The sequence below is a fragment of the Ruegeria sp. HU-ET01832 genome, assembly GCF_040371315.1.
Lineage (GTDB): Bacteria > Pseudomonadota > Alphaproteobacteria > Rhodobacterales > Rhodobacteraceae > Ruegeria > Ruegeria lacuscaerulensis_A.
The window spans coordinates 845,757-902,285 of record NZ_BAABWL010000001.1 but is presented as its reverse complement, the minus strand read 5'-3'; the positions used below and the strand labels follow the sequence as shown (position 1 = coordinate 902,285).

58 protein-coding genes (2 of these 58 running past the window's edge) are annotated in these 56,529 nt (G+C 57.9%); 28 read left to right on the top strand and 30 right to left on the bottom strand.

What is annotated here, in order from left to right; translation table 11 throughout:
- The 13 genes from ABWV79_RS04560 to ABWV79_RS04500 form a co-directional block, all read right to left on the bottom strand.
- Positions 1-121 carry the 5' end (the start) of a DUF8689 domain-containing protein gene (locus ABWV79_RS04560; RefSeq protein WP_170724506.1) on the bottom strand. The gene continues 1,187 nt to the left of window position 1, outside the view, so the window shows 121 of its 1,308 coding nt (coding positions 1-121); the start codon lies at positions 119-121; the stop codon falls past the left edge of the window.
- 115 nt (positions 122-236) lie between these two features.
- Positions 237-782 (bottom strand): prepilin peptidase, encoded by a 546-nt coding sequence (locus tag ABWV79_RS04555; RefSeq protein ID WP_353390620.1) that lies wholly within the window; start codon positions 780-782, stop codon positions 237-239.
- Positions 783-786: 4 nt separating this feature from the next.
- Positions 787-1,638 (bottom strand): tetratricopeptide repeat protein, encoded by an 852-nt coding sequence (locus ABWV79_RS04550; protein ID WP_170753748.1) that lies wholly within the window; start codon positions 1,636-1,638, stop codon positions 787-789.
- Between the two features lie 11 nt (positions 1,639-1,649).
- The gene (locus tag ABWV79_RS04545) at positions 1,650-2,204 is read right to left on the bottom strand and encodes a tetratricopeptide repeat protein (protein ID WP_353390619.1); all 555 of its coding nucleotides are present in this window, start codon (positions 2,202-2,204) and stop codon (positions 1,650-1,652) included.
- A 49-nt stretch (positions 2,205-2,253) separates the two neighbouring features.
- Complete coding sequence (locus ABWV79_RS04540; protein WP_353390618.1) at positions 2,254-3,243, bottom strand: type II secretion system F family protein; 990 nt, start codon at positions 3,241-3,243, stop codon at positions 2,254-2,256.
- Between the two features lie 10 nt (positions 3,244-3,253).
- The gene (locus ABWV79_RS04535) at positions 3,254-4,222 is read right to left on the bottom strand and encodes a type II secretion system F family protein (protein ID WP_170354932.1); all 969 of its coding nucleotides are present in this window, start codon (positions 4,220-4,222) and stop codon (positions 3,254-3,256) included.
- A gap of 12 nt (positions 4,223-4,234) precedes the next feature.
- The gene (locus tag ABWV79_RS04530; RefSeq protein ID WP_353390617.1) at positions 4,235-5,674 is read right to left on the bottom strand and encodes a TadA family conjugal transfer-associated ATPase; all 1,440 of its coding nucleotides are present in this window, start codon (positions 5,672-5,674) and stop codon (positions 4,235-4,237) included.
- A 24-nt stretch (positions 5,675-5,698) separates the two neighbouring features.
- Positions 5,699-6,934 (bottom strand): CpaE/TadZ family protein, encoded by a 1,236-nt coding sequence (locus ABWV79_RS04525; protein WP_353390616.1) that lies wholly within the window; start codon positions 6,932-6,934, stop codon positions 5,699-5,701.
- 200 nt (positions 6,935-7,134) lie between these two features.
- Entirely contained in the window at positions 7,135-7,758 is a 624-nt protein-coding gene (locus ABWV79_RS04520; RefSeq protein WP_353390615.1) for an OmpA family protein, read from the bottom strand.
- A 17-nt stretch (positions 7,759-7,775) separates the two neighbouring features.
- Positions 7,776-9,182: a type II and III secretion system protein family protein gene (locus tag ABWV79_RS04515; protein WP_170753755.1), complete on the bottom strand. Its 1,407-nt coding sequence runs from the start codon at positions 9,180-9,182 to the stop codon at positions 7,776-7,778.
- A 191-nt stretch (positions 9,183-9,373) separates the two neighbouring features.
- Entirely contained in the window at positions 9,374-10,249 is an 876-nt protein-coding gene (gene cpaB, locus ABWV79_RS04510) for a Flp pilus assembly protein CpaB (RefSeq protein ID WP_170354937.1), read from the bottom strand.
- Between the two features lie 154 nt (positions 10,250-10,403).
- A complete protein-coding gene (locus tag ABWV79_RS04505) occupies positions 10,404-10,607 on the bottom strand; it encodes a hypothetical protein (protein WP_170354938.1) in 204 nt (67 codons plus the stop codon).
- An 86-nt stretch (positions 10,608-10,693) separates the two neighbouring features.
- Positions 10,694-10,903: a Flp family type IVb pilin gene (locus tag ABWV79_RS04500; RefSeq protein ID WP_170354939.1), complete on the bottom strand. Its 210-nt coding sequence runs from the start codon at positions 10,901-10,903 to the stop codon at positions 10,694-10,696.
- A 356-nt stretch (positions 10,904-11,259) separates the two neighbouring features.
- On the opposite strand from ABWV79_RS04500, the gene ABWV79_RS04495 reads away from it, so the two are divergent.
- On the top strand, positions 11,260-12,120 hold the full coding sequence (locus ABWV79_RS04495; RefSeq protein WP_502949842.1) for a lytic transglycosylase domain-containing protein: 861 nt from the start codon (positions 11,260-11,262) through the stop codon (positions 12,118-12,120).
- Positions 12,121-12,154: 34 nt separating this feature from the next.
- Here the strand turns inward: ABWV79_RS04495 and ABWV79_RS04490 are convergent, their stop codons facing one another.
- The 5 genes from ABWV79_RS04490 to tldD all read right to left on the bottom strand — a co-directional run bounded on the left by ABWV79_RS04490 (position 12,155) and on the right by tldD (position 19,160).
- On the bottom strand, positions 12,155-12,781 hold the full coding sequence (locus ABWV79_RS04490) for a 3-oxoacid CoA-transferase subunit B (protein ID WP_170354941.1): 627 nt from the start codon (positions 12,779-12,781) through the stop codon (positions 12,155-12,157).
- Positions 12,781-13,485 carry a CoA transferase subunit A gene (locus ABWV79_RS04485; protein ID WP_353390614.1) on the bottom strand — a complete coding sequence of 235 codons (705 nt, stop codon included), beginning with the start codon at positions 13,483-13,485 and terminating at the stop codon, positions 12,781-12,783. Before ABWV79_RS04485 ends, ABWV79_RS04490 begins: the two co-directional genes overlap by 1 nt.
- Positions 13,486-13,576: 91 nt before the next feature.
- On the bottom strand, positions 13,577-16,216 hold the full coding sequence (topA, locus tag ABWV79_RS04480) for a type I DNA topoisomerase (RefSeq protein WP_353390613.1): 2,640 nt from the start codon (positions 16,214-16,216) through the stop codon (positions 13,577-13,579).
- Between the two features lie 152 nt (positions 16,217-16,368).
- On the bottom strand, positions 16,369-17,499 hold the full coding sequence (gene dprA / locus ABWV79_RS04475; RefSeq protein ID WP_353390611.1) for a DNA-processing protein DprA: 1,131 nt from the start codon (positions 17,497-17,499) through the stop codon (positions 16,369-16,371).
- A 239-nt stretch (positions 17,500-17,738) separates the two neighbouring features.
- Positions 17,739-19,160 carry a metalloprotease TldD gene (gene tldD, locus ABWV79_RS04470; RefSeq protein ID WP_353390610.1) on the bottom strand — a complete coding sequence of 474 codons (1,422 nt, stop codon included), beginning with the start codon at positions 19,158-19,160 and terminating at the stop codon, positions 17,739-17,741.
- Between the two features lie 176 nt (positions 19,161-19,336).
- On the opposite strand from tldD, the gene coxB reads away from it, so the two are divergent.
- From coxB to ABWV79_RS04410, 12 genes are all read left to right on the top strand, one after another.
- Positions 19,337-20,248 carry a cytochrome c oxidase subunit II gene (gene coxB, locus ABWV79_RS04465; protein WP_353390609.1) on the top strand — a complete coding sequence of 304 codons (912 nt, stop codon included), beginning with the start codon at positions 19,337-19,339 and terminating at the stop codon, positions 20,246-20,248.
- A 73-nt stretch (positions 20,249-20,321) separates the two neighbouring features.
- The gene (gene cyoE / locus ABWV79_RS04460) at positions 20,322-21,278 is read left to right on the top strand and encodes a heme o synthase (protein ID WP_353390607.1); all 957 of its coding nucleotides are present in this window, start codon (positions 20,322-20,324) and stop codon (positions 21,276-21,278) included.
- Complete coding sequence (locus ABWV79_RS04455; protein WP_353390606.1) at positions 21,275-21,436, top strand: cytochrome c oxidase system small membrane protein; 162 nt, start codon at positions 21,275-21,277, stop codon at positions 21,434-21,436. The genes cyoE and ABWV79_RS04455 overlap by 4 nt, the downstream gene beginning before the upstream one ends.
- Positions 21,436-22,011: a cytochrome c oxidase assembly protein gene (locus ABWV79_RS04450; RefSeq protein ID WP_170753776.1), complete on the top strand. Its 576-nt coding sequence runs from the start codon at positions 21,436-21,438 to the stop codon at positions 22,009-22,011. The genes ABWV79_RS04455 and ABWV79_RS04450 overlap by 1 nt, the downstream gene beginning before the upstream one ends.
- A gap of 22 nt (positions 22,012-22,033) precedes the next feature.
- The gene (locus ABWV79_RS04445; RefSeq protein WP_170354950.1) at positions 22,034-22,849 is read left to right on the top strand and encodes a cytochrome c oxidase subunit 3; all 816 of its coding nucleotides are present in this window, start codon (positions 22,034-22,036) and stop codon (positions 22,847-22,849) included.
- A gap of 155 nt (positions 22,850-23,004) precedes the next feature.
- Complete coding sequence (locus tag ABWV79_RS04440) at positions 23,005-23,682, top strand: SURF1 family protein (protein ID WP_353390605.1); 678 nt, start codon at positions 23,005-23,007, stop codon at positions 23,680-23,682.
- Complete coding sequence (thrC, locus tag ABWV79_RS04435; RefSeq protein WP_170354952.1) at positions 23,679-25,067, top strand: threonine synthase; 1,389 nt, start codon at positions 23,679-23,681, stop codon at positions 25,065-25,067. The genes ABWV79_RS04440 and thrC overlap by 4 nt, the downstream gene beginning before the upstream one ends.
- The gene (locus tag ABWV79_RS04430) at positions 25,064-26,326 is read left to right on the top strand and encodes a M16 family metallopeptidase (RefSeq protein WP_353390604.1); all 1,263 of its coding nucleotides are present in this window, start codon (positions 25,064-25,066) and stop codon (positions 26,324-26,326) included. Before thrC ends, ABWV79_RS04430 begins: the two co-directional genes overlap by 4 nt.
- Complete coding sequence (locus ABWV79_RS04425; protein WP_170354954.1) at positions 26,326-26,910, top strand: GNAT family N-acetyltransferase; 585 nt, start codon at positions 26,326-26,328, stop codon at positions 26,908-26,910. The genes ABWV79_RS04430 and ABWV79_RS04425 overlap by 1 nt, the downstream gene beginning before the upstream one ends.
- A 4-nt stretch (positions 26,911-26,914) precedes the next feature.
- Positions 26,915-27,541 carry an imm11 family protein gene (locus tag ABWV79_RS04420; RefSeq protein ID WP_353390603.1) on the top strand — a complete coding sequence of 209 codons (627 nt, stop codon included), beginning with the start codon at positions 26,915-26,917 and terminating at the stop codon, positions 27,539-27,541.
- An 83-nt stretch (positions 27,542-27,624) separates the two neighbouring features.
- Positions 27,625-28,443 carry an MBL fold metallo-hydrolase gene (locus ABWV79_RS04415; RefSeq protein ID WP_353390602.1) on the top strand — a complete coding sequence of 273 codons (819 nt, stop codon included), beginning with the start codon at positions 27,625-27,627 and terminating at the stop codon, positions 28,441-28,443.
- A gap of 38 nt (positions 28,444-28,481) precedes the next feature.
- Positions 28,482-29,897, top strand: coding sequence for an FAD-binding oxidoreductase (locus ABWV79_RS04410; protein ID WP_353390601.1), 1,416 nt, complete (start codon positions 28,482-28,484; stop codon positions 29,895-29,897).
- A 37-nt stretch (positions 29,898-29,934) separates the two neighbouring features.
- On the opposite strand, the gene ABWV79_RS04405 is transcribed toward ABWV79_RS04410, so the two are convergent.
- Positions 29,935-30,414, bottom strand: a complete 480-nt coding sequence (locus ABWV79_RS04405; protein WP_209194077.1) for a fasciclin domain-containing protein — start codon at positions 30,412-30,414, stop codon at positions 29,935-29,937.
- A 171-nt stretch (positions 30,415-30,585) separates the two neighbouring features.
- Complete coding sequence (locus ABWV79_RS04400; RefSeq protein WP_170354959.1) at positions 30,586-31,125, bottom strand: adenine phosphoribosyltransferase; 540 nt, start codon at positions 31,123-31,125, stop codon at positions 30,586-30,588.
- A 320-nt stretch (positions 31,126-31,445) separates the two neighbouring features.
- On the opposite strand from ABWV79_RS04400, the gene ABWV79_RS04395 reads away from it, so the two are divergent.
- Positions 31,446-31,619, top strand: a complete 174-nt coding sequence (locus tag ABWV79_RS04395; RefSeq protein WP_170354960.1) for a hypothetical protein — start codon at positions 31,446-31,448, stop codon at positions 31,617-31,619.
- Here the strand turns inward: ABWV79_RS04395 and ABWV79_RS04390 are convergent.
- Complete coding sequence (locus ABWV79_RS04390) at positions 31,616-32,245, bottom strand: LysE family translocator (RefSeq protein WP_353390600.1); 630 nt, start codon at positions 32,243-32,245, stop codon at positions 31,616-31,618. The genes ABWV79_RS04395 and ABWV79_RS04390 overlap by 4 nt on opposite strands.
- A 52-nt stretch (positions 32,246-32,297) precedes the next feature.
- Positions 32,298-33,302 (bottom strand): DUF418 domain-containing protein, encoded by a 1,005-nt coding sequence (locus ABWV79_RS04385; RefSeq protein WP_353390599.1) that lies wholly within the window; start codon positions 33,300-33,302, stop codon positions 32,298-32,300.
- A gap of 247 nt (positions 33,303-33,549) precedes the next feature.
- Between ABWV79_RS04385 and ABWV79_RS04380 the strand changes: the two genes are divergently transcribed.
- Positions 33,550-34,410 carry an alpha/beta hydrolase gene (locus tag ABWV79_RS04380; RefSeq protein ID WP_353390598.1) on the top strand — a complete coding sequence of 287 codons (861 nt, stop codon included), beginning with the start codon at positions 33,550-33,552 and terminating at the stop codon, positions 34,408-34,410.
- Between the two features lie 6 nt (positions 34,411-34,416).
- On the opposite strand, the gene ABWV79_RS04375 is transcribed toward ABWV79_RS04380, so the two are convergent.
- Positions 34,417-35,289 (bottom strand): S-methyl-5'-thioadenosine phosphorylase, encoded by an 873-nt coding sequence (locus ABWV79_RS04375; RefSeq protein WP_353390596.1) that lies wholly within the window; start codon positions 35,287-35,289, stop codon positions 34,417-34,419.
- Between the two features lie 76 nt (positions 35,290-35,365).
- A complete protein-coding gene (locus tag ABWV79_RS04370; protein ID WP_353390595.1) occupies positions 35,366-35,923 on the bottom strand; it encodes a hypothetical protein in 558 nt (185 codons plus the stop codon).
- 162 nt (positions 35,924-36,085) lie between these two features.
- Here ABWV79_RS04370 and ABWV79_RS04365 point away from each other — a divergent pair, with 162 nt between their 5' ends.
- Positions 36,086-37,720 (top strand): SulP family inorganic anion transporter, encoded by a 1,635-nt coding sequence (locus ABWV79_RS04365; RefSeq protein WP_170354966.1) that lies wholly within the window; start codon positions 36,086-36,088, stop codon positions 37,718-37,720.
- 133 nt (positions 37,721-37,853) lie between these two features.
- Here the strand turns inward: ABWV79_RS04365 and ABWV79_RS04360 are convergent, their stop codons facing one another.
- A complete protein-coding gene (locus ABWV79_RS04360) occupies positions 37,854-38,459 on the bottom strand; it encodes a flavin reductase family protein (RefSeq protein WP_353390594.1) in 606 nt (201 codons plus the stop codon).
- A 72-nt stretch (positions 38,460-38,531) separates the two neighbouring features.
- Between ABWV79_RS04360 and ABWV79_RS04355 the strand changes: the two genes are divergently transcribed.
- The 4 genes from ABWV79_RS04355 (at position 38,532) to ABWV79_RS04340 (ending at position 41,045) form a co-directional block, all read left to right on the top strand.
- A complete protein-coding gene (locus tag ABWV79_RS04355; RefSeq protein ID WP_353390593.1) occupies positions 38,532-39,020 on the top strand; it encodes a GNAT family N-acetyltransferase in 489 nt (162 codons plus the stop codon).
- Positions 39,021-39,076: 56 nt separating this feature from the next.
- The gene (locus ABWV79_RS04350; RefSeq protein WP_353390591.1) at positions 39,077-39,820 is read left to right on the top strand and encodes an EcsC family protein; all 744 of its coding nucleotides are present in this window, start codon (positions 39,077-39,079) and stop codon (positions 39,818-39,820) included.
- Positions 39,821-39,947: 127 nt separating this feature from the next.
- Positions 39,948-40,403, top strand: a complete 456-nt coding sequence (locus ABWV79_RS04345; protein WP_170753799.1) for a DUF1178 family protein — start codon at positions 39,948-39,950, stop codon at positions 40,401-40,403.
- Positions 40,404-40,406: 3 nt separating this feature from the next.
- The gene (locus ABWV79_RS04340; RefSeq protein ID WP_353390590.1) at positions 40,407-41,045 is read left to right on the top strand and encodes an SDR family NAD(P)-dependent oxidoreductase; all 639 of its coding nucleotides are present in this window, start codon (positions 40,407-40,409) and stop codon (positions 41,043-41,045) included.
- On the opposite strand, the gene ABWV79_RS04335 is transcribed toward ABWV79_RS04340, so the two are convergent.
- Positions 41,039-41,395, bottom strand: coding sequence for a hypothetical protein (locus tag ABWV79_RS04335; RefSeq protein ID WP_353390589.1), 357 nt, complete (start codon positions 41,393-41,395; stop codon positions 41,039-41,041). The genes ABWV79_RS04340 and ABWV79_RS04335 overlap by 7 nt on opposite strands.
- Positions 41,396-41,560: 165 nt before the next feature.
- On the opposite strand from ABWV79_RS04335, the gene ABWV79_RS04330 reads away from it, so the two are divergent.
- The 6 genes from ABWV79_RS04330 (at position 41,561) to ABWV79_RS04305 (ending at position 50,346) form a co-directional block, all read left to right on the top strand.
- Positions 41,561-42,799 carry an aspartate kinase gene (locus ABWV79_RS04330; protein ID WP_170354973.1) on the top strand — a complete coding sequence of 413 codons (1,239 nt, stop codon included), beginning with the start codon at positions 41,561-41,563 and terminating at the stop codon, positions 42,797-42,799.
- 46 nt (positions 42,800-42,845) lie between these two features.
- On the top strand, positions 42,846-45,089 hold the full coding sequence (gene ptsP, locus ABWV79_RS04325) for a phosphoenolpyruvate--protein phosphotransferase (RefSeq protein ID WP_170354974.1): 2,244 nt from the start codon (positions 42,846-42,848) through the stop codon (positions 45,087-45,089).
- A gap of 125 nt (positions 45,090-45,214) precedes the next feature.
- A complete protein-coding gene (gene zwf, locus ABWV79_RS04320; RefSeq protein WP_353390588.1) occupies positions 45,215-46,660 on the top strand; it encodes a glucose-6-phosphate dehydrogenase in 1,446 nt (481 codons plus the stop codon).
- Positions 46,661-46,662: 2 nt separating this feature from the next.
- Positions 46,663-48,468, top strand: a complete 1,806-nt coding sequence (edd, locus tag ABWV79_RS04315) for a phosphogluconate dehydratase (protein ID WP_353390587.1) — start codon at positions 46,663-46,665, stop codon at positions 48,466-48,468.
- A 3-nt stretch (positions 48,469-48,471) separates the two neighbouring features.
- On the top strand, positions 48,472-49,104 hold the full coding sequence (gene eda / locus ABWV79_RS04310) for a bifunctional 4-hydroxy-2-oxoglutarate aldolase/2-dehydro-3-deoxy-phosphogluconate aldolase (RefSeq protein ID WP_353390586.1): 633 nt from the start codon (positions 48,472-48,474) through the stop codon (positions 49,102-49,104).
- Between the two features lie 51 nt (positions 49,105-49,155).
- On the top strand, positions 49,156-50,346 hold the full coding sequence (locus ABWV79_RS04305) for a pyridoxal-phosphate-dependent aminotransferase family protein (RefSeq protein ID WP_353390585.1): 1,191 nt from the start codon (positions 49,156-49,158) through the stop codon (positions 50,344-50,346).
- Between the two features lie 89 nt (positions 50,347-50,435).
- Here ABWV79_RS04305 and ABWV79_RS04300 read toward each other — a convergent pair whose 3' ends face one another.
- Positions 50,436-51,539, bottom strand: coding sequence for a pyridoxal phosphate-dependent aminotransferase (locus ABWV79_RS04300; protein ID WP_353390583.1), 1,104 nt, complete (start codon positions 51,537-51,539; stop codon positions 50,436-50,438).
- A gap of 93 nt (positions 51,540-51,632) precedes the next feature.
- Here ABWV79_RS04300 and ABWV79_RS04295 point away from each other — a divergent pair, with 93 nt between their 5' ends.
- Both ABWV79_RS04295 and ABWV79_RS04290 read left to right on the top strand, forming a co-directional pair.
- Positions 51,633-52,709 carry an SMP-30/gluconolactonase/LRE family protein gene (locus tag ABWV79_RS04295; protein ID WP_353390582.1) on the top strand — a complete coding sequence of 359 codons (1,077 nt, stop codon included), beginning with the start codon at positions 51,633-51,635 and terminating at the stop codon, positions 52,707-52,709.
- Positions 52,710-52,767: 58 nt separating this feature from the next.
- Positions 52,768-53,550: a crotonase/enoyl-CoA hydratase family protein gene (locus ABWV79_RS04290; RefSeq protein WP_353390581.1), complete on the top strand. Its 783-nt coding sequence runs from the start codon at positions 52,768-52,770 to the stop codon at positions 53,548-53,550.
- Here the strand turns inward: ABWV79_RS04290 and ABWV79_RS04285 are convergent, their stop codons facing one another.
- The 3 genes from ABWV79_RS04285 to ABWV79_RS04275 all read right to left on the bottom strand — a co-directional run.
- Positions 53,551-53,883 (bottom strand): DnaJ family domain-containing protein, encoded by a 333-nt coding sequence (locus ABWV79_RS04285; protein ID WP_353390580.1) that lies wholly within the window; start codon positions 53,881-53,883, stop codon positions 53,551-53,553.
- Positions 53,884-53,915: 32 nt separating this feature from the next.
- Positions 53,916-55,100 (bottom strand): benzoate/H(+) symporter BenE family transporter, encoded by a 1,185-nt coding sequence (locus ABWV79_RS04280; RefSeq protein WP_353390579.1) that lies wholly within the window; start codon positions 55,098-55,100, stop codon positions 53,916-53,918.
- Positions 55,101-55,203: 103 nt separating this feature from the next.
- Positions 55,204-56,529, bottom strand: partial view of a valine--tRNA ligase gene (locus ABWV79_RS04275; protein WP_353390578.1) — the end only. Its footprint extends 1,827 nt past the window's final position; the window shows 1,326 of its 3,153 coding nt (coding positions 1,828-3,153); its start codon lies off the right edge, out of view; it ends in the stop codon at positions 55,204-55,206.

Sequence of the window (56,529 nt, the reverse complement as noted above, 5' to 3'; positions counted from 1 at the left end):
CAACGTTCTTGCGAAAAATGGTTTTCAACAAAATGTCCCGCATCATCACGATGGGCAATTGCATTTCGCCCAAGCCTTTGGGGGCAGGGGGGGCCATTACCGAGGTCGTCTGCATATTCATGAGGGGTGCTCATCCATCCAGTATTCACGCCATTGGCCCACTCGGGCCGCTTGCGAAAAATCTGGTCCCGCTTTGTGGCATCACCAAGGCGGGGACAAGGCGGAGTAATGATAGTTTACGAGCCGTAAACAGCCCCAAGGATCAGGTAGATGGCGAGGCTGCCGCCAAGTGCAAATCCCATGGGAAACTGTTTGTCGCGGGACCAACTTTCCCAATTAGGTGCGATAGCGCGCAGAGCAGTGTTTTTGGCCAGCCTGTGCGTTACAAACGCTGCGAGCGTTGTGGACATTAGAATGAACATCATCGTCACATAGTCGCCGCTCCAAACGAACGCGGAAGCAGCCGCAATAAATTTGGCGTCGCCCGCTCCCATGACCCCGGCTGCGTTGGCAAGAATGCCTATTACTAAAGCGACAAGAATGTGCAGCAACTGCCAAAGGTAGGGCGGAAGCGTTACCGCAAAGGGGCCGATCCAGCCTTCGGACCAATCGGTCGTCCATGGCGGAACGACGATCAGACCGACAAAGGCAAATACTCCGGCCAAGGCAATAACCGCGTGGTTCTTGATCAACATGTCGCGCATATCGGTGAACGCGACATAAAAGCAGATCGGCAGAACGAAAGGCAAAAACCACCCCGCCGCGGCTGCCGGAATTTGCATCAACTTAGGCTTCCTCGAGCGCGCGCAACGAGCGGACGGCTTCTTCGAAGTGTTGCGGATGCGTTGCAATTGCTTCGCGGAACAGGTTCTTGGCGGTTGTTACATCGCCCTGTTTGACTGCGGAAATCCCCATAGTATTCAACAGCATGGCCCGTTCGGCCTGTGTCAGCGGCACGACCGGCATGCTGTAATTGCCCTGCGCCGCGCGCGCAAGAACGAGGTTGTTTTTGGCTGTGAACAGAGACTTGTCCTGTCGAATGGCTTCAGCGAACAAGCGCTCGGCTTCTTCATATTGACCGCGTGTCAGTTTGGAATAGCCCCAGTTGTTCATCACGCCGCCAGGCCGCGTGGTCAGGCCAATCGCCGTTTCATAGAATTGATCGGCCCGTTTCCAGTCCTGGTTTGAGTCGGCGACAACAGCCTCTAACCGATACCTTTTGAAGGTCTCGAAAGTCGGCGGAACGGAATCCAGTACTTTTTTCGCCTCGGTCCAGTTTCCTGCGCGAACCAGTGCGTCGGCATATTCGACCCGATCAACACTGGCCGAGCCCTTCATGGTGGTCACTTTTTTCCAGGCGGCTGCTGCCTCGGTGGTGCGCTTTGCCCGCGCCAACGAAATCGCCAGCCCTCTTTGCAGGTCAATGCGACCGGGATTTTTGGCTGCAGCACCCTGAAAATAGGTGACGGCCTCATTAGGATCGGCTGCTGTTAGCAACACTTCGTTCAGGTTAGTTTCGTCGATAACGTTCACTTCCTGAAACGTCTTTTCGACCTTTTCTTCCTCGGTTTCTTTCGCGCAGGCGGACAGGATCAGCCCGCACGTCACCAATGACATAATCAAGAATTGTTGGCGCATTTTTGCGTCCCTTACTGCTCTTGCCCGTTTTCCTGAAGCTTGCGAAGCTTGAATTGCCCGTCGCCTTGTTGCTCCAGCGTGTATTCTTGTTCTTCGACGTCAGTATTATCAGAATTTTCCATTTTTGCGAGTGCTAAGCGCAGATTGTCCCGAATTGCGTCACTTTCGCCATTGTCTAATGCAAAAGCCCGTCGAAACACCTGAGCCGCCTCTGGATACTCGCCTTTCTCCATCAGAATGACGCCCAGATTGTTCCATGCAACCGGCCAGTCGGGTTCCTCGGAAACAGCGCGACGCAGCAGAGTTTCGGCGGGCTTCAACTGGCGCAATCCCAGGTTGGCAGTGCCCATGGCAGCCATGATTTCGGCGGTCATGCCCTGGTTCAGCGCGGCGCGGGCAAAGGAATCCAGTGCCAAGTCATACTCACCGGCCCGCAGCAGTCGGTTCCCGACCACCAAAGGATCCTGACCTTGGCCTTGTGGATCAATGCCCGGAGCATCCAAATCACCAGGCAGGTTTTCTGTGCAAGAGGCCACCATGGCACATACCATGGCGGCCCCGATCACGTGGCGAATCCTTGGCCGGACACACCTGAGTGTTGAAATCATAAGGCTATCAGCCCCCTGGATTACCGCCTGCAAACTCTGCGATACCTTTTGCCGAAGGTCCAACCAGAATGACCAGCAACGGCGGCACCGTCAGCATCATTGTGGCAAGTGTCATTTTCGTTGGCAACTTGTTAGCAGCTTCTTCTGCACGCATCACGCGTTTGTCACGCATTTCTCCGGCATAAACCCGTAGTGCTTCGGCAATCGAAGTGCCGAATGTGGCCGATTGGATCATAACGGTCACAAATGAACTGACGTCCTGAACGCCGCAACGTGTTCCGAAATCCCGAAGAACAGTGTCCTTGTCCTTACCAGCTTTCATTTCGTGGGCTACAACCTCGAATTCCTGCGCAATGTCAGGATAGGAAGCCTTCATCTCAGCCGCGACGCGCACGATAGCCTGATCCAAAGACTGGCCTGCCTCAACACAGACAAGCATCAGGTCAAGGGTATCAGGAAAACCGGCGACAATGGCTTCTTCCCGTTCTGCGACACGGCGGGTGATCCAATACCGTGGAAGGAAGTATAAGGCGATGGCGGGGAAACCAATGCGGATCGCCATTTGTTGGCCGGTAAACTCGTTGTCCCCAGCCAAAACGGTCACCAACATCACGCCGATCGCGATACCGATCATCCCCAAAGCAAACTGGGCGAAATGAAAGAACCGTACCGCGTCCTTAGAGTGATATCCCGCCTGCCGCAGTTTAAGCTGCATCGCTGACAGCTCTTCCTGGTTCTGCGGTTCCAGGAACGTAGAAAACTTTTCAAGCTGTTCGTTGCGGCCGGCGTTGCGCAGGCGATCCTGCTTGCCCTTTTTCGTTTTCTTCGGAGCTGCCGTTGAACGCTGTAGCTTTTTCAACGGATCTTCTGGTTGGTTCATCATCAAAGGAACCGCGACCAGGATCATGATCAGGCCGAGGACACCGACGACAATAAGCGGACCGAACTGCCCAAGGTTTTCAGTCAGTAAGGTGTTGATTTGGGTCAAAAATTCCATGGCGCTGCCCTCAGACCTTAATGTTTGTCAAAATGCGCATGACGATCAGGTTCAACGTCAGCATGATGCCGACAAAGAAGCAGGCCGGAATGAACCACGGATGGTCAATCACCTCGTCATAATAACCGGGGTCTTTCACAAGGATGAAGACAAGACAGAAGACAGGGAAACCTGACAGGAACTTGCCCGACCATTTGGCCTCGGCAGTGATGGCCTTGACCCTTCGGAACAGGCGGAAACGAGCGCGGATCACCTGTGCCAGACCGGCCAGAATTTCCGCCAGGTTACCACCGGATTGCTGTTGGATGCCGACCGCAACAGACAAGAAGCGAAGGTCCTGCATGTCCAGCCGCTGCGCGAGGTCTTTCAGCGCTTCGCCGACGTCACGGCCATAGGCGCACTCATCTGCGATGACGCCAAACTCGGTTGCCAGGGGATCCTGAACTTCGTTTGCAACAATCTGGATCGAGGATACAAACGGATTGCCCACCCGCAAAGAACGAACCATCAGCTCTACTGCGTCGGGCAGTTGTTCCTCTAGCAAAGCCATCCTTTTCGAAGCTTTATGATTGACCCAAGCATAAACGCCACCGACACCGATAGCGATCGAGATGGCTATCCTCAGAAATGTTGCAGTGGCGGTGCCGATGCTGAGCCCGACAAAGGCGAAAGCAGAAACCAGCACCATTATCATGATCAATTGGCGCGGCGAGAACGCAATCGCAGCCTTCTGCGCCTTATCCGCGAGCAGTGAATAAAGCGGGATGGACTGCGTTTGCATGTGCTGCTGCATCTCTTTACGCAGCTGCTCAAGCACTTGTTCTCGGCCGACGCCTTTGTCCAACATGTCCAAACGCCGGTTTACGCGGCTGTTCAGACTGATGGATTTGCCGAATGCGACCAGATAAATACCTTCGACCAGAGCCAGAACGGCGACGAAGATCACGACATATATGAGAGCCTCAATAGGCAGTTGCATCTCAGGTTCTCCTTACATCGTAGTTGGATCATAGATGGCGGCGGGCAGGTCAAAGCCCCACAACCGGAAGCGTTCGGAATAGTGGCTGCGCACGCCGGTGGCCGTGAAATGGCCTATAATCTTGTTGTCGGGCGTAAGGCCAACACGCTGAAATCTAAAGATTTCTTGCATTGAGATAACATCACCTTCCATGCCCGTGATCTCGGTGATCGAGGTCATTCGGCGTGAACCATCCTGCAGACGGCTGGCCTGTACAATCAGGTTCACAGCGCTTGAGATCTGGCTGCGGACCGCTTTGATCGGCATTTCGATACCTGCCATTGCGATCATGTTTTCCAAACGCGAAATGCCATCACGGGCCGAGTTGGCGTGGATTGTCGTCATCGAACCATCGTGGCCAGTGTTCATGGCCTGCAACATGTCGATCACCTCGGCGCCACGCGTCTCACCCACGATGATGCGGTCGGGACGCATGCGCAGGGCGTTCTTCAGACAGTCGCGCGGGCTGACTTCGCCTTTGCCTTCCACGTTTGGTGGACGGCTTTCCATCCGGCCCACATGGGTTTGTTGCAACTGAAGTTCCGCCGTATCCTCGATGGTCAGGATGCGTTCGGCATCGTCGATAAAGCTGGACAGAGCGTTCAGCGTGGTCGTTTTACCAGAACCCGTACCACCCGAAACGATCACGTTCAGGCGTGTCGACACCGCAGCTTGCAAATAGGCGGCCATTTCTTCGGTGAACGCACCAAAATTGACCAGGTCGTCGATGCCCAGTTTGTCTTTTTTGAACTTACGAATGGACACCAACGAGCCATCAACCGCAATCGGCGGCACCATGGCGTTGAAACGAGACCCATCTGCCAAGCGGGCGTCAACATAAGGGTTGGATTCATCAACACGGCGACCCACAGCGGATACGATCTTGTCGATGATCCGCATCAGGTGCTTCTCGTCCTTGAAGGTGATGTCGCTGATTTCCAGCTTACCGGCACGCTCTACAAAAATCTGCTGCGGACCGTTCACCAAGATATCGTTGACCGTGTCGTCTTGCAGCAAGGTCTCAAGCGGGCCAAGACCGGTAACTTCGTCATAAAGCTCTTTGTTAAGTTGGAAACGATCGTCCCGATTCAGAACAATGTTCTTGGTCTCAAGGACTTCACTCGCAATGGCACTGATTTCTGAACGAAGGTCGGATTCGTTGGCGTTTTCCAGTGCAGCAAGGTTCAGGTTTTCAAGTAGTTCACGGTGCAACTCGATCTTGATCTCGCTCAACCGCTCTTTGCGCTTGCGCTCGCGATCGGATGCTGTCGGCTCAGCGGCCTTTTTTGCCACAGGCTTGCGGATCATCGCGTTTGCTGTGGGTGCCTGTTGGGCTGTAGAGGTGGGCGTTGTCGCCTTGACCTCGGCCTGAACAGGCTGCGCTTCGGGCTGTTTTTTGTATCTTGAAAACACGGCGGTTCCCCTTTCGGACCTGTCTTACGCAGCTTCTGCGTCGCTGCTGCCAAGGCTGTGGAGCGATTTTGCCAGCTTTGCGATTTCACGGCGCAGCGGGTTTTTGGCGGCTGAACTTGCCAGCGGTAAACCATGGTCACCGCTTTGCATGACGGGTTTTCCCCCGTCCGGCAGTTGCAGGTCGATGGATATTCCAAGGCTTTCACCCATCCGCTTGACGCGGCTTTTCCCGTTCAGATCGGTAAACTTCGGAGCTCGGTTCAACGCGAAACGCAGTTTGTTGAACGGTAGCTCTTCCGCTTGAAGAGCGCGCTTCAGACGCAGGGCGTTTTGTGCCGAGCGCATGTCGAGTTCGATGACTGCAAAATACACATGGGCCGCTTGCAGGATGGTCTCGGACCATTGCACCAAAGTCGACGGCATGTCGACAATCACGTAATCAAAATGCTTGCGCGCAGTTTCAATAACGCGCTGGATATCTTCCGGAGTGATCAGATCCAACGGCACCATGTCAGACGGCGCAGTCAGCACCTCCATCTTGTCCTCGTAGGACTGCAACGCCTGCGAGAACATGTCGTCATCCATGGACGCCGTGTCAGACAGCATTTCGAACACTGTTTCTCGGCGTGGTAGATCCAGGTAAGTCGAGACCGTACCAAACTGTAGATCCAGGTCGATCAGGCATACCTTGGGAGAAGTCTTGTCCGACGTGGTCGCAAGTTCCCAAGCCAGGTTCACGGCCATGGTGGTAGATCCGACTCCACCGGCCAATCCGTGAAACACAAACAAGGCACCTTCCTTTGATGCCCCTTGGGGCAGAGACACGGCCGTTTCCTGTGTCACAACCGCGGGATCAGGTTTGTTCATACGCGCAATGGCTTCCTGCAACTCACCTTCCGGAAGCGGGTAGGGGACGAATTCATCAGCGCCTTTCCGCAAGAGTTGGTGTAACGCTGCAGGAGTCACGTCCTCGGCGATCAGGACCACTTTGATCCTCTTTTCCTTCGCGCGGGAGATGATTTCACCCATCATGGTCAGGTCATCTTCGTCCTCACCATCAATAGCTAGGGCCACGAATTCTAAACTGTCGGCTTCAGGCTGGCCGAAAAACGCAAGAGCTTCTGCAAATCCCAGATCGCCCCAACGCTCACCCAGTGCCGCTTCCATATCTTCAATCAGCAGATCAAAGTTCTGGACGTCACGACTGATCGTGCAGGCCAGAATGGCGTTGTTGTCTTCGTTTGTCGTGGCGTTCGTCATTAACAAAATCCTCGTCCAGAGGGCAGCAAACCGCGACGAACCGTTCAGGTTTGCCTCGGCGAGCTGATGCCCGGTTGCGGCTTTTTTTGCCGCACTACACCCAATTGTTGAGAATTTGGCTTGGAACTTAGGCGAGAATGGGGCGCAAAAGAACCAATTGTTGGGAATTGGGCGACGATGTCGCCCAATTCGCGTTATTATTACTCAGATGCCTCGGCGGCGTCTGTGTCTACGATGAAGCTCTCGGTTGTCGCGCTTTCAACGTATTCGCGGTAGATGACTTCCGCGTACTTGCCGTCAAGCAACTGAGGTTTGCGATCTACAAAGCCAGACACTTCTGTAATCGTACGGCGGTTGCGTCGATCCCTGTTCGGCGTGTCGATCAGAGGCTGCGTTTTACCGAAGGAAACAACGGCTTCTAGCCGCGAGCGCGAAATACCTTGCCGTGTCAGGAACGCGACCGCTGCATTGGCGCGACGCTGGCCTAGGCCTTGGTTATACGACTGAGAGCCGACTCGGTCCGTATGGCCGTACACGCGGAAGCGCGCTTCGGGGAACTGCTTGATCCAATCGGCCTGCCGTAACAGTACACGCTGTGCGTTTGCATCAAGCTGTGCGCTGTCGAACGCAAAGTTGATCTGCGTTGGCACTTCCGCCGCGAACCTACGACCCAGGATCTGAGCATAGGTGAGTTCACCTGTCAGAACCTGCTGGTTGTTCAGAGTTGCGTTTCCGAAGGCACCTTGGTCGACTTCATATCCGGCCTCACGCGTACAAGCGGCGACAGCGACCGAAAGACCCAGTGCTATAATCCACTTCTGCATTGGTCCTATCCTCCTAATCATTCCAGGATGTAGCCGTAGGAGCTACCAAAATCCTGTTTGGCGACTTCAGACGCACCACCTGATCCTAAACGTTCGGTGCGTGCTGTCTTGCCGTTGATGAACAGATCAAACTCGCTTGGGGGCTTGACCCGGTCGGTCGGCAGAGCCAGCGCTTCACCACGTGTGGGCGAGACCAGATGCGCGGTAACGATCACGACGAGTTCCGTTTGCTGGCGCTGGTATTCAGCACTGCGGAACAGCGCACCCAGTACGGGAACATCGCCGAGCCACGGAACCTGATTGTTCAAGTCGCTGAAGTCATCCTGAATAAGCCCCGCAATCGCAAAGCTCTCACCATCCCGCAGCTCAACCGTGGTTCTGGTCCGACGGGTGATAAAGGACGGTACGTTGTTACCCGCAATCGTGAAGTCCGAGCTGTTGTCGATGGCCGACACTGACGTACCCATTTCCAGGTTAATCAAGTCGCCGTCCACAACGCGCGGAACAAACAGGATCTGAACACCAAATGCGCGGTATTCAATCGCGATGTTGCCGTCATCCGCGGGAACCGGGATCGGCACTTCGCCCCCTGCAAGGAATTCTGCTTCCTGACCCGACAGCGCGGACAGGTTCGGTTCCGCAAGGCTACGCGCCAAGCCTTTAGCTTCGAGCGCTTCCAGCAACAAGCGAACCTGTGTGGAGCCTGCGCCAAAACCGAACAGAATCGCACCTGTGTTGGTTTGTTGCAGAGGAATGTTATTATTCAACGCGTTAGCCAAAGCACCGGCAGAGTTAAGTGTGTTGAAACCCCCGGTTACGTCGCTTCCTCCAAAGCCCAGCGACGCCGTCAGGCTTTTTGCCACTGATCGGCTCATTTCGGCAAAGCGCACTTTCAGCATAACCTGCTGGACGCCGCCGACCGACATCAGATTGGAAACACGCTCGGGCGCATAGCGCTCGGCCAGTTCCAATGCCCGCGCCAGTTTGGCTGAGCTAGAGATGGTGCCCGACAGTACAATACCGTCATTTGCGGTCCGCACTTCGATCGGCTCATTCGGCAGGATCTGCCGCAGCCGTTCTTTGAATTCGGATACATCCGGGGAAACCCGAACGCGCACGTTGGCCAGCAAATTGCCAGCACCGTCGAACAATGTCAGAGTGGTCAGACCGGGCGCCTTGCCCAATACATAAATGGTACGGTCCGAAAGCGACGAAATATCAGCGATTCCCGCGTTGGCAATGCTGAGTTCGGCAAACGGTTCCTCACTCTCAACAACAATTGCGCGGTTCATCGGGACGTCCAGCGTTTCCGCTGTGCCCTTCTTTACCACACGAAGATTTTGAGCCCAGGCTGCATCGCCGATGGAACTCACTACAAGCGTCAACCCCAGAAGGGTTGCGCTAATCCAAGAATGTATTTTCATGTGACCTGCCTCTCCGATCACGCCTCGTTTTAGGGCTAATGCCTTATGTGCAATAACACTGCGTCAATTGCTAATTTATTGCAATAATCAATGGTTTCTGGAATTTTCCTTATGTGGACAATTCGCAACAACCAAAATGAAACAAGCCGCGCTGGGTGCGCGGCTTGTGCCAGTAAATCCCTGATTTAACATTAGTTTGTACAGGGAATTTGACTCTGAACAATTTCTGCACCACGCCGGATATTGGTGTAGCACTTGCGCTCTTCCACCTTCGCCTCGACAGGCGCGGCTTCCTTGATTCCCAATAGCTTTCGCTGATCAACCTCAATCGCGCTGGCGACCGTTTCGTCCTGAACACCCACCAAGGCCAGAGACATCCGTCCGGTGTTTTGTGCCTGCGCCAAAGACGCAATCTGTTCAGGCGTTGCAGCTACGGTCACAGTACGCGCGATGCTCGCGCCCGTCAGATCAGACCCTGCCGTTTGGTCGACGGCAATCAGTTCGACGTTGGTTTGGATCAGGCGCGTGATTTCACCACCTTCACCCGTAAGGGCCCCTGAAACTGAACCAGTCCAGTAAACATCGACATTGTCACCTGGCCGCAAAAAGCCGGATACTCCTGATGCAACGTCGACTCTGATAGCAAAGGCGCGCATTCCCTTTTGGAGGCGCGAGGTCAACCCAGCGGATTCTCCGGGTTTGGTGACCTTGACTTCCAGCAGAGCCTCATTTTTCTCCATTGCTCTCAGAATATACCTGTCGCCTTTTGCGTCTTCGGGAAATAATGTGGCCAGTTCCTGGAAGGTACCTTCTGGAAGTGCGTCTTCAGGCCATTTGACAAGTCGGACATCCTCTTGAACCAGGCGCTCTCCGTATTTCAACGGGCGGTTCGATACAAAAACGTCCACGGTGGCGATGTTGGTGGCATTTGCCATCGCGTCTTGCGCGGCTTTTTTCTCTCGTTCAAGCTGGGCTTGAGTTTGTGCGATGTAGTCTTGCGCCAGATAAACAGCGCCACCGGCCAAAGCGACCCCGACAATCAGGACAAGTCCAAATACTGCGCGCATTTGCGTACCCTCGTATTTTTCTGTTTTGGTTTTGCTGCCGTCATGCGCAGCTAATCTCAATCACAGCTATCGACGAATTGTGTCGAAAAGGGGGACAATCTTTGATTTTTTTTTCGTCCGTGCCAAATCATGAGTTTGGTCACCGACTGATGAGTCAGTAGCTGATATTGAATTCAGGTTGATGAACTTCCATCGAAGAAAGCGCAGTTCCTGTTTCCGAATCAACGTGTTGAATCGGATCTGAAAGGTTCAGGAAAATAATAGACCCAAAACCAACCAAGCCGGCCGTTAGAACCACCCAATCAACGGTAACGGCCCCATCTTCGTCTGCAGCAAAGTTTGCAATTCTGTGCATCATGAGAGACCCAACTTAAAAAGAAAGTTTATAAAAAAAGGGCCACGCTCTGAAACCGTGGCCCCCTTCAAGTACGTTAAGTACTAAACTTAGCTTTGCGGTGTGATGGTGGTCACCGGAGTCGAAACTGCAGTACCCGACAGCGCGCCTTCGACGGTGTTTGCCAGCTGGTTGGTACCTTCACCAACCTGGGTGTAAGCAACTGCTGCCAGGCCAACGATGGCTGCGGTCAGAACAACCCAGTCAACTGTTACTGCGCCGTCTTCGTCTTTGCGGAAGTTCTTGATGAACTTGATCATGTTACGTCCCTCCTAAAGGATCAAAAAAGTCAATTAAACCTTGGCGTCTTTCAGAGCTTTCTCTCTCAGTCCGCTCTCGACCGTCTCGGTATGGCATTATGTTTGACGGTCAGGCGTGGCAGGAATTGGGCCAAATCACATTTTTTTTCTCAGAAGTTTAACTTTTTCGCAGGATTTTGAATAACCATTTGAAAATAAACAAATAAAAAAACGAAAAATGTGTGTCGACCTCACTGTCCCGATGTAATTTTACGGCAAATGAGGCGAAAATGCCCCAATTCACGTTGTTTTTATGGCTTTGAACGCAGATTCTTGGTTCAAATCAGTCAAAAGACAAAATTCATGAGGCGGGCAAAATGAATCTGCGGGACGCAATACTCTGCGCCGGTGCGGTGGCGATGCTGTTAACAGGGCCGGGCTCTGTTGTTGCTCAGACAATTGAACCACGTGGTGTCTATAAAAGGGTGAAGCCGCCGAAACCTGGGTCGCGGCCCAAGATCACCGTGCAGATATCGCCAGAGGAACACGCAGCCCGACCTTCGGCGCCCAGCACTGGTGCGGACCTGGAAGAATCCGAGATTATTACACGTACACGAGTCGCGCCGCCGAGTTTGCCGGGCGGGGCTGACAAACCCGCCGGGTCCTATACGGCTTTTTGGGAAGAAGTGTCGCCCGCGCTAGATCAAGCCGGCGCAGGACGTCTGGATCAAGCGATGCAGGCATTGGCAGCCGTCAACGTGTCCTCTCCGCGATTGCAGACTTTGCAGAACATTGCTCAGCAGCAGGGGGTCGATATCCTGCGTTCGACAGTTGGTACGAATGTTTCGCCTGCGCTGGTGTTGGCCGTGATATCGGTTGAATCTGCTGGCCGGGCTGACGCGGTCAGCCACGCGGGTGCCCAGGGTTTGATGCAATTGATGCCAGCAACGGCAAGGCGGTTTGGCGTTGAGGACAGCTTCCATCCCGGCCAGAACATCTCGGGCGGGGTGAAGTATTTAAACTGGTTGATGGAGGAGTTCGGAAACGACCCGATCCTTGTGTTGGCTGGTTACAATGCAGGTGAAGGGGCCGTCCGCAAACATGGCGGCGTACCGCCCTATAAAGAGACGCGCAACTACGTGCCCAAAGTGCTTGCCGCGTTTCAGGTCGCGCGGGCTTTGTGTCTGACCCCTCCGCAGCTCATCTCGGACGGGTGCGTTTTCCAGACGGCAAACTAAAAAGGCCCACGCAGGTTGGTGGGCCTTCTTTGGTTCAGGCGACGATTGTCGCCTCGGTGGCAGCGCGCATCTCGTCTTCGCTGACGCCATCGGCCAGTTCGACGATCCGCAGGCCGCCTTCAACCACGTCCAACACGCCCAGATTGGTGATGATGCGATCGACCACACCCTGACCGGTTAAGGGCAGGGTGCATTCTTTCAGCACTTTCGAGTCGCCGTGTTTGTTGGTGTGATCCATAACGACGATCACGCGGCCTACGCCAGCCACCAGATCCATCGCGCCGCCCATGCCTTTGACCAGCTTGCCGGGGATCATCCAGTTGGCCAGATCGCCTTTCTCGTCCACCTCCATCGCGCCCAGAATGGCCGCTGCGATCTTGCCGCCGCGGATCATGGCGAAAGAGGTCGCACTGTCGAAATAAGCGGTGCGAGACAGTTCCGTGATCGTCTGCTTACCCGCATTGATCAGGTCGGGGTCTTCCTCGCCCTCAAAAGGGAAGGGGCCCATGCCCAGCATCCCGTTCTCGGATTGCAGGGTAATGTCCTTGTCACCCACATAGTTTGCCACCAGCGTCGGGATACCGATGCCGAGGTTCACATACATACCGTCTTCCAGCTCATCCGCCGCGCGGGCGGCCATCTGATTACGATCCCAAGGCATTATGCGTCCTCCTTCTTGCGGGTGGTGCGCTGTTCGATGCGCTTTTCGTGGCTGCCCTGAATGACGCGGTGCACATAGATGCCGGGCAGGTGGATGCTGTCGGGGTCCAACGACCCGGTGGGCACGATCTCTTCGACTTCGACCACACAGACTTTGCCGCAGGTGGCCGCTGGCACGTTGAAATTACGAGCTGTCTTGCGGAACACCAGATTGCCGGTCTCGTCCGCCTTCCACGCTTTGACGATGGCGAGGTCGGCAAAGATGCCTTCCTCCATGACATATGTCTCGCCGTTGAAGTTTTTATGCTCTTTGCCCTCGGCGATCACGGTGCCTACCCCTGTCTTGGTGTAGAAACCGGGAATACCCGCGCCACCTGCGCGCATCCGCTCGGCCAGTGTGCCCTGCGGGTTAAACTCCAACTCCAGCTCGCCACTGAGATACTGACGCATGAACTCGGCGTTTTCTCCGACATACGAGCTGATCATCTTTTTGACCTGACGGGTCTGCAGCAGAATGCCGATACCGAAATCGTCGACCCCCGCATTGTTCGAGGCAAAGGTCAGATCCTTCGCGCCGGAGGCTTTGATCGCTTCAAGCAGAAGTTCCGGGATGCCGCACAGGCCAAACCCGCCCGCTGCGATCAACATGCCATCCGAGATTACTCCGTCGAGCGCCTCAGAGGCATTGGCATAGATTTTCTTCATGGAAAACTCCCCCAATGACATGGTGTTGGGCGAGTTGTGCCGCCACGTCACGGGGAAGTCAATGAAACCAAGGGGGTGGTGGTATTTCTACCTATTCCGCCTTGTTGGTCGTCTTTTTGGCGGCTGCGGTTTTCTTTGGCGCGGCTTTCTTCTTGGGGGCAGCCTTCTTTTTGGTGCCTTTTTTGGCGGCGCGTTCGTTGACCAGTTCGATGGCCATTTCCTGCGTCACGTCTTCGGGCTTGATGTCCTTGGGAATGGTCGCGTTGACCTTTTCCCATTTCACATAAGGCCCATAGCGCCCGTCCAGCACCTGCATCACGCCGCCATCGGGGTGATCACCCAGCTCTTTCAGCGGTTTGGCCGCCGCCCGCCGCCCACGCCCCGGATTGGCGCGTTTTTCAGCCAGCATCTCAACCGCGCGGTTCATACCAATTTCAAAGACGTCATTGGGGTCTTTGAGGTTCGCGTAGACCGGCTTAGCCTCTTCCGGCATCTGGTGCATGATATACGGCCCGAACCGCCCGAAATTCGAACTGATCATGCCGCCCTCGGGGTGTTCACCGATCTGGCGGGGCAGAGACAGCAGGGTCAGCGCCTTGTCCAGATCCATGTCGTCCTTGCTCCAGCCGCGAGGCAGGGACGCACGGGGCGGTTTCTTGTTCTCGGGCGTGGGTTCGCCGCGCTGGACATAAGGCCCGAACCGACCGGATTTCAACCAGATCTCATCGCCCGCATCTTCGCCCAGCAGACGTTCGTCGCCCTCGGCCCCTTCGCCTGCGATGGGGCGGGTATAGGTGCATTCGGGATAGTTGCCACAGCCCACAAACCCGCCGGTGCGCGAGGTTTTCAGGTGCAGTTGTCCCACGCCGCATTTCGGACAAACGCGCGGGTCGGACCCATCCTCACGCGGTGGATACAGCTGGGGCGCCAATGCCTCATCCAGCTTGTCTAGCACTTCGGAAATCCGCAGCTCGGATGTCTCACCAATCGCGGCCGAGAAATCACGCCAGAACTTGCCCAACAGGTCTTTGTAGTCTCGGTCGCCGGCGCTCACATCGTCCAGCTCGCCTTCCAGATTGGCGGTAAACTCATAACCTACGTACTGCCGGAAGAAATTCAGCAAAAAGATCGTAACGATCCGGCCCTTTTCCTCGGGGATCAGCCGGTTCTTGTCCTTGCGCACATATTCGCGGTCCTGAATCGTGGTCACGATGCTGGCATAGGTGGACGGACGCCCGATCCCCAGCTCCTCCATCCGTTTGACCAACGTGGCCTCGGTATAGCGTGGGGGCGGCTGCGTGTGGTGTTGCAGGGCCAGAACGGCCTCGTTTTCGGCCAGAACGGCCTGTTTGTCGTCGCTGGTGGCTTTGACGAACTGATCCTTCAGCGAGCTCTTGGCGAACCGCGCCGGATCACCCTGCATGATCTGGGGCAGGCGTTTGTCGTCGTCATCGGCCACGTCGTCGCGGCCTTCCTCATAGACGCGCATGAATCCGTCGAACATGACCACCTGACCAGTGGCGCGCAGGCCGACCTGACCGTCACCGCTGCCGATCTCGACCGTGGTGCGTTCCAGCCGTGCGGCGGCCATCTGACAGGCAATGGTGCGTTTCCAGATCAGATCATAAAGCTTGCGCTGATCCTCATCCGTCACCTTCAGGTCGCTGGCATCGCGGGTCATATCCGTGGGGCGGATACATTCGTGCGCTTCCTGCGCGTTCTTGGCCTTGTTTTTATAGATGCGCGGGCTGTCGGGCACGTAATCCGCGCCATAGCGGTCGGTGATTGTATCGCGGGTGGCGGCCACGGCCTCGGGGGCCATGTCGATGCCGTCAGTCCGCATATAAGTGATGTAACCTGCCTCATACAGGCGCTGCGCCACCTGCATCGCATGACGCGCGCCCATGCCGAACTTGCGGCTGGCTTCCTGCTGCAGGGTCGAGGTCATGAATGGCGCGCTGGGGTTCCGAGCCGCCGGTTTCGCCTCGACCGAGGTTACGGTTAGCGCGCGGCTGGTGATCGCCTGAACGGCCAGTTCCGCCTGCGTGGCGTTCTTCAGATCATGCTTGTCCAGCTTGTTCCCGGCCAGCGTGACCAGACGCGCCTCATAAGTCTGGCCGCGTGGAGTTTCGAACAACGCTTTGACCGACCAGTATTCGACTGGTTTGAACGCCTCGATCTCCATCTCGCGCTCGACGATCAAGCGCAGGCAGACGGATTGTACGCGTCCTGCCGATTTCGCACCGGGCAGCTTGCGCCATAGAACGGGTGACAGGTTGAACCCCACCAGATAGTCCAGCGCGCGGCGGGCCAGATAAGCCTCGACCAGCGGCATATCGACCTGACGCGGGTTCTGCATCGCTTCGGTCACGGCGTCCTTGGTGATGGCGTTGAAAGTCACACGGCTGACGGGCGTGTCCTTCTTGATCGAGCGGCGCTTGGTCAGCGCCTCTTGCAGGTGCCAGCTGATCGCCTCGCCCTCGCGATCGGGGTCAGTGGCGAGGATCAGGGCGTTGTCCTCTTTCAGCGCGTCAGCGATGGCTTTGACATGCTTGCGGCTGTCATTGCCGACCTCCCATTTCATCTCGAATTCATGTTCGGGATCGACGGATCCGTCCTTGGGTGGAAGGTCGCGCACATGGCCATAAGACGCCAGAACCGTGTAGTCGGGGCCAAGATATTTGTTGATCGTTTTGGCCTTGGCAGGGGATTCTACAACAACTACAGGCATTTAAGGTGAAACCTCGCTCGACGGATTATGCGCCTTCTATGATGGTGCAAAATGTGGAGGGCAAGAGCGAATTGTCAATGCGTTCCTTGAGGCACAGGAATTTGGCGGGAATTTCAAATTGATACGCACAGAATAACGGTGCGTCCGGCAGGTCAGGCCGAGAGGGACAACAACCCGCCGGGCTGTCTTTGTATGCGTCCATCCAACTCCAGATCGACAAGCGCGGGGCCGATCTCGCCCGCCGTCGCGGCGATATCGCGGATCAGTTGATCTTCGGCCATGGGCGAGGGGCCAAGGCATGTTAGAATCGCCTCGTGCAACGCTGCAACCGTCGTGGGGGTTGTCGATTGAACAGGCGGTTCTTTGGGTTGGTCGCCAGTAAGAAGATCGCGTTTCGGCAGAGATTCGATCACATCCTCGGCCGATCGCACCAAAGTTGCGCCATCGCGGATCAAAAGGTTGCAGCCGCCCGCGCGAGCATCAAACGGGTGGCCGGGGACGGCCAGAACCTCGCGCCCCTGATCCAGCGCGTCGCGCGCGGTGATCAGGCTGCCGGATTTTGCGGCGGCTTCGACCACCACAACCGCTTGGGCCAGGCCCGAGATGATCCGGTTGCGGCGCGGAAAATGCCGGGCTTGCGGTGCCACGCCCATGGGCTGCTCCGATACACGCAACCCGGATTCGGCGATTTTATGGGCGAGATCAGTATTCTCGGCGGGATAGATCACATCGACGCCGCCGGCCATTACAGCAACAGTACCTGTATCCAAAGCGGCCACATGCGCCGCGGTGTCGATCCCGCGTGCAAGGCCCGAGACGATGACATGTCCCTTTTTGCCCAGGTCCGTCGCCAGCCCTCGCGCCATCCGCGCGCCGAGTGACGAGCAATTGCGCGCGCCAACCATCGCCACCGTGGGGCGGTGCAATATCGACACGTCGCCGATGGCCCACAGCATTGGCGGGGCATCATTGAGATCGTTCAAAGCGTCAGGAAAATCGGCGGACCCAAGGCACAAAAGCTGCGCTTTGGCAGCTTTTGCGGCCTTGAGTTCCGCCTCAATCACGCCGGGCGGGCACGTTTCATACCCTGCAATACCGGCGGCGCGTGCCATTTCGGGCAGCGCGGCCAGCGCATTCTGCGCTGAGCCATGTTCCCGCAGCAGCCGACGAAACGTCGCCGGACCAACCTTGCGAGAGCGCAACAGACGAAGCCAGAAAAACCGATCCTCTTCCGTGGTGGGTGGGAGTGTGGGGTGATAGGAAGAAAGCTGCTCTTCGGTCATCCGTTGCTCCGCCTGATTGCAGAACTGGTTTACGACTGCAGGAGTTAACAGCTTCTGAATCGCTTCAAATTTTCCCAATATTTTTTCGAATTGAGTCGTGAAGATGCTTTAATTCTCTGAAAAAAATGGGAAAAATTTCGAGGCGCTGCGCGATAAACCGAAGTGTTTCTGGAGCAAATAAGCGGTCTTCGGGGCGCAGTGTTAACCCTGCACCCCGAGAAAACCGTTTTGATTCTGACCTATGCCGCTGATCCGCCGACGGTTAGCCCATCCATTAAGACAGTCGGCTGTCCAACGCCTACAGGCACCCACTGACCGTCTTTGCCGCACGTTCCCATGCCGGGGTCCAATTCCATATCATTGCCCAACCCTCGAATGCGGTTCAGCGCGGATGGCCCATCCCCGATCAGGGTTGCGCCCTTTACCGGCGCTCCGATTTTGCCGTTTTCCACCCGATACGCCTCGGTGCAGGAAAACACGAATTTACCATTGGTGATGTCGACCTGACCACCACCAAAACCGACGGCCCAGATGCCGTCTTTTATTTCGGCCACCAGTGATGCAGGGTCGGCATTTCCGCCCAGCATCACAGTATTGGTCATACGTGGCATGGGTTTATGTGCATAGCTTTGGCGGCGGCCATTGCCGGTTGGCGAAACCCCCATCAGGCGCGCGTTCTGGCGGTCTTGCATGTAGCCGGTCAGGACGCCGTCCTCGATGAGGACGGTGCGCGAACTGGGCGTGCCCTCATCATCAACCGAGATCGAGCCGCGCCGATCCACAATCGTGCCGTCATCCACAACCGTGACCCCTTTTGAGGCGATCTGCTGCCCCATCAGCCCGGCAAAAGCCGAGCTGCCCTTGCGGTTGAAGTCGCCCTCTAATCCATGGCCGATCGCCTCGTGCAACAGGATGCCTGGCCAGCCAGGGCCGAGCGCGACTTCCATTATACCTGCCGGGGCAGGGACGGCGTCCAGATTGACCAATGCGATCCGCAGCGCTTCGCGTGCTTTGTCCTGCCAGTCGGCGGGGTCTATCAGACCGTCCAGGCCCACGCGACCTCCTCCGCCCGCCGAGCCGCTTTCGCGCCGTCCGTTCTGTTCCACGATGACCGAGACATTCAGACGGGTCATAGGGCGCACGTCCCGAACGATCAGGCCGTCGGGGCGTAGAATCTCGACTTCTTGTACTGACGCGGCGATAGTGGCGCTGACCTGTACGACCCGCGTGTCCAAATCACGGGAAAAAGCATCGATCTCGCGCAGCGTTTCGATCTTGACCGGAAAGGTGGCGGATTCGATCGGGTCTTCGTCCGTATAAAGCCGCGTGTTGGTGGCCCGAGGCGCATCTGCCAAGGTGCCGCCGCCGTCGCCAACCGCCAAGCGTGCCGTTTCCGCGGCCCGTTTCAACGCACCAATCGAGACATCAGTCGAATGGGCGTAACCGGCCACTTCACCCTGCACGGCGCGCAGGCCGAATCCTTCGGAGGCGTCGTAAGATGCCGTTTTCAAACGCCCGTCGTCAAAGACCAGCGACTCGGATTTCCTGCGTTCGACAAACAATTCTCCGTCCTCGGCGCCGGCAGTGGCAGAGCGCAAAACCGCAAGCGCTTCGTCGTGTGGTAAAGCGCTTTCAAATGGTCGAAACGGGTCGTTGGGCATGGGTTGGGACCTTTCGGGTTTGATCCAGATCAAAAATAGCGTCTGTTTGACGCAAGCATTTTGCTTTATCTACCCACCGGAATATGGTTTTTAACGCGGCTAAAGACAACGGGAGAGGTGCGACTGATTCACACCTTTTCGCCAGGGACGCAAAGATCAAACGATCAGGACAGAATATGAAGAATGCTTTGATGCTTTCGGGCTTTATGACAGCCCTATCCAGCCTGCCCGCCATGGCTCAGGAGCTTGAGATTATTGGCAAACCGGTCGCAGGCGGTGTTGGCTTCCAGCCCGCTGTGACGGATTTGGCAACAGGAATCCAAAGGCTGGACGGGATGATTCTGGTGATCATCACCGCAATCTGTATTTTTGTTGCGGGCCTGCTGGTTTACTGCATCGTGCGCTACAATCAACGTGCCAACCCGACTCCGGCGCGGTTCTCGCATTATACTCCGGTCGAAATCGCCTGGACGCTTGGCCCGATCCTGATTCTTGTTTTCATCGGTGCGTTTTCGTTGCCGGTTCTGTTCAAACAGCAAGAAATTCCCGAAGGCGATGTGGTCATCAAGGTCGTGGGTAACCAGTGGTACTGGACCTATGAGTACATCGATCACGACTTCGCCTTCGATAGCTATCTGTTGGGCCATCCTGCGACACTGGACGAAGGTGCGCGCCCGGCTGATGCTGATGTGACGCCGTTCGTTCTGGATGATGCGATGCGGGCCAAACTGGCTGACGCGGGTTACAGCGATGACGAGTGGCTGCTGGCAACAGATACGGCCGTTGTCGTCCCGGTCGGCAAGGTGATCGTGATGCAGGTTACGGCCTCAGACGTGATTCACTCGTGGACCATTCCCTCGTTCGGTGTGAAGCAGGACGGTGTGCCCGGTCGTTTGGCCGAACTGTGGTTCCAGGCCGATAAAGAAGGCATCTATTTCGGTCAGTGTTCCGAACTGTGTGGCAAGGATCACGCCTATATGCCGATCACCGTCAAAGTGGTTAGCGAAGAAGCCTATGAGGAATGGCTGCAGGGCGCTCTGGAAGAGTATGCTGGCCAGCCTGTCTCGTACCAAGTTGCCTCGAACTAAGCCCTTCGCGGACTAGGTTGAAACACGCAGGCTGCGCGGGGACCGCGCAGCTTCTGCCCCAAAAGGACCCGAAATGAGCGACGCAAGCATCAATGTCAGCCAAGTGACCGCCCCGGCGCACGCGGATGAGGCCAGCTTTGGCGATTATTTCGCCCTGCTGAAGCCGCGCGTCATGTCACTGGTCGTGTTCACGGCCTTGGTGGGTCTGCTGGCCGCGCCGGTGCCGGTGCACCCTTTTGTCGGGTTCTGTGCCATTTTGTTCATCGCCATCGGCGGCGGCGCGTCTGGTGCGCTGAACATGTGGTGGGATGCGGACATTGATCGGGTGATGAAGCGCACCAAGGGCCGACCGATTCCGGCAGGTAAAGTGCAGGAAGGCGAGGCACTGTCGTTGGGGCTGGCACTGTCGGGCCTGTCGGTGATCATGCTGGGGCTGGCGACCAACTGGTTTGCCGGCGCGTTTCTGGCGTTCACGATCTTCTTTTACGTCGTCGTCTACACGATGTGGCTGAAACGCTCGACGCCGCAGAACATCGTAATCGGCGGTGCCGCAGGGGCCTTCCCTCCGGTGATCGGTTGGGTCGCGGCCACTGGGACGATGTCGATCGAGCCTTGGCTGATGTTCGCCCTGACCTTCATGTGGACCCCGCCGCATTTCTGGGCGCTGGCTCTGTTCATGCGCTCGGATTATGATGATGCGGGAGTGCCGATGCTGACCGTTACCCATGGCCGCCGCGCGACGCGCTGGCATATTCTGGTCTACACGGCTCTGCTTGCCACATTGGCCGTGGGCACCGCGTTCTCGGGCATTGGTGGTCCGATCTATCTGACCGTCGCCGTGGTGATGAACGCGCTGTTCCTGCGCGGCGCGTGGCAGATCTCGCGCCGGACCGAGGAAGATTCCGAGGCGGACAACTTCAAGGTCGAGCGGAGCTTTTTCAAACTGTCGCTGCTGTATCTGTTCCTGCATTTCGGCGCGATTCTGGTTGAGGCTTTGCTGAAACCCTACGGGCAGGGAGGTTGGTCATGAGCCTGCGCAAAAGCCATGAACTGCACGAACGCCGCTTTAGCCGCAATCTGGGCGTGGGCCTGACGCTGGCTGCGTTCATCGTGATCATTTTCGGCCTGACGATCGTGAAAGTCTCGAGCACGGATTTCAACATGGCGCCGCAGGAGGTGCAGAACTGATGGCTCTGTCCGGTCCTCAAAAGACGGTTGCGCAGACTGTGGGCGTCGTGGTGCTGATGGGCAGCCTCGCCTGGGCGGCTGTGCCGTTTTACGATTGGTTCTGTCGCGTCACCGGATTCGGCGGCACAACTGGCGTGGCCGAAACTGCGCCCGAGGATATTCTGGACCGCACCGTGACCGTCCGCTTTGACGCGTCGAAAGCCAAGGATATGGCGTGGGAGTTCAAACCGGTCGAGCGCGAAATGGAAGTGCGCATCGGCGAAACTGGCTTGGCTTTCTACGAGGCGTACAACCCGACCGACCGCCCGATCGCGGGGCAGGCGTCGTACAATGTCGCGCCTTATTCGGCGGGTGGGTATTTCCAGAAAATTGCCTGTTTCTGCTTTGAAGAACAGGTACTGCAACCCGGCGAACGGGTTCAGATGCCAGTAAGCTTTTTCGTCGACCCTGAAATGGTCGAGGATCTGGAAGCGAAATATGTGCATACGATCACTCTGTCGTATACATTCTATGAAATTGACCTGCCCGAGGGCTATGCGGCCCTTGATGCGCAGGCTGATACAAACACGAACTAACGCCTTTAGGTGAGGGACGCTGATGGCACACGCTAAAAACCACGATTATCATATTCTGCCGCCGTCGGTATGGCCGCTGATAGGGGCCATTGGTGGCTTTGTGATGCTGTTCGGTGCTGTCCTTTGGATGCACGGCGTCACTTCGTTCATGTTCTGGATGGGTCTGGTCGCCGTTCTTTACACCATGTTCGCCTGGTGGTCCGAGGTCGTGGCCGAAAGCCGCGCGGGCGACCACACGCCGGTGGTGCGCATCGGTCTGCGCTATGGCTTCATCCTGTTCGTCATGTCCGAGGTGATGTTCTTCTTTGCCTGGTTCTGGTCGTTCTTCAAACATCGCATGTACCCGATGTACGACTATGCCGGAACAGAGTACATCCAGCCCGATATCCACGCAGTTGACCCGTTCCACCTGCCGCTGATCAACACTCTGGTCCTGCTGCTGTCGGGCTGCGCGATCACCTGGGCGCACCACGCTCTGGTACATGACAACGACCGCAAGGCGCTGATCAACGGTCTGGCCATCGGTATCGTTCTGGGTATCCTCTTCACTGCGCTGCAAGGCTACGAATATTACGAACTGCTGGCCCATGAAGGTTGGGAATTTGGTGGTGACCAGTTCTATTCGAACTTCTTCATGGCAACCGGTTTCCATGGTGCGCATGTGATCATCGGAACGATCTTCCTGACGGTCTGCCTGATCCGGGCTCTGCGCGGGGATTTCACGCCTGAGAAACACGTGGGTTTTGAGGCGGCTGCATGGTACTGGCACTTCGTCGACGTTGTCTGGCTGTTCCTGTTCTTCGCCGTCTACATCTGGGGTCAGGCCCCGCTGTTCTGATCCGATCAGATCGGTAAATTGCAAAAGCCGCCCGATGGGGCGGCTTTTTCACTATCCGGGGCGCAAGATTGCGCCCCATACAATTGCGCGGTTGCAATCGGGACCGCTCCGCCCTTAACAAGACGCCGGTTTCTGTAACAAGGTTTCACCTGACTATGCGCCGCATTCTGTTCCTGCTGATCTTTGGTATCGCCGGTCTGGGCGTGCTGATCTCGCTGGGTCTATGGCAGGTGCAGCGGCTGGCCTGGAAAGAAGGTGTTCTGGCCGAGATCGACGCGCGTATTGCGGCTGAACCTGTGAGCCTGCCCCAGAGCGTATCGGAAGATGGCGACAAATACCTGCCCGTGACAATTTCGGGCGATATGGAGCCGGGGGAAATCCACGTTCTGGTCTCGGTCAAGCAGGTTGGCGCGGGCTATCGGATCATCCAGTCTTTCAGCACTAAGGACCGCACCATTCTGGTGGATCGCGGCTTTGTACCGACCACGGCAAAACAGGCCGAGCGTCTCACCGGTCCGATGACAGTGACCGGCAACCTTCATTGGCCGGATGAGATCGACAGTTATACGCCGGAACCCGATATCGACGACAACATCTGGTTCGCGCGGGACGTGCCCAATCTGGCCGCCGCGCTTGGGGCCGAACCCATCTTGTTGATCGCACGGTCGGAAACTGACCCGGGCATCACACCTTTGCCGGTGGACACGGCGGGCATTCCCAACGATCACCTGCAATATGCAATCACATGGTTTGGTCTGGCTCTGGTCTGGGCCGCAATGACCGGTTATTTCCTGTGGCGCAACCGCGCCCCTGCACAGAGTGAAGAGCAATGAAATATATCTCGACCCGTGGCCAAGCGCCGGAACTGACCTTTGAAGAGGCGATGCTGACTGGCCTTGCCCGTGACGGCGGCCTGTACCTGCCGGCCGAGATCCCGGTGATGAGCCACGATGAGATCGCCGCACTGGCCGGTCTGCCCTATGAAGAGATCGCGTTTCGCGTGATGTGGCCCTATGTCAGCGGCTCGTTCACCGGGCAGGAGTTCAAGAACATCATTGCCCGCGCTTACGAAGGTTTCGGTCATGACGCCCGCGCGCCGATAAAGCAGCTGAACGAGAACCACTTCCTGCTGGAACTGTTCCACGGCCCCACGCTGGCCTTTAAGGACTTTGCCATGCAGTTGATTGGTCAGCTGTTCCAGGTGGCCCTGAAGCGGCGCAATGATCGTGTGACCATCGTGGGTGCGACCAGTGGCGATACGGGTTCCGCAGCCATTGAGGCGTTTCGCGGGCTGGACGCGGTGGATGTGTTCATCCTGTTTCCGCATGGCCGCGTGTCCGAGGTGCAGCGCCGCCAGATGACGACGCCTGCGGACAGCAATGTGCATGCGCTCGCCGTGGATGGTGATTTCGACGATTGCCAGGCCGCGCTGAAAGATATGTTCAACGATTTCGATTTCCGTGACGGGGTGAAACTGGCCGGTGTGAACTCGATCAACTTTGCGCGGGTGCTGGCTCAGATCGTCTATTACTTCTCGGCGGCTGTCAGTGTTGGCGCGCCGCATCGCAAGGTCAGCTTTACTGTGCCCACCGGCAACTTTGGCGACATCTTCGCGGGTTATCTGGCCAAGCGCATGGGTTTGCCCATAGATCGTCTGGTTGTGGCCACCAACCAGAACGACATTCTGCATCGCTGCCTGTCGGGTGAGGGGTATTTCAAGGGCGACACCATCCCTTCGATCAGCCCGTCGATGGATATTCAAGTCAGCTCGAACTTTGAACGGGCGCTGTACTATGCCTATGGCGAGGATGGCAGCGCTGTGGCGCAGTTGATGGATGAGCTGAAAAGCGGTGGCTTCAATGTCAGTCAGGGCGCAATGGAAGCCTTGCGCGAAAGCTTCGACTCGGGTCGTGTCTCCGAGGATGAAACGCTAGAGACGATCAAACACACGCTGGTCCATAGCGCTGAGCTGGTTTGCCCACACTCGGCTATCGGCATCAAGGTGGGTGAAGATCACCGTACGGTGGATGTACCGATGATCACGCTGGCTACTGCCCACCCAGCGAAATTCCCGGCGGCGGTCGAGAAGGCGAGCGGGGAACATCCGCCTCTTCCATCCCGCATGTCTGATCTGTATGAACGTCCGGAACGGGTGACGCGGATTGCCAATGATCTGGGTGCCCTTGAGGATCATATCAAAGGGCATATCGCCGAGTGACTGTCAGACAAGACCAACTGAAGAACGGATTTCGGATCGTCAGTGAGAACATGCCGGGGCTGCAATCTGCGGCCATCGGCATCTGGGTGACCGCGGGTGCGCGGAACGAGCGGATCGAACAGAACGGGATCGCGCATTTCCTTGAACACATGGCGTTCAAGGGAACCGAGCGCCGTTCGGCGCTGCAAATCGCCGAGGCGATTGAGGATGTGGGCGGCTATATCAACGCCTATACCTCGCGCGAGGTGACGGCCTATTACGCGCGTGTTCTGAAAGATGACGTTGCGCTGGCGATGGACGTGATCGGCGACATCGTTCTGAACCCCATCTTCGACCCGCGCGAGATCGAGGTCGAGCGCGGCGTTATCCTGCAAGAGATCGGTCAGGCCTATGACACGCCCGACGATGTGATTTTCGACTGGCTGCAAGAACAGAGCTATCACGATCAGCCCCTGGGCCGCACCATTCTAGGACCGTCTGAGCGGGTCAGCGCGTTTTCGCGCGAAGATCTGTCGGGCTTTGTGGCCGAGCATTACGGCCCCGAACAGATGATCCTGTCGGCGGCAGGGGCCGTGGATCATGATGCGCTGATGAAAACGGCCGAAGTGATGTTTGGCCATCTGCAACCGCGAAAAGGTCTGATCGCTGAGGCGGCCCGGTTCACCGGCGGCGAAGCGCGGCAGGAGAAAAATCTGGAGCAGGCGCATTTTGCGCTGGCGCTGGAAAGTCCGGGTTATCGCGATGATGCGATCTATACCGCTCAGATATACTCGACCGCTTTGGGCGGCGGCATGTCCTCGCGCCTGTTCCAGGAGGTGCGTGAGAGCCGGGGCCTCTGTTATACGATCTTTGCCCAGACCGGGGCCTATGCCGATACCGGTACGACGACGATTTACGCGGGAACCTCGGCCGATCAGGTTGGCGAGTTGGCTACCATCACCATCGATGAAATGAAGCGTGCCGCCGAGGATATGAGCCCCGAAGAGGTCGCCCGTGCGCGTGCGCAGATGAAGGCCGGAATGCTGATGGGTCTTGAAAGCCCCTCGAACCGGGCGGAACGTCTGGCGCGGTTGGTGCAGATCTGGGGTCGGGTGCCCTCGCTTGAGGATACCGTCGCCAAGATTGATGCGGTCAGCACCGAGGACGTACGCGCCTTTGCGGAAACCATGGCGGTGCAGGCCCCGGCGGCGCTGGCGCTTTATGGTCCGGTCTCGGGCGCGCCCACTTTGGTGGAATTGCAGGAGAGGCGCGCGGCGTGATGCTTCTGGGCCGACGCAAGCTGAAACTCGAGACAGCGCGCCTCAGCCTGCGCCCGCCGGTGCATTCGGATTTCAACGATTGGGCGGCTCTGCGGCGGGCCTCGAAAGAGTACCTGACCCCCTGGGAGCCGATCTGGGCCAAAGATCACCTGAGCCGCAAGTCATTTACCAACCGGGTCTATTGGGCGCAGCGGTCGGTGGCCAGCGGCACGGCGATCCCGCTGTTTTTGTTTCGCCGGGAAGATGACACGCTTGTTGGCGCGATCACTTTGGACAATGTTCGACGTGGCCCTGCACAAGCTGGGACACTGGGGTACTGGACTGGTCAGGCTTATGCCCGCAACGGGTATATGCGGGAAGCGATCGGGGCGGTTGTTCACCACGCCTTTACCCGGCTGGATCTGAGCCGGATCGAAGCAGCGTGTCTGCCCGAGAACAAAGCGTCGCGGGGATTGCTGGAGCGGTCTGCGTTCAAATACGAGGGCGTGGCGCAGTCCTATTTGCAGATCAACGGGCGATGGCGGACGCATGTTTTGTATGCCTGTCTGCGATCCGACCGGCGCGGCAAGACGGACGCGGGCTAGGGGTTTGGCACGGGCAAAAAAGCCGATGATTTGGATCAGCGATGCGATGGTGAGCGTCTCAAACATCAAAGGATTTGATGCAGACGTCGTCCTGAACAACAGAAAATACGCTATCGAGGCGATGGAGCGAAACAGACTTGGGGAGGTGCAGCCGGAGGACTGCTTCCCAAAAGAAATGTACGCGAAGTACAAAGACAAAAAGGAAAAAAAGCAGCCCGATCTGTTTATGGCTGGGGGTCTCTGGACAGTTTCAGCAAAATGTGCTGCCGTTATGCGTCAGTTTGATCTCGGCGAAGGAAATCTCTATGCAGTCAAGCTGTTTCAACATGACCGCACCACACCGGTAGAAGGCGAGCACTTTTGCCTGAACTTTGGTGCTCAAAAAACCGCCGTTCTGACGGACCAATCGCACCGCATTGATAAGCCTTATCCAAACTACGATATCTGGCAGCCACCAGGGGCAATGCAGGACAACGATATCGCGGTCAGCGCCTCGGCACTTGCTGGGCCGGATCTTTGGATGGACCCGCAAATGCGTGACGCGTTTTTTGTGAGTGACGCGCTGAACCAAGCGTTGCGCGCCGAGAAGGTTTCTCGTGCATTCAAACTGCGCAAATGCATCGTGATTTGATCGCCTTCCAAGGCCAATCCGCTGTTTTCCCAATGATGAATCTGAAGGCGTGACATACGCACAAGCTGCGCTACACTTCCCTCATGCGTTGGGTTGTTGCGGTATTGGTTTTGATCTCGGGTGGGGCTGCGGCGCAGGAGCGTCGGCCAAGCCATTGTATTGCCATCGCCGACGCCGCGCCGGGCATTGAGTATGTTCAAAAGGCCGCATGGACGGACCCGGTGCCTGAGTTCTCGGTCCGGATCAGCTATGTCGCTCATGCTTCGTTTCTGATTCAGACGCAGGGTGGGCTGAACGCGGTCACGGACTTCACGGGTTTCATTGGCGGTGCGGACCTGATCCCGGATGTAGTCACGATGAACCATGCACACAGCACCCATTGGACCGCGAACCCGGATCCGGCGATTCCCCATGTGTTGCCAGGCTGGGGAGAATTCGGGCAAGGGATCGAGCATCACCTGGATCTGGGTGAGATGCTGGTGCGAAATGTCTCGACCGATATCCGATCTGTCTATGGCGGGGTCGAAGAGCGCGGCAATTCTATTTTTGTCTTTGAGATTGAAGGGCTCTGTATCGGGCATCTGGGGCATTTGCACCATATCCCGTCAGATGCGCAGTTTGCGGCCTTGGGAAGGTTGGATGTGGTCATGGCAGCCGTGGATGGGGGGACGACCATGCCTTTGCCCGAGATGGTGCAGGTGCTGAAACGGTTGAAAAGTTCGGTCATTATTCCGATGCATTGGTTTTCAGGCTTTTCGTTGGATCGGTTTCTCGTCGATATCCGGGACGAATTTCCAGTCGAGCGGGAAGGTGTTTCTGAGTTGGTCGTTTCGCTTCGCACCCTTCCGGACCGGCCAACGGTCGTGGTTTTGGAGCCTCAATACCTGATTGACATCGAATAAAGCTTGTCGGGTCTGCCGGAGTTGGGCAAGGAAAGCCTATGACTTTGAATCCCGCTGATGACGCCTTTGCCCAATCCGTCCGTGACGCCCTTGGCGGCGAGGTCTTGCGCAAGCCTGAACCGCGCTATGCTGAGGAGCCCCGTCGCAGGTTTTCAGGGCAGGTCGGTCTATTGGCAGCCCCACGCAGTACAGAAGAGGTTGCGGCCCTGGTGCAGCTGGCTTCTGCCGCGTCGGTGCCTGTTGTCCCCTATGGAGGCGGGACTGGATTGGTTGGAGGACAAGTCATGCCCGCCGGACCTGCGCCCCTTTTGATATCGCTAGAGCGGATGACCGCGATCCGCGCTGTTCATCCGACGGAGAATATCCTGATTGCCGAGGCAGGCGCGATCCTTGCTGATGTGCAGGCCGCCGCCCAGAGTAACAACCGCCTGTTTCCTTTGTCCTTGGCTGCAGAAGGATCGTGCCGGATTGGTGGCAATCTTGCGACCAATGCGGGTGGGGTCAATGTGCTGCGCTATGGCAATGCGCGCGATCTGTGCCTGGGGCTTGAGGCGGTCTTGCCGAATGGTGAGGTCTGGCACGGGCTCAGCCGGTTGCGCAAGGACAATACCGGCTATGATCTGCGCAATCTGTTGATCGGGTCCGAGGGGACGTTGGGCATCATCACGGCGGCGTCTCTCAAGCTGTCCCCGCGTCCGGCTGGGGTCGGAACGGCGATGGTACAGGTTACGTCGCTCGAGGCGGCCATAGATCTGCTGGATCTGGCGCGGGATCAGTTGGGCGATGGCGTCAGCACGTTCGAACTGATCCACAGGCAGGGGTTGCAGTTTTTGTCCGAGGTGTTGCCGGACGTTCGCCAGCCTTTCGCGATTTCACCCGAATGGTCGGTGCTGATCGAGGTTGGTTTGTTCGGCGGATTGGACCCTCAGACAGCGCTAGAGACGCTTTACGCTGCTGCGGACACACGGGGCCTTGTCATGGATGCCGTGATCGCGCAAAGCGAGGCCCAGCGGGCGGACTTATGGGCAGTACGCGAGCGCATTCCCGAGGCGAACCGGCTGATCGGGTCGGTTTCTAGTCATGATATTTCAGTGCCAATTTCGGATATTCCCGCGTTCATCCGGCAGGGTCCGGACGAAATTGCGCGGATTGGACCGTTCCGTATCAACTGCTTTGGCCATCTGGGTGATGGGAACCTTCACTACAACGTGTTCCCTCCGGCCGGGCGCCAACGGTCGGACCATGATGCGCAGCGCGGACAAATAAAAAGCGCTATCCACGATCTGGTGGATAAGTTCGGCGGGTCAGTTAGCGCCGAGCATGGCGTTGGCCGCCTGAAAACGGATGATCTGGAAAGATATGGGGATCCGGCCAAGCTGACCGCCATGCGGGCAATCAAGTCTGCGCTTGATCCAAAGGGTATTATGAACCCCGGGGCTGTTCTGAAGTCATAGAAGCGGCTCGGGTGTCCCCGAGCCGCTTTTGGCCGTTTTACGAGGTCGGCAGAATCACTTTGTCGATGACGTGGATAACGCCATTCGTTGTTTCGATATCTGCCTGAACGACAGACGCGTCGTTGACCATCACGCCATTGTCCAGATCAATCGTCACTTCGCCGCCTTGAACGGTTGCAGCCGTCATGTCATCGGACAGATCGCCCGACATCACCTTGCCCGGTACTACATGATAGGTCAGAACGGCGATCAACTGATCTTTATTCTCGGGCTTCAACAGCGTTTCGACAGTACCTTCGGGCAGTGCTGCGAAGGCTTCGTCGGTCGGGGCGAAGACAGTGAACGGGCCATCGCCTTTCAGCGTATCAACCAGCTCGGCGGCCTGAACGGCGGCGACCAGAGTTTCAAAGCTGCCCGCGCCGACAGCAGTGTCCACGATGTCTTTCTTGGCTCCGGCGAATGCAGCCGATGCGATCAGAGCGCCGGACACACCGGCAATAGCGAGTTTGCGAAACATGGTAACAGGTTCCCTTGTTGGAATGCCGTCAGTGGCATCGACAAGGGGTACGGCGCCCAATCACAACAAGATCACTGAATATATCGATAAATTGTTGTTGAATGTGAAGTGACCCGCGCTAAGCCAGCGCGGGTTGGAATTTCCACTCACGTTTTTGTGATCGAAGGGGCGTCAAAGACCTTCGAATTCACACAAAACATGCACATCCATGTCCAGATCTTCCAGAACTTTGCGGCCGCCTAGCTCGGGCAGGTCGATGATGAACGAGCAGGACACGATCTCTCCGCCCAATCGTTCGATCAGTTTGATGCCAGCCGCTGCGGTGCCACCTGTGGCCAGCAAGTCATCCACGACAAGAATCTTCTCGCCGGGCTGGATCGCGTCGTCGTGGATTTCGACGATGGCCTCACCATATTCCAGTTTGTAGTCTTGGCTGATCGTGGTGCCGGGCAGCTTTCCCTTCTTGCGGATTGGAACGAAGCCAACGCTAAGCTGATGAGCAATCGCGCCACCCAGAATAAAGCCACGTGCCTCTAGGCCCACGACCTTGTCGATGCGTTCGCCCGCATAGGGATGCAGCATCTGATCAATCGCCATGCGAAACCCACGTGGGTCTGCGAACAGGGTGGTCACATCGCGGAACATGATCCCTTCATGTGGGAAGTCGACGATGGTGCGGATGTAATCCTTGACCGACTTGTTTCTGGACATGGCGGACCCCTTTGGCGTCAGAATACGCTGGGCTGTTTGGCCCATTGGGGTCAGTCATGCAAGGATTGATTGTGTGATCTTATTTGCGGCGTTTCAAAAGAACGTTCGGCAAGCTCTTGTATCGGTACAGAGACGAAGGCAGCCACGACAAATGGGGTTTGCGCCAATTGCGTTGGTCTCGCAAAAGAAATGCCTGAGCAGCATGCAGATTCATTGCCATAATCCTTTTTTATTGCTAGGTGCTCGATAACTACAATTTCTATGCTATGTATATACATTGCATCGCACAGAGAATCAAGGGTCTGTCAGGGATAGGGCGTGTGGCTAAGAAAGACGGTAAAGGTTCTACCAAGAAAAACAGTCAATTGGTTCTGCGTTTAGACAAAGACGAGCGTGATGCTTTCGTTGAGCTGTGCAAAGAACTCGATACCTCGGCCGCGCGGGAAATCCGGCGGTTCATCCGCGGTTTCATGAAGGAAAACGCCGAGGATTAGGCCGGGCGCCGCAGGACTGCGGTCGCCACGCCCATTCCGATCAGGGTCAACCCTCCGAATTTTGTCATGACATTCAGGACGCCTGCGCGTCCGATCATCATGCGCAACCTGTCAGCCATCAACGCATAGGCCAGAGCGTTCAGCCATGCGAGGCCGACAAATGTCGCGATAAGGATGGCGAATTGCGGGCCCAGGGGGTCTGTTGGACGAATGAACTGCGGGACAAATGCGATGAAGAACGCAATGGATTTCGGGTTCAGGGCCGTGACAGCTGCAGCGTGCCCAAAGACACTGCGCGTTGTAACATCGCGACCGGTCTCTACCGTCTCTACGCCGCCCACGGGCGCGCTGCGTAAAAGCTTTACTCCAAGCCAGATCAGGTAAGCCGCGCCTACCCATTTCAGCACCGAAAACAAGGTTGCTGAAGCCAGAACCAACGCCCCCAACCCAAGCAATGACGCTGTCATCGCGACCAGATCGCCTAAAGCGACCCCTGTGGCCGAGGCGACAGCGACGCTGCGCCCTTTGGACAACGCATAGCTGAGAACCAGCAGAACGGTTGGGCCGGGGATCAGCAGCAAAGCGGTCGAAGCAGCCACAAAGGCAAGCCAGAGATCAAGGGACATAGGGTATCCTGTTAAACGTTTTGCACCACAAAGCCTGTGCGCTGGCGTCAGGTCAAGCCCTCGAACGATCCGTCACGAAGCGCATCAAAGCTTCAAGCGGACCGCGATGGAAGCGCCGACGCCAAACCAGTGCAAATCCAGAGGATGCGACACAGAACCCAACGCCGTACCCTAAAATCTGAACCGCGCTCAGGGAACCGTTCAGCAATCCGGCTTCGTCCAGAATACCCATGCCAATCAGAATATGCGCCACATACAGCGTCAGGCTGATGCGTCCCGGTGCTGTTAGGGCTGCAGCAATTCCCAGTCGCTGAATGCGTGGCCAAAGCTTCAGCAGCAACCCGATTACGACGCAGGATGATCCGGTTCCTGCCAGGATATAGAACGGGCCGGGTGGTATCGACGCGGTCCCAAGATAAGGGTCCGAGACCAGTATCCTGGGAAACAGGGCCAACACCGCGGCTCCAAATCCCCACATGATCAGGCGGTGTTGAATGCAGATCGTATGCAGCTGCGACCGCCCGATGGCCATGCCGATCAAAAGGAAAGCAGCCCATGGCAACACTGGGTGCCAGCCATTGAAAACAGCGTTGCGCAGAAAGCCGGGCAGGGTCCACAGGTCGGTGTAGGTCAGTGTGCTCCAATCCCAACCCCGATCATAATCGAAGATCAGGTGCGCCAGAGCAGATAGCCCAACGATTCCCAGTGCCCCAAGCCACAAGCCGCGTGGAGAGGATGCCAGAAATGCGGCTCCAATCAGGAAATACAACGCGTAGAAATGCAGGATATCGGCGTCAAACACCGTCATGTTGATTAGGCCGAGCACAAACAGAAACGCCGCGCGTCGAAGCAACAAGCTGACCGAGAGCCGGGCCAACCCGACCCCAATGCCGGCCAAAATGACAAACAAGGCCGCCGCGCGCCCTTCTAATGCGTCTATAAAACCAGAGGCCCAATCCTGACCCGGAACGACCTGTGCTGCGATGCGAAAGTTCACCAACACCATGCCGCAATAGGCCAGAAACCTGGCTGCGTCCAAAGCCTCAAATCTTTGCATACTGCCCTCTGATGCGGTCTCGACTGCGGTTTGACACGCCATTGTGGCGCAACTGCGGCTTAAATTCCCAAGCGGGATAAACAAATCGCGAGCGCGGGCAACGGTTCACTTTGGGTTCGCTACACAAGAGGTGACCTGCCCCACCGTCGCAGATAAAGATTGGATTAAACCCGCGAGTTGCGCCTTGAAACGTGGCACGTGATGCACGACCTCGGACGAAACCACGTGCTGCGCAAAGGAGTTGAAAATGGTGACCGAGACGACAGATACGAACGCGCGCACAAATTCTGCGCGGTCCGGGTTCGGGCGGCTGAAGCTGTGCCTTGTAGTGGCTTTTCTGTTGGTCGGAGTGGTCTATTCAGGCGTGCTTGGGTACATCTATTTCAACCAGCAATCATTGGTTTTCAAACCCGATGGTGAATTGCCGAAACCATCAGAAGTTGGGTTAGCGGACATGGAGGTTGTGTCACTGCCCATGGCTGATGGCACTTTGCTCACAGCATGGTCAGCCCCTGCGGTGCGAGAAGGTGCGCCGACGGTACTGTTCTTTCATGGTCAGAGCGGGAACCTAAGCGACCGATCCGACAGGTTGCGCGAAATTCTCAACAGTGGGTTTGGCCTGTTCGCCCCAAGTTACCGTGGTTTTCCCGGCAGTGCCGGCGAACCTTCAGAGGAGGCGCTGATCGCGGATGCGATTTTGATGTATGACCGGCTAGAGGCCGATGGTGCCTCGGTCATTTTGCATGGTCAAAGCCTAGGGACAGGAATTGCAGCCGCCGTAGCAGCCGAACGCCCGAATGCCCGAATGCTGGTGCTTGAGGCTCCTTACACAGCGACAGTGGACATCGCGGCCGAGCGCTATCCTTTTCTGCCTGTCTCTGCCCTGATGAAGGACCAGTTTAGAACTCGGGACCTGATTGAGAGTGTTAAAGTGCCGACTCTGATCTTCCACGGAACTCTGGATGAGACCATTCCGGTTGCGCACGGTCAGGCTTTGGCCGCACTGGCAGGCGAGACCGTTCAGTTGTTCGTCATCCCAGGCGGAACGCATAACGACCTATGGTCACATGGCCTGTGGGATGAGGTGCAAACAGCCCTGTCGCGGTAGGCCGGATTACAATACCCGACCAGCAACAGCATCCAGTTTAGCCAGCAGGGCCGGATCGCGTTTTTCAGGCGCGGTCAGGATCGCATATTCCAGCGCCCGGTCACAGCCACGAGGACAAGGCGCACGGTCCGGCCCAAGCAGATCGGGCAACCCCTTGACCAGTGCGCGCCCTTTCTCGGCATTCCCGGTCAGAGTTGCAATGATTGCGGTCACGTCGACTTCGCCATGGTCCGGGTGCCAACTGTCGTAGTCGGTGACCATCGCGATCGAGGCGTAACACAGCTCGGCCTCTCGGGCGAGCTTGGCCTCGGGCATGTTGGTCATTCCTATCACGTCGCAGCCCCAGTGTTCGCGGTACATTTTGGATTCCGCCAGCGTCGAGAATTGTGGTCCCTCCATCGCAAGATAGGTTCCGCCCCGGTGTATGTTTATCCCTGCCGCCTTGCCAGCAGTTTCGCATGCATCCGACAGGCGGGGGCACGTTGGATGCGCGACGCTGACATGGGCTACACAGCCGGTACCGAAAAAGCTTTTGTCGCGGGCAAAAGTCCTGTCGATGAATTGATCCACGATCACGAAATCACCCGGCGCCATATGCTCGCGAAATGACCCGCAGGCCGAGACCGAGATGACATCGCTTACGCCCAGCCGTTTCAGCGCATCGATATTCGCGCGATATGGAACATCGGTCGGGGAATGCACGTGGCCGCGCCCGTGGCGCGGCAGGAACGCCATCTCGACTCCGTTCAGTGATCCCGTCAGGATTTGATCTGACGGATCGCCCCAAGGTGTTTCAACCGTAACCCATTCAGCGTTCTCTAGCCCGTCAATGTCGTAGATGCCTGATCCGCCGATAACCGCAATCTTGGTCTGGGTCACTTGTTCTCTCCGGGTTGTGGTGCCTGATCCGGGATTTGTGCGCCGCAGTTTTGGGTTTGACAAGGGTCAATAAGAGTTACTGCAGCGTCAAAAGGTTACGGGTTTGCGCCTGCTGCTGAAAATCGCTCCACGCTGCATCAAATTGCTGCAATGGCCATTTCAGGTCCTGCGCCTGTCCATGTCGGTCACGGAAAACAAAGCGATAAGCGTCTCCGTCCAACATGGCAGCGATAATCTCATCCGCGCCGCTTCCGTCGAAGGTGCAACCAAGGCCGGTAAGGCATCCAGGGCTGCGGGTGCGCCAGACAACGCCGTCGCTGCCGTCAATGCGGAAGCCGGACGGCCAGAACAAGGTGCCGGGTTCTATTCCGAATTCGACCTGAACCCCGGTCGGGGCAGGGGTAATAAAGACGTATTGTGCGCCGAATTTGGGGCGGTACGAGAAGACCTCGGCCCGGCGAATATAGCAGCGCTGCTTCAGCGCGCCGTATTCTTCACGTTCGTCGCAGATCGAGTTCCATACGCCGAACGATTCATAATGGGTCACGCGCCAATTGCTGGCCGTGTCATTGCCCCGCAGGTCCTGTGCGAACGCAGCCATCGGGGCTAGTAGGAAAAGGATCAACCATCGCATGGCCAATAAGTGCGTATCCGTGACGCCCGGTTCAACTCACGACTCTGCGATCGCTCGGTATGCGCTTTTTGCATAGCAGCCTCCCACCTGGTGCGGTGGCTCCAAGGTTCGATGACGGGTAGAAAGCCCCTTTCGCGCGCGCACCAACCGACAGGACATCTTATGCCCCGAGCCATGCTGGCAAGCTTTGCAAACCGTATCGCCAAACCCGACCTGCGTTGGGTGCCGGATGAGGGGTTGACCGCCTCGCGCCTGCGGATCGAGCTTTTGTCCGGCCTGACCGTGGCCCTTGCGCTGGTGCCCGAGGCTGTGGCCTTTGCTTTTGTTGCCGGGGTTCATCCGTTGGTGGGGTTGTACGCGGCTTTCATGGTCGGTTTGATCACGGCGCTGATCGGGGGGCGTCCGGGTATGATCTCGGGCGCGACCGGGGCGCTTGCGGTGGTAATGGTGGCGCTGGTGGCAGAACATGGGGTCGAGTACCTGTTTGCGACCGTCGTTCTTATGGGAATTTTGCAGGTGATCGCAGGGGCGATGCATTGGGGGCGGTTCATCCGTCTCGTGCCTCATCCGGTGATGCTGGGCTTTGTGAACGGTCTGGCCATCGTTATCTTTCTGGCGCAGCTGGGCCAGTTCAAGGTGCCCGGCACCATGGAGAACACCGGCCACGGCATGGGCGGAGGTGAGTGGCTCTCGGGTCTGCAACTCTATACCATGCTGGGTCTGGTCGCGCTGACCATGGCGGTGATCTGGGTCATGCCGCGCATCACGCGGGTTGTTCCGGCCCCGCTGGCCGGGATTGTCGTCGTTGCCGCGCTGGTGATCGGCTTTGGCCTGGACGTGCCGCGCGTCGGTGATCTGGCCTCGATCGAAGGTGGCCTGCCGCCCTTCCACATCCCGATGGTGCCGCTGACCTGGGAAACCTTTGAAATCATCCTGCCCTACGCCGTCATTCTGGCCGCCATCGGCCTGATTGAATCGCTGCTGACCCTGAATCTTGTGGGTGAGATAACGGGCAAACGAGGCGGTGCATCGCAGGAATGTATCGCGCAGGGCGTTTCCAACGTCGCAACCGGTTTCTTCGGTGGCATGGGTGGCTGTGCGATGATCGGACAGTCGATGATCAACGTGAAATCAGGGGGGCGGACTCGCATCGCCGGGATCGCCGCTGCGCTATTCCTGCTTATCTTCATCCTTTTTGCCTCACCACTGATCGAACAGATTCCTCTGGCTGCACTCGTCGGAGTGATGTTCATGGTGGTGATCGGCACCTTCGCCTGGAATTCGTTTAACATCATGCGAAAAGTGCCTCTGATGGACGCGTTCGTCATTGTGCTGGTGACGGTTGTGACGGTGATGGAGGACCTCGCGGTCGCAGTCGTAGTTGGCGTGATCGTCTCGGCGTTGGCTTACGCATGGAACAACGCAAAACGCATCCACGCGATCACTCGGGACTCGGCGACCGAGAAAGGTGCCAAGGTTTATGAAATCCAGGGCCCTCTGTTTTTCGGGTCGTCCGACGGGTTTGTGGAACTCTTCGATGTCTCGAATGATCCTGAAACCGTCATTGTGGATTTCGCAGAAAGCCGCGTTGTCGATCAATCAGCACTTCAGGCCATCGAGAACATCGCTGGAAAATACGAAGCCGCAGGTAAACGGGTCATGTTGCGCCACCTGAGCCGCGATTGCCACAAACTGCTGAACAAGGCCGGCCATCTGATGGTCGATAGTGATGATGACCCGGATTATGAAATCGCGGTGGACTACTCTGTCCGCACCGGCATTCTGGGTGGCCACTGAGGCTTTAGCGTGGCTCTGCCTCGCGCTCCGGGATTGTTACAGCCAGATGGATATAGGATCCCTAGCTTCATCTGGCTAAAAATACCTCGGGGGAGACGCCCGCAGGGCGGCGGGGGCAGAGCCCCTTTTGCGATCAGTCATCGGGACGGTTGAGGGAAAACAGTTCCGTGACCACGGAGTAGTCACGGTACCCTAGCCGTGCCAGTGGCTGGAATGTGGTGACGTCGAATTTACCGTCTTTCAAACAGTCGTCTCTTAAATGCACGCCAGTTACTTCTCCGAAGACAACGCGGTTTGCTTCTCCGGGCAGCTTCACGATCTGGGTCAGCTTGCATTCAAGGGCGGCAGGCGCCCCCTGAATCCTGGCGCAAGGAATCGTTTCACACTCTATTGCAGTCAAACCTGCATGGTCGAATTCATCCACGTGTTTCGGCAATCCCGCAGAACTTGCGTTCATTGCATCCCGATGCGCATGCGCCACGACATTCACACAAAAAACACCTGTGGCTTCGATGTTGGCGATACTGTCTTTGCCACCGTCCTGATCTGGTTTCGTGCCCGTCGTGGCGAACATAACCTGCGGAGGAGTATATGCGACGCCGTTAAAAAACGAATACGGGGCCAGATTGTTCACTCCATCCAAGTCGCGGGACGATATCCAGCCGATCGGGCGTGGCGTGATGATGGCGTTGAAAGGATTATGCGGCAGACCGTGGCCGTCTTCGGGGCGATAGAACATATGTACTCCAAGCGTTTGCCCAAGGCGTAACGAAGTGCTAGGGCGAATTCCAGCAAGGAAAAGAGGGCAGGGGTGCAGCAATTCGCGATCAAGCCGGAGGAACCGGACGATTGGTGGGAGGTCGAGGCTTTGTACGACCTGTGTTTCGCGCCGGGGCGCGAGGCATTGTCCTCGTACCGTTTGCGTGATGATGTGCCACCTGTTTCGGGGCTTTCATTGGTCGCACGGGATGGGCAAGGAATTTTGGCAGGTGCGATCCGGTTCTGGCCCGTGCATGTCGGGGGTCATGATGCCCTGCTTTTAGGGCCCGTCGCCGTGCACCCAACACACCAGGGCGAGGGTTTGGGCGGATTCCTCATTCACGAAGGCCTGCAAGCAGGGCGCGAAAAGGGGTGGCAGCGCGTTATGCTGGTTGGTGATGCGCCTTATTACGCAAGGTTCGGGTTCTCACGTTTGGAGCACATTAAGATGCCTCCGCCAACCAACCCAGATAGGGTTTTGGGCGCGGAGCTGACTGAAGCGGCATGGTTTGGAGTCACCGGTTCGGTGACCCGATGGTAGCGCTGAGCTATTGAAAATCAGTCAACAAGTTCCGATGTTTCTGTCAGGAGGATTTCATGCAGGACATCGCTCTTGTAGAAAAACTGGATACAGAGGCCGAGTTGGATCGGCTTGCCTCGCATTACAAATCTGCAGGGGGTGCTGGCGTCAAACTGCTCAACAGTCTTGGCGTATCGGCTGAAACCTTGCTGGATCAGCTGCCAGACCCGGTCAGGCGGGGGCTGACAGGCGCGACTGAACAGGCACTATGGGCTGCTATGCACGCGGCAGAAGGTTCGCGCCGTGCGGTGCCGGATCAAAAGCCATGGGTAAACACAGCCGTGACCACAGTAATGGGCGCGGCAGGTGGGATAGGCGGTGTGTCTTCCGCATTGATGGAGCTGCCAGCGACCACAACAATGCTGCTTCGTGCGATACAGGGTGCCGCCGCGTATGAGGGGTTCAATCCTTCAGAGGACGGAGTGAAGTTCGATTGTGTTCGCGTTCTTTCGGCTGCCGGGCCACTTTCATACGATGGCGGCGCCGATCTGGGCTTTTTCTCGGTCCGCCTGACTCTGACAGGGCCGGCCATGCAAAAGCTGATTGCTGCGGTCGCGCCGAAACTGTCAGTGGTTCTGGGGCAAAAGCTTGCGGCGCAATCTATTCCTGTCCTTGGGGCGTTGGCTGGCGGCGGGACGAACTTCGTGTACAGCCGGTATTACCAACAAATCGCCCGGGTCCATTTTGGCTTGCGCCGCCTTGCCGTTGACGCCGACATTCCTCATGATCAGCTTTTACGTAAGCTCTCTGCGCGAATGTAGGATATTGGACAGCGCATCGCTTAACCGTGAAGCGACAGCGGTGCCCATACGGTTACCTGCAGCCATAGAGGTATTGATATTGCGCTGATGGGCGGTATCTATTCCGCATCTGAAGTCTGGACGGATCATGATTCAATACGCGTTGAAATGCAGTAACGGTCACAGTTTTGACAGTTGGTTTCAATCGGCTGCAGCTTACGACAAGCTGGCAGCTGCAGGGATGGTTTGCTGTGCTGTTTGTGGTAACAGCGAGGTCGAAAAAGCGATTATGACGCCGCGTGTCCGGCCAGCCCGAACCATTGAGGCGCGCTCGGAACCCTCTGAACGTTCGGAAAAGTCGGTGGATATGGCGACGCCTACACCAGATGTTGAGCAGGCTCTTGCCGAACTACGTCGCAAGGTCGAAGAAAACTCGGATTATGTCGGCAAGGACTTTGCCAGTGAGGCCCGCAAAATTCATTTGGGTGATGCGCCCGAGAGGGCGATCTATGGCGAGGCCAAACCCGAAGAGGCAAAGGCCCTGATAGATGACGGCGTTCCGGTGGCGCCTTTACCCTTTGTTCCAACGCGAAAGACCAACTGACACATGCATATTGTGATCACCGGAGCAGGCCGTGGAATCGGACGCACTCTGGCGGATCGTTATCGGGCGCAGGGGCATAGTGTGACCGGAACCGCTCGCGATGGCAGTGCCGAGATCATTTTGGATGTCACAAAGCCTGACCAGCAGCGCGCGATGGCGTCACAGCTTAGAGACACTGCCGTCGATCTGCTGATCTGCAATGCTGGTGTCTATCTGGATAAATCGGAGAGCATCGTGGGTTACCCAACCGAAATGTGGGCCCAGACATTTGCGTCCAATGTGACCGGAGTATTTCTGACAGTTCAGGCGCTTTTACCCAATCTGCGCAAGGCCAAGGGGAAAATCGCCATCCTGTCTTCGCAGATGGCCTCGCACACGCGGGCGCCGGGTGGCAGCTATATTTACCGCTCTTCAAAGGCGGCTGTGTTGAATTTGGGTCGCAACCTGTCAACGGACCTTCGTCATGACGGCATTGCTGTTGGGATCTATCATCCGGGTTGGGTTCAGACAGATATGGGCGGGCCCGCAGCTGAGATTACCGTAGATCAGGCCGTGGATGGCCTGATGGCTCGGTTCAAAGACCTCTCTTTGGAAAATACGGGCTGTTTTGACACCTTTGACGGCCAGGCCCATGCTTACTGAGCGGCAAGGGCAGCCGTCGGGATCTCATAAACTTCGCCGGGATCAACGAAGATCACCATGACATTGCCTTGCGTCTCATAACTAAGGCGCGCGGCTGAATTTGTTGAATTCGGCACGCCATCGGTGAAATAGATGTTGCGGACCTCGCCGTTGCCCATTCCAACAGCCAAAGTTATTTGCCCATCGTCATGGCGGCGCAGCTCGGCATTGCAACTGCGCAGCGGCTCTCCGGCATTTGTTGCGCAAGGGACAGTTCCCAAAGCATTTTTCCCGTCTGTTCCTGCCAGTGTTGAAACCTGGGCCAGCGCTGGCGTGGACAATAGAGCAAAGACAAGAGCAAGACGGGGCATGTTGGATTTCCTGAAATAACGGATGAGAGCAAGCTGACACCGCTAGGAGCGGTTGTAAAGCGACCGTACGACGCGACCGAACAGGTTTTGAACACTTGCCCTTAACGCCCCCCTGACTTAAGACGCACGGGATCTGAATTCCAAGGCGCGGAGACGACTGCCCCCATGCCCTTACTCGTGATGAAATTCGGCGGCACATCCGTCGCCAACTTGGACCGTATCCGCCGTGCGGCCAAGCGTATCGGCGTTGAAGTGGCAAAAGGCTATGACGTAATCGTCATCGTCTCGGCCATGTCCGGCAAAACCAACGAGCTGGTGGGCTGGGTGAATGAGACCTCTCCGTTGTTCGATGCGCGCGAATATGATGCTGTTGTGTCCTCGGGCGAGAATGTGACCGCTGGTCTGATGGCGTTGACGCTGCAAGAGATGGATATCCCTGCACGCAGTTGGCAGGGCTGGCAGGTGCCGCTGATGACCACCAGCGCCCACAGCCAGGCCCGAATTGAGGAAATCCCGACCGACAATCTGAATCAGAAGTTCGGCGAAGGCATGCGGGTAGCCGTGGTCGCCGGGTTCCAGGGCATCAGCCCCGAGGGTCGTATCACCACGCTGGGCCGCGGCGGTTCGGATACGACGGCGGTGGCCTTTGCCGCAGCTTTTGGTGCCGAGCGGTGCGACATCTATACCGATGTGGACGGCGTCTATACCACCGACCCGCGCATCTGTGAAAAGGCGCGCAAGCTGGACAAGATTTCGTTCGAGGAAATGCTCGAACTGGCCTCGCTGGGGGCCAAGGTGCTGCAAACCCGCTCGGTCGAGCTGGCGATGCGGTATAAGGTGAAACTGCGCGTTCTTTCAAGTTTCGAGGAACAATCCGACGAGGCCGGTACGCTGGTCGTTGACGAGGAGGATATCATGGAATCCAATGTTGTGGCCGGTGTGGCCTATTCCCGCGACGAGGCCAAGATGACCGTCGTATCGGTGGCGGACCGCCCCGGTATCGCCTCGATCATCTTTACCGCGCTCAGCGATGAGGGCGTGAACGTGGACATGATCGTTCAGAATATTTCGGACGAGGGGCGCACCGACATGACCTTCTCGTGCCCGACCGATCAGGTCGCGCGTGCCGAGAAAGCGTTGTTGGCGATCAAGGACGCGGGTGAGCTGAACTATGCCGAACTGGTTGCGGACGAAGACGTCTGCAAGGTTTCGGTGGTTGGCATCGGCATGCGGTCGCAATCGGGTGTTGCAGCCAAGATGTTCAAAATTCTCTCGGATGAGGGGATCAACATTAAGGTCATCACAACTTCCGAGATCAAAATTTCCGTGCTTGTGGACAGGAAATACATGGAACTTGCGGTTCAGGCACTGCATGATGCCTTTGAACTGGACAAGGCGGCCTGAGCGTTTCAGCCAAGGGTCTTGCCTGACGCACTAATTTGGGTGGGCCATGGCGGACGGTACCGAAACAGAATCTCGTAAGCTGCTGGGGCGGCTGCGCGAAGAGATGGCGAGCGAGGCCGCCGGTCAGGAACGCCTTGACCGGATCACAAGTCTGATTGCGGATAGCATAAGGGCCGAGGTGTGCTCGATTTACCTGTTCCGCGACGAAGATACGCTTGAACTGTGCGCGACTGAGGGGTTGGCACCCGAAGCCGTTCACCAGACCCGGATGCGCATGGGCGAGGGGCTGGTTGGGCGGGTCGCCAAGTCCGGCCAAATCGTCAATACGGCGGATGCACCTTCGGCCAAGGGCTTTCGGTACATGCCCGAGACGGGCGAGGAGCGGTTTTCTTCTTTTCTTGGTGTCCCGATCCAGCGCCTAGGCGAAAAGCTGGGCGTTTTGGTGGTTCAGTCGCGGGATGCGCGGGAATACTCAGCCGATGAGGTCTACGCGCTGGAAGTGGTCGCCATGGTTCTGGCCGAAATGGCCGAGCTTGGTGCCTTTGTGGGCGAAGGCGCGGCCTTGTCGCCCCGTCATCAGCAATCTGTACAGCTGACCGGGGGGCCGGCTCAGGAAGGATCTGCCGAAGGCCATGTCTGGTTGCATGAGCCTCGTGTCGTTGTCACCAACCCGATCGCCGAAGATCCACACCGCGAACGCGAACGCCTGATCGAAGCGGTGGATGAATTGCGGGTGGGCGTCGATAAGATGCTCGAGATTTCCAAGGATGGCGACACCGAGCAGTTGCAGGTTTTGGAAGCCTATCGGATGTTTGCCAATTCCAAAGGCTGGATGCGCCGGATGGAGGAAGACATCGCGCGTGGCCTTAGCGCCGAGGCAGCCGTGGAGAAAGAGCAGTCTCAGGCCCGCGCTCGCATGGGCCAAGTGACGGACCCTTATTTGCGCGAACGGCTGGCCGATCTGGATGACCTGTCGAACCGTCTGCTGCGTATTCTGACGGGGCAGGGCAATACCAATGGCGCAGATCTGCCCCCTGATCCTATCCTGATTGCGCGCAATATCGGCCCCGGCGATCTGTTGGAATATGGCCGGTCACTGAAGGGCATCGTGCTTGAGGAAGGCTCGGTCGGCAGCCACGCCACCATCGTCGCCCGCGCGCTGGCGATTCCGCTTGTGGTGCATGTGGGCCGCATCACGACCGAGGCGCTGAATGGGGATCATATCCTGGTCGACGGCGACAACGGCACCGTGCATCTGCGCCCCGAAGATACGGTGGTCTCGGCCTTCCGCGATAAGATCGCGATGCAGGCGAAGGCGCAGGAACGCTATGCCTCGATCCGCGAAACCCCGTGCGTGACCCGCGATGGTGAGCGGATCAATCTGGTGATGAACGCGGGGCTGATGGCCGATTTGCCGTCGTTGAACAATTCCGGGGCTGAGGGTGTGGGCCTGTTCCGGACCGAGCTGCAATTCCTGATCCGCACGCAGATGCCCAAACGATCCGAATTAGTTACGCAATATCAGCGCGTACTGGATGCGGCGGGCGAAAAGCGGGTCGTGTTCCGAACGTTGGATATCGGTTCGGACAAGGTGTTGCCCTATATGAAACACGTGGCCGAGCCCAATCCTGCGCTGGGTTGGCGCGCGATCCGGGTCGGTCTGGACAAGCGCGGCGTGATGCGCATGCAGTTGCAAGCCCTGCTGCGCGCCGCCAATGGCCGCCCGTTGTCGATCATGTTCCCCTTCGTTGCGCAGGCGGATGAGTTCCGCGAAGCCCGTTGGGAGGTCAACAAAACCATCGAACGCGAAAAGCGTCTGGGTCACGTCCTGCCGGAAAAGATCGAAGTAGGGGCGATGCTGGAAACGCCTTCGTTGGCTTTTGCGCCGCAGAAATTTTTTGACGAGGTGGACTTCGTCTCGATCGGTGGCAACGACCTGAAACAGTTCTTCTTCGCCGCTGACCGCGAAAACGAGCTGGTGCGCCGCCGCTATGATACTCTGAACGTCAGTTTCCTCAGCTTCATCGAGCGTATTGTCGAACGCTGCAATATTTCGAACACGCCACTTTCGTTTTGCGGTGAGGATGCCGGTCGCCCGGTCGAGGCTTTGTGCCTGGCCGCTATGGGCATCAGGTCTCTGTCGATGCGCCCGGCCTCGATTGGTCCGGTCAAAAGCGTGTTGTTGCGTGCCGATCTGCAATCGCTGCGCAAGATCATCGCTGATGCCCGGCACCGTGGTGAACAATCTGTGCGACCCGCAGTGATGGAATGGCTACGTAATCAGGGGTGATCGCAGCGCCGCAGGGGGCATAATTCAAATCTGATGTTGATTTTAACGCTGGTTTTGACTAGTTCCTCGGAAAATGTTAGCGATAACATGTCTGGCGATGCCATTGAATCTGAAGGAGGCCGTCGATGGTTTCACGTGTTATTCCCGTTAACCCCTTTGATCTGGTGCTTTTTGGCGCGACCGGGGATTTGGCGCAGCGCAAGATTCTGCCCGGACTTTATCATCGATTCGAGGTTGGCCAGATGCCGCCTGATGCACGGGTGATTGGTACAGCGCGGTCTGACATGGACAGTGACGGGTTCCGCGAGCAGCTTCGGGCGTCGATGCAGGAATTCGCACCCGGGTTCAAAAAGGATGTCCTGGATCGATTTTTGGCACAGGTCGAATATGTGCCGGTGGACGCGTTGGGTGATGCGGGGTGGTCGGATCTGGCCAAGACCTTGCGCCCCGATGTGGTGCGCGCGTTCTACCTGTCCGTCGGGCCCAGCCTGTTTTCCGGGATTGCGCAACGCTTGAACGATCACGGACTTGCGACGCCGGACAGCCGTATCGTGGTCGAGAAGCCGTTTGGGCATGATCTGGCCTCGGCCAAGGCGCTGAACGAAGGGTTGCGGGCTTGCTTTGAAGAGCATCAGATTTATCGGATCGATCACTATCTGGGCAAGGAAACCGTGCAGAACCTGATGGCTTTGCGTTTCGCCAATTCCCTGTTCGAGCCGCTGTGGAATGCCACCCATGTCGACCACGTCCAGATCACCGTGGCCGAAACCGTGGGGGTCGAGGGGCGGGGGGCCTATTACGATCAGTCTGGTGCAATGCGGGACATGGTCCAGAATCATCTGGTTCAGTTGTTGTGTCTTACCGCGATGGAGCCACCCTCGAAATTCGCGCCCAACGCGGTGCGCGACGAAAAGGTCAAGGTGATCGAGGCGCTGGAACCGGTCGAGTCCAAAGACATCGCCCGCGGTCAGTACCGCGCCTCGGATGGTAAAAACGGCTATGTCGATCATGTGGGCGATCCGGCCAGCCGCACCGAAAGCTATATCGCGTTGAAGGTTCATATCGGCAACTGGCGCTGGGCCGGCGTGCCGTTTTACCTGCGCACGGGCAAACGCCTGCGCGCGCGCGAATCCGAGATTGCGGTGTTCTTTCGCGACCCGCCGCATACGATTTTCCCGAATGTTGGCCCTCTGCACGGCAACGTGCTGGTGATCCGTCTGCAACCGGACGAAGGCATCACCCTGCGCACCACGATCAAAGACCCAGGTCCGGGTGGGTTCCGTCTGTCCGACGTGGCGCTGGACATGAGCTTTGCCGAGGCGCTGGGCGCGGATGCACGGGCGCAGGACGCCTATGAACGGCTTGTCATGGACGTCATTCGCGGCGACCAGACCCTGTTCATGCGTGGGGACGAGGCCGAGGCCGCCTGGGCTTGGGTTGATCCCATTATTCAGGGTTGGGAGGACCGCGGCGACCGGCCTGCACGCTACGATCAGGGCAGTTCCGGACCCGAAGAAGCCTTGATGCTAATGCATCGCGACGGGCGCCGTTGGCGTCAGATCGGAGGATAAACATGGTTCATTCTGTAATCACCGACGTCACCCAACGTATCATTGACCGCAGCGCCGATCTGCGCGGCTCTCACTTGGAACGGATGGAACAGGCCAAGTCCAAAGGCCCGGCCCGAGCGCACCTGTCCTGTAGTGGTCAAGCCCACGCCTACGCGGGTGCGGGCGAAGACCAACAATCAATGGCCACCGGAAGAGCGGGCAATCTAGGAATCGTCACCGCTTACAATGACATGCTCTCGGCCCACCAGCCGTTCGAGCGTTACCCGGCCCTGATCCGCGATGCGATCCGCGCAGCGGGTGGTACGGCGCAGGTCGCGGGCGGCGTTCCCGCCATGTGCGATGGCGTCACGCAGGGTGAGGCGGGGATGGAGCTGTCGCTGTTCTCGCGCGATGTGATTGCGCTGGCCACCGGCGTGGCACTCAGCCACAACACCTATGACGCTGCTGTTTTCCTGGGCGTCTGCGACAAGATCGTCCCCGGCCTGATCATCGGGGCGCAGGCGTTTGGCCATCTTCCCGCTGTTTTCCTGCCCGCAGGTCCCATGACCAGCGGTCTGCCGAATGATGAAAAGGCCAAGGTTCGCCAAAAATTCGCGACCGGAGAAGTCGGCCGCGACGAACTGATGAAAGCCGAAATGGCCGCCTATCACGGCCCCGGCACCTGCACCTTTTATGGCACCGCAAACACCAATCAGATGCTGATGGAATTCATGGGCCTGCACCTGCCGGGCTCCAGCTTCGTCAATCCCAACACACCCCTGCGCGATGCCCTGACCGAGGAAGGCGCGCGCCGCGCCCTGTCTCTCAGCGCGCTGGGCAATCACTATACGCCCGTGTGCCAGATCCTCGACGAACGCGCTTTTGTGAACGGGATTGTCGGCCTGATGGCCACAGGGGGTTCTACCAACCTGCTGATCCACCTGATCGCCATGGCCCGCGCGGGCGGGATCGTGCTGGACTGGCAGGATTTCTCTGACATTTCCGCCGTGGTGCCTTTGGTCGCGCGGGTCTATCCCAACGGTTTGGCTGATGTGAACCATTTCCACGCCGCAGGCGGGCTTGGCTATTGCATCGGCACTTTGTTGGAGGACGGCCTGCTGCACCCCGATACGCTGACGGTCGCAGGGCAGGGGCTGCACAATTACACCAAAGAACCCAAGCTGAAAGATGGCGAGTTGGTCTGGGAAGAAGGCGCGGGCCAAAGTCTGAACGAAAAAATTCTCCGTCCGGCCAGCGACCCGTTCCAACCCACCGGTGGCCTGTCACGCCTGACGGGCAATCTGGGAACGGGCGTCATGAAAGTCTCGGCCGTGGCCCCCGAACATCAGGTGGTCGAGGCACCGGTCCGCGTGTTCCACGACCAAGACGAGGTGAAAGCCGCGTTCAAGGCTGGAGAGTTCACTGGCGATGTCATCGTAGTCGTCCGCTTTCAAGGGCCAAAGGCCAACGGAATGCCTGAGTTGCATTCTCTGACGCCCATGCTGTCGATCCTGCAGGGCCGAGGCCACAAGGTCGCGCTTGTCACAGATGGTCGCATGTCGGGCGCATCCGGCAAGGTCCCCGCTGCGATCCATGTGGTTCCCGAGGCGCTGGACGGTGGCCCCATCGCCTGCCTGCAAGACGGCGATATCCTGCGCGTTGATGCGGTAAAAGGCGATTTGGAAATTCTGACGACCGGCGTGTTGGACCGCCCGCCCGCCACCGCCGACCTCAGCGCCAATCAGCACGGCGTCGGGCGCGACCTGTTCGGAGCCTTCCGCCAGAATGTCGGGTCCGCTGACACTGGCGCCAGCATTTTCGGAGTGTAAAACATGTCCAAAACCCAACGCACCCGCGAGATTTGCGCACTGGCCCCGATCGTGCCGGTTCTGGTCGTCGATGACGCTGCTCAAGCACGGCCTCTGGCCGAGGCGCTTGTCGCAGGCGGCCTCCCCGCGCTGGAGGTCACATTGCGCACCCCCTCGGCGCTCAGTGCGATCCGCGCCATGGCGCAGGTGTCGGGCGGTGTGGTCGGCGCAGGCACGCTGATCACCCCCGAAGACGTCCGCGCCGCGAAAGAGGCAGGTGCTCAATTCGGTGTCTCACCGGGCGCAACCGATGCCTTGATCGCAGCGTGTGAGGCCGAGGGCTTGCCGTTACTCCCCGGTGCTGCCACTGCGTCCGAGGCGATGCGTCTGCTGGAACAGGGCTACGACATGCTTAAATTCTTCCCGGCCGAAGCGTCCGGGGGCGCCCCGGCGCTTAAGGCTATTGGCGCGCCCCTTCCGCAAATCACATTCTGCCCAACAGGTGGCGTGTCTCCGTCAAATGCACGCGACTACCTGTCCTTGTCGAATGTTGCCTGCGCAGGCGGTAGCTGGGTCGCGCCCAAACAAATGGTCATGGATGGCGACTGGACCGGCATCGAAAAACTTGCACGTGAAGCGTCGCAGCTGATGGATTGACGCCGCGCCGGACGTCACTAAATTGGGCGTCAATTCAGACAGGTTGACCCCATGACAAACCACATCTCTCTCGCGCAGGGGCGCGAGTATCTGGCCATTCCTGGCCCCTCAGTAATGCCCGACGCAGTGTTGCAAGCAATGCATCGGCCTTCGCCCAATATCTATGATGGCGAACTGATCGAGATGATGCCCGCCCTGACCGCCGACCTTAAACGTGTGGCCCGAACCGACCACCATGTGGCGATTTACATCGCCAACGGTCACGGCACGTGGGAGGCAGCCTTGTCCAACGTGATCGCCCCCGGCGAAACGGTGCTGGCCCCTGCGTCGGGTCGGTTCACCTATGGTTGGGCAGAAATGGCCGAAGGGATCGGGGCCACGGCGCAGGTAATCAATTTCGGTACATCCTCGGGGTGGGACTTCGACCTGATTGCCGAGGCCCTCCGCGCCGACAAAGCGCATGAGATCAAGGCCGTACTGGCGGTGCATGTGGATACGTCCAGTTCGATCCGCAATGATATCCCGGCTCTGCGGGCCCTTTTGGATGACCTGACCCACCCGGCGCTGCTGATGGCAGATTGCATCGCCTCGCTAGGCTGCGACCGGTTCGAGATGGACGCCTGGGGCGTCGATGTCATGGTCACCGCCTGCCAAAAAGGGCTGATGACCCCGGCTGGCATCGGTTTTGTCTATTTCAATGAAAAAGCCGCTGCCAAACGCGCCACAATGCCCCGCGTTTCACAATATTGGGACTGGATACCCCGCACGCAGCCCGAACTGTTCTACCAGTATTTCAATGGCACCGCGCCGACGCATCATTTGTATGGGCTGAGGGCTGCACTCGACCTGATCCACGCCGAAGGGATCGAACATGTCTGGGCCCGCCACGAACGTCTCGCCACAGCTATTTGGGCGGCCTGCGAGACATGGGCCGATGGTGGAGCCCTCCACCTCAACGTCGCCGACCGTACCGACCGCAGCCATGCCGTCACCGCGCTGCGCCTGACCGACGGGCAGGGAACCCCGCTACGCCGCTTCACCGAAACCCAACTTGGCCTCACCCTTGGAATCGGGTTGGGGATGGAGGATTGGGACGGCTGTTTCCGCCTTGGCCATATGGGTCACGTAAATGGCCAAATGGTGATGGCGATGCTTGGCGGGATGGAAACGGCCATGGCAGCCCTCAACATACCTCGCGGCACAGGCGCGCTGGAGGCCGCTACCGCGATCTTGGCCGCGTGAACAGGGGGTCCGCTCTTCATCTGGCCAAAAATATCTTCGGGGGGAATCGCGCATCGGCGCGATGGGGGGCAGACAGCCCCCCTATGCGATCAGCCGCCCCGCGCTGCGGCCAATGCCTCTGGCAGCGCGGCTGCAAACAAATCCAGATCAGAAACCGCGCCACAGCTGACCCGAATGCAACGGTTCTGGGGCGCCACAAATGGCATCCGAACAAAAATACCCCGAGCGACCAGTGCCTCCAGCACAGCCTTGGCAAAAGCCCCATCCCGGCCACAATCGATTGCCACGAAATTCGTGGCCGAGGGCAGGGCTTCCAACCCATTGTCCCGCGCGATCTGTCCAATCCGATCGCGCGCATAGGTGATCTTCGCCTGAACTTGCTCCAACCATTCGGCATCTTGCAGTGCCGCCAGCGCACCGGCTTGCGCCGCGCGATTCATCCCGAAATGGTTGCGAACCTTGTTGAACGCCGAAATTAAACCGGGCGCAGCAATCGCATATCCCACCCGTGCACCCGCCATGCCATAGACTTTGGAAAACGTGCGCATTCGGATCGCCCTAGGATCACCGGCATCAATCGGCGCAGCAGTACCTTCTGGCGCGCATTCTACATAGGCTTCATCCAGCACCAATAAACATCCTGTGGGCAGTTTCTCCATTGCAGAAACGATGTCTGCGCCCATGTGCCAACTGCCCATCGGGTTGTCTGGATTGGCCAAGTAAACCAACTTGGCGTCAACCTCTGCCGCCTTTGCAAACAACGCGTCAAGGTCTTCATGGTCACCACGATAGGGTACCTTGTGAAGGATCCCTCCGAACCCGGCCACGTGATAGTTAAAAGTCGGATACGCCCCGTCCGAGGTCACCACCGCATCGCCGCGACCAACGAACAAGCGCACAAGATATCCAAGAAGACCGTCAATTCCTTCGCCCACGACGATATTCTCAGGCGCGACGCCGTGATGGTCGGCCAAGGCGTTCCGCAAATCATAGTTCTCGGGATCGCCATACATCCAGATGCCAGTGTCGGCCATCGCTTCGATCGCCCGTGGTGAGGGGCCGAAAACGCTTTCATTCGCACCCAATCGGGCCACAAATGGTGCGCCCTGCTGCCGCTCCTGCGTTTCGGGGCCGACGAACGGCACTGTGGCAGGCAAAGACAGGGCAAGAGGTGTGTATCGAGGTTGGGTCATGTGGGCAGATAAACGTAAGGTCACCCTTCAGGCAAGCTTGTGTTCCAAACCGTCGCCGCGCAGTCTGCTTGCAAGGCAGCGGGAGGAACATTCATGCGCATCGTATTCGGCCTGATTCTGATCGGGCTTGCCTATCTGGTATTCTGGCCGGTTGATGTTGATCCCGTTGCATGGGAGCCCCCAAAAGCCCCGGAATTTTCCGGCGAATTCGCGGAAAATAACGCGCTGGACAAGCTGGAGCTGATCAACCTGCCCGAAGATGCAGAAGGCCCTGAAGACCTTGCAATCACGGCAGATGGGGCGATCTACACGACTGCGTTGTCCGGTGCGCTGTACCGCATTGATGGAAACACGCCTGAAAAAGTGGATGATCTTGGCGGTCGCCCGCTGGGGCTGAAGGCCGGACCGGATGGGGCGCTTTACATTGCCGACAGTTTCCGTGGTCTGATGCGCTGGACCGGCCCCGGTACGCTGGAAACGCTGGTTTTCGATATTGCGGGTGCGCCGGTGATTTATGCCAATCAGCTGGATGTGGCGCAGGACGGCACGGTCTATTTCTCGAATTCTTCTGATCGGTTCGACCCCGAGACAATGGGCGGCACCAAGCCAACCTCGGTACTGACCATCTGGGAGCAGTCGGATACAGGCTATGTGGCCCGACGCAATCCTGACGGCAGCACCGAGAAAGTGGCTGAGGGGTTTGTCTATACCAACGGGGTCGCCCTCTCCCCGGACGAAGACTTTCTGCTGATCGCCGAAACCGGTCGCGCGCGCGTCCACAAGCTGTGGCTACAGGGTCCGAAATCCGGCCAGCGCGAGGTTCTGTTGGATAACCTGCCGGGCTATCCGGACAATATCGAGGCGCAGGGCGACGGGACCTACTGGATGGCGTTCGCCAGTCCGCGCGTGCCAACCGAGGCGCTTATGCCTTATCCATTTCTGCGCAAGGTGATCTGGCGACTTGGGCCAATGGTAAGGCCGGCACCGATTCACAGGGGAATGCTGATTCAGTTCGACGGCGAAGGAAACATCCTTCAGAACCTGCAAGATCCGGGCGGACGGCTGGGTATCACGACCGGTGGCCGGGTCGTGGGGGAGGATTTTTATGTCATGACGCTGGATTCGCCGTGGTTTGGTCGGATGTCTGCGTCAGAGCTGCCCCCACGTTGATCTGGAACTTGACGATCCTTCGGGGCATTGTTGTGCAAACCTGTTTTGAGAGGCCCGCATGTCACGCGTATCCGTCGAATACAAAGATCATATCGCCCACGTCACGCTGATACGCGGCGACAAGATGAACGCGTTGGATGATGCGATGATCAAAGCCATCCTGAACGCGGGTCAGGAAGTGGCCGCCTCGGACGCGAGGGCGGTAGTCCTGTCGGGTGAAGGCAAAAGCTTTTGCGCCGGGTTGGACATGGCAAGTTTTGCCAAGATGGCGCATATGGATCCGTCAGAATGGTTGATGACACGCAGCCATGAAGACGCGAATGAGATGCAGGAACTCGCTTTGATCTGGCGGCGTTTGCCTATGCCGGTGATCTGTGCGGTCCAGGGCGTGGCCTATGGTGGTGGTTTGCAGATCGCGCTGGGCGCAGATATTCGGATTGCCCATCCCGACACCAAACTGGCGGTGATGGAGATGAAATGGGGCATTATTCCCGACATGGGGGGGATGGTGTTGCTGCCCAAACTGGTGCGTACAGATGTGCTGCGCCTACTGACCTATACTGCGCGACCCATCGGCGCGGCGCAGGCGGAGGAATGGGGACTGGTAACCAAGCTTTCAGATGACCCGCTGACCGAAGCGATTGCGCTGGCTGAAAACATCGCCGGGCAAAGCCCCTCAGCCGTGCGCGCCGCAAAGCGCCTGATCGACTTGGCCGAAACTCAACCACGTGCCGAGGTGCTTTTGGCCGAATCCTCAGAACAGGTGGAGTTGATCGGCAAGCCCGAGCAGATGGAGGTCATCGCAGCCCAGATGCAAGGCCGCAAGCCGGTCTTCAAGTGATCACCGCATGAAGGTGCGTCGCGCATCGCGGGCCATGTTATAGCGCATTTCCAGATCTGCGATGCGCGCCATCGCCCGCTTGCGGGCATTCGGATCGGTCAGCTTGGCATAGTCCTTGCGGGCGGTATCGAGGTCTTTCTTGATCGCAAACTCTTGGGGCAGAACACCCGCCTGTGCCATAATCCTGTGACCAGCTGCGATGGCTGGATCGCACTGCGCATTGGACGAACGATCAGGCAGAGGTTTGCCTTCCCCTTCAAGGCCCTTCAATTGCCCTTCGGCTTGCGCCTTCCTGATCTGGCGTTCAATGAGTTTTCCAAACGACCCAAACATGGGCTGATTATAAGTCAGAGTAAGGCTAAGCGCTAGCGGATGCGGTTCGACACCAGATAGGCGAGCCCCCCGGCCAGCAAGCCCCAAACCGCTGCCCCCAGACCAAAGACCGAGATACCCGAGGCCGTGATCGCAAAGGTCAGAATAGCGGCCTCGCGCTCGGTCGGAACCTCCAGTGCGGCGGCGGTGGCGTTGGCCAGCACTCCGATCAGCGCAATTCCGGTCAGGGTGCCCATCAGCAGCGGATCAGCGTGTAAAGCAAAGCCGGTTATGGCCACAGCGAACACGCCGAAGATGCAATAGAACACGCCCGCCATCACTGCCGACCAATAGCGTTGGGTCGGGTCGGGGTGACTGTCCTCGTTCGAACACATTGCAGCGGTGATCGCAGCCAGACAGGTGGCCGGAGCGCCAAACGGCGCCGACAGGATGCTGGACGCGCCAACGGACGAAAACAACCGACCGGATGCGGGGTCATAGCCAAAGCTGCGCATCACCGCGATACCGGGGATGTTCTGAGTGGCCATAGTGACGATGAAAAGCGGGACGCCGATTCCGATGACCGAGGCCAACGAGACTGTGGGCATCGTCCACACCGGGGCCGACACCCATTGCGCTGGCGCTACCGATGCCTCACCCGCGTTCAAGATGACCATGATCGCTGCGGCCACCACAGCTGCGGGCACGGCAAACAGGCGGTTGATCCGACCGGCGATGAACCATGTCAGGATCACGGGCAGCGCCTGCCAGGGCAACTCGACAGCAGCTTTGAATGGGACGATACACAACGGCAGCAACACGCCGCCCAGCATCGCCTGCGCCAGTGTTGTGGGGATCGCGGCGGCGAGCCGGCCCAAGGGTCTCCAAAGCCCAGCCAGTACCGTCAACGCACCTGCACACAGAAAGGCCCCCGTGGCCTCGGCAAACCCGGCGGCGGGCATGGCGGATACGGCCAGCAGCGCAGCGCCCGGTGTTGACCAGGCTACGCTGATCGGCTGCCGATACCACAGGCTTAACCCGATCGCCGTCAGCCCCATCGCAATCGCGGCCATCATCAAACCGGACGCGGATTGCGCCGCCGATGCCCCCATCGCGGCTAGCCCTTGCAACACGATTGGGAACGAGCTGAAAAAGCCGACAATCGCGACGACCAACCCAGTCGAGACGGTCTGGAGCGGAGGGGCTGCGCGTGTCATCTGGGCCTGGGGCGGTGTCATGTGCCAGAGCTAACAAGCCTTTGAACCACGCGGCAAGCCCTTTGATGGCAAAAGAAAACCCCGCCACAGGGGCGGGGTCTGCTTAGGCGTATTTACCTAAAGATCAGGCGATCTCGGCCAGACGGGCCAGCGCCTCGTTCAGCTTGGCCTCTTCTTCCTCGCGGGCGGCTAGGTTGGCTTTGGCTTCCTCAACCACCTCTTCCGGGGCTGAGGCCACGAATTTGGGATTGTTCAGACGCCCGCGCAGGCCGCCCAACTCCTTGGCCAGTTTACCCTTGGCTTTCTCCAGCCGTTCCTTTTCAGCGCCGATGTCGATGATATCGGCCAGCGGCAGACCGAAGGACGCGCCGGGGGCGGCGATTGAGATGGTGCCTTTTGGCAGTTCATCGGCCTTGGTCAGGCTATCGATCCGGGCCAGACGCTTGATCAACGCCTCGTTGCGGTCCCATGCGGCTTGGCCATGGGCGTCGATCTCTGTCACCAGCATCGGCACATAAAGCCCCGCCGGAACCCGCATCTGCGCGCGGGCCGAGCGGGTGTTTTCGATCACCGAGATCACCCAGTTCATCTCACGATCCGCATCGGCGTCGACCAGTTCGGTGCCATACGTCGGCCAGTCGGCGTGGACGACCATTTTCGCGCGGTTGCCAGTCAGTCCCCAGAGTTCCTCGGTGATGAAGGGCATGATCGGGTGCAGCAGGACCATGCACTGATCCAGCACCCAGCGCATGGTGGCGCGGGTCTCGGCCTGAGCCTCGGCATCGTCGCCTTGCAGCAGAGGTTTCGACAGCTCCACATACCAGTCGCAGACCTTGCCCCAGACAAAAGCATAAAGCCCGTTCGCGGCGTCGTTGAAGCGGTAGCTTTCCAGTGCCGCGTCAACCTCGGCCCGCACGCGGGCGGTTTCGCCGATGATCCAGCGGTTCACGGCGGCTTTGGGTTTCAGGTCGGCCACGTCCAGTTGCGGGACGGCGTCGGTGAAGACCTCGTTCATCTCGGCAAAGCGGACGGCGTTCCACAGCTTGGTGCCGAAGTTGCGATAGCCGGTGATGCGGTCGCGGGACAGTTTCAGGACGCCGCCGATGGCCGCCATCGAGGCGTTGGTGAAGCGCAGCGCGTCGGCGCCGAATTCGTCCACGATCTCTAGCGGGTCGATGACGTTGCCGGTGGTCTTGGACATCTTTTTGCCCTTCTCGTCGCGGACGAGCGAGTGCAGGTAGACGGTGTGAAACGGGATTTCGTTCACCACGGCCAGTTGCATCATCATCATACGGGCGACCCAGAAAAACAGGATATCCGCGCCTGTGATCAGAACGTCGGTGGGGAAGTAACGCTCTAGTTCCTCGGTCTGCTCGGGCCAGCCCAGCGTGCCGATGGGCCAGAGGCCGGAGGAGAACCACGTGTCGAGGACGTCGGGGTCGCGCCACAC

Coding starts and splice junctions, on each gene's coding strand:
- ABWV79_RS04555 (WP_353390620.1), bottom strand. CDS start 782: ATGCAAATTCCGGCAGCCGCGGCGGGGTGGTTTTTGCCTTTCGTTCTG.
- ABWV79_RS04550 (WP_170753748.1), bottom strand. CDS start 1,638: ATGCGCCAACAATTCTTGATTATGTCATTGGTGACGTGCGGGCTGATC.
- ABWV79_RS04540 (WP_353390618.1), bottom strand. CDS start 3,243: ATGGAATTTTTGACCCAAATCAACACCTTACTGACTGAAAACCTTGGG.
- ABWV79_RS04535 (WP_170354932.1), bottom strand. CDS start 4,222: ATGCAACTGCCTATTGAGGCTCTCATATATGTCGTGATCTTCGTCGCC.
- ABWV79_RS04525 (WP_353390616.1), bottom strand. CDS start 6,934: ATGACGAACGCCACGACAAACGAAGACAACAACGCCATTCTGGCCTGC.
- ABWV79_RS04520 (WP_353390615.1), bottom strand. CDS start 7,758: ATGCAGAAGTGGATTATAGCACTGGGTCTTTCGGTCGCTGTCGCCGCT.
- ABWV79_RS04515 (WP_170753755.1), bottom strand. CDS start 9,182: ATGAAAATACATTCTTGGATTAGCGCAACCCTTCTGGGGTTGACGCTT.
- cpaB (WP_170354937.1), bottom strand. CDS start 10,249: ATGCGCGCAGTATTTGGACTTGTCCTGATTGTCGGGGTCGCTTTGGCC.
- ABWV79_RS04505 (WP_170354938.1), bottom strand. CDS start 10,607: ATGATGCACAGAATTGCAAACTTTGCTGCAGACGAAGATGGGGCCGTT.
- ABWV79_RS04500 (WP_170354939.1), bottom strand. CDS start 10,903: ATGATCAAGTTCATCAAGAACTTCCGCAAAGACGAAGACGGCGCAGTA.
- ABWV79_RS04495 (WP_502949842.1), top strand. CDS start 11,260: ATGAATCTGCGGGACGCAATACTCTGCGCCGGTGCGGTGGCGATGCTG.
- ABWV79_RS04490 (WP_170354941.1), bottom strand. CDS start 12,781: ATGCCTTGGGATCGTAATCAGATGGCCGCCCGCGCGGCGGATGAGCTG.
- ABWV79_RS04485 (WP_353390614.1), bottom strand. CDS start 13,485: ATGAAGAAAATCTATGCCAATGCCTCTGAGGCGCTCGACGGAGTAATC.
- topA (WP_353390613.1), bottom strand. CDS start 16,216: ATGCCTGTAGTTGTTGTAGAATCCCCTGCCAAGGCCAAAACGATCAAC.
- dprA (WP_353390611.1), bottom strand. CDS start 17,499: ATGACCGAAGAGCAGCTTTCTTCCTATCACCCCACACTCCCACCCACC.
- tldD (WP_353390610.1), bottom strand. CDS start 19,160: ATGCCCAACGACCCGTTTCGACCATTTGAAAGCGCTTTACCACACGAC.
- coxB (WP_353390609.1), top strand. CDS start 19,337: ATGAAGAATGCTTTGATGCTTTCGGGCTTTATGACAGCCCTATCCAGC.
- cyoE (WP_353390607.1), top strand. CDS start 20,322: ATGAGCGACGCAAGCATCAATGTCAGCCAAGTGACCGCCCCGGCGCAC.
- ABWV79_RS04455 (WP_353390606.1), top strand. CDS start 21,275: ATGAGCCTGCGCAAAAGCCATGAACTGCACGAACGCCGCTTTAGCCGC.
- ABWV79_RS04450 (WP_170753776.1), top strand. CDS start 21,436: ATGGCTCTGTCCGGTCCTCAAAAGACGGTTGCGCAGACTGTGGGCGTC.
- ABWV79_RS04445 (WP_170354950.1), top strand. CDS start 22,034: ATGGCACACGCTAAAAACCACGATTATCATATTCTGCCGCCGTCGGTA.
- ABWV79_RS04440 (WP_353390605.1), top strand. CDS start 23,005: ATGCGCCGCATTCTGTTCCTGCTGATCTTTGGTATCGCCGGTCTGGGC.
- thrC (WP_170354952.1), top strand. CDS start 23,679: ATGAAATATATCTCGACCCGTGGCCAAGCGCCGGAACTGACCTTTGAA.
- ABWV79_RS04425 (WP_170354954.1), top strand. CDS start 26,326: ATGCTTCTGGGCCGACGCAAGCTGAAACTCGAGACAGCGCGCCTCAGC.
- ABWV79_RS04415 (WP_353390602.1), top strand. CDS start 27,625: ATGCGTTGGGTTGTTGCGGTATTGGTTTTGATCTCGGGTGGGGCTGCG.
- ABWV79_RS04410 (WP_353390601.1), top strand. CDS start 28,482: ATGACTTTGAATCCCGCTGATGACGCCTTTGCCCAATCCGTCCGTGAC.
- ABWV79_RS04405 (WP_209194077.1), bottom strand. CDS start 30,414: ATGTTTCGCAAACTCGCTATTGCCGGTGTGTCCGGCGCTCTGATCGCA.
- ABWV79_RS04400 (WP_170354959.1), bottom strand. CDS start 31,125: ATGTCCAGAAACAAGTCGGTCAAGGATTACATCCGCACCATCGTCGAC.
- ABWV79_RS04390 (WP_353390600.1), bottom strand. CDS start 32,245: ATGTCCCTTGATCTCTGGCTTGCCTTTGTGGCTGCTTCGACCGCTTTG.
- ABWV79_RS04385 (WP_353390599.1), bottom strand. CDS start 33,302: ATGCAAAGATTTGAGGCTTTGGACGCAGCCAGGTTTCTGGCCTATTGC.
- ABWV79_RS04380 (WP_353390598.1), top strand. CDS start 33,550: ATGGTGACCGAGACGACAGATACGAACGCGCGCACAAATTCTGCGCGG.
- ABWV79_RS04370 (WP_353390595.1), bottom strand. CDS start 35,923: ATGCGATGGTTGATCCTTTTCCTACTAGCCCCGATGGCTGCGTTCGCA.
- ABWV79_RS04365 (WP_170354966.1), top strand. CDS start 36,086: ATGCCCCGAGCCATGCTGGCAAGCTTTGCAAACCGTATCGCCAAACCC.
- ABWV79_RS04360 (WP_353390594.1), bottom strand. CDS start 38,459: ATGTTCTATCGCCCCGAAGACGGCCACGGTCTGCCGCATAATCCTTTC.
- ABWV79_RS04350 (WP_353390591.1), top strand. CDS start 39,077: ATGCAGGACATCGCTCTTGTAGAAAAACTGGATACAGAGGCCGAGTTG.
- ABWV79_RS04345 (WP_170753799.1), top strand. CDS start 39,948: ATGATTCAATACGCGTTGAAATGCAGTAACGGTCACAGTTTTGACAGT.
- ABWV79_RS04340 (WP_353390590.1), top strand. CDS start 40,407: ATGCATATTGTGATCACCGGAGCAGGCCGTGGAATCGGACGCACTCTG.
- ABWV79_RS04335 (WP_353390589.1), bottom strand. CDS start 41,395: ATGCCCCGTCTTGCTCTTGTCTTTGCTCTATTGTCCACGCCAGCGCTG.
- ABWV79_RS04330 (WP_170354973.1), top strand. CDS start 41,561: ATGCCCTTACTCGTGATGAAATTCGGCGGCACATCCGTCGCCAACTTG.
- ptsP (WP_170354974.1), top strand. CDS start 42,846: ATGGCGGACGGTACCGAAACAGAATCTCGTAAGCTGCTGGGGCGGCTG.
- zwf (WP_353390588.1), top strand. CDS start 45,215: ATGGTTTCACGTGTTATTCCCGTTAACCCCTTTGATCTGGTGCTTTTT.
- edd (WP_353390587.1), top strand. CDS start 46,663: ATGGTTCATTCTGTAATCACCGACGTCACCCAACGTATCATTGACCGC.
- eda (WP_353390586.1), top strand. CDS start 48,472: ATGTCCAAAACCCAACGCACCCGCGAGATTTGCGCACTGGCCCCGATC.
- ABWV79_RS04305 (WP_353390585.1), top strand. CDS start 49,156: ATGACAAACCACATCTCTCTCGCGCAGGGGCGCGAGTATCTGGCCATT.
- ABWV79_RS04300 (WP_353390583.1), bottom strand. CDS start 51,539: ATGACCCAACCTCGATACACACCTCTTGCCCTGTCTTTGCCTGCCACA.
- ABWV79_RS04295 (WP_353390582.1), top strand. CDS start 51,633: ATGCGCATCGTATTCGGCCTGATTCTGATCGGGCTTGCCTATCTGGTA.
- ABWV79_RS04290 (WP_353390581.1), top strand. CDS start 52,768: ATGTCACGCGTATCCGTCGAATACAAAGATCATATCGCCCACGTCACG.
- ABWV79_RS04285 (WP_353390580.1), bottom strand. CDS start 53,883: ATGTTTGGGTCGTTTGGAAAACTCATTGAACGCCAGATCAGGAAGGCG.
- ABWV79_RS04280 (WP_353390579.1), bottom strand. CDS start 55,100: ATGACACCGCCCCAGGCCCAGATGACACGCGCAGCCCCTCCGCTCCAG.